The following is a 57671-nucleotide window of genomic DNA, read 5'->3' as shown; positions in this document are numbered from 1 at the left end:
CCAAGGAACCCCACGCCCCCGGCGATGCGCTCTAAGATGACGTCCCTGAGCCCGCTCGCGCGCAGGTGCGCGGCAGCATCCCGAAACGCGCCCACGCCGGGCAGCACGATGCCGTCGGCAGCGGCCACGATCGTCGCATCGCCCGTGATCACCGCATCGGCCACCCCCGCGTGCTCGAAACCCTTCTGCACGCTGCGCAGGTTGCCCATGCCGTAGTCGACGATCGCGATCGTCACAGCGACCCTTTGGTGGACGGCACGCCGCTCACGCGCGGGTCGAGCGAGACCGCCTCGGCCAGCGCCCGGGCGAGCGCCTTGAACGCCGCCTCGATGATGTGGTGCGCGTTGCTGCCCGCGAAGGCGACCACGTGAATGGTGATGCCTGCGTTGGCGGCAAACGCGATCATGAACTCCTTGACCAGCGTGGTATCGAACGTGCCGATGAACTCGATCGGAGTCTCTACGTCGTAGTGGAGCTGACCGCGGCCGGAGATGTCGACCGCAGCGAGCACGAGCGCCTCGTCCATCGGTATGAACACCGAGCCGAAGCGTCGTATCCCGGCCTTGTCGCCGAGCGCGGCGGCGAAGGCAGCACCCAGACAGATGCCCACGTCCTCCACGGTGTGGTGCGCGTCCACCGCCAGATCGCCCTCGGCCTCGACCTCAAGGTCGAACCGGCCGTGACGCCCGAATGCTTCGAGCATGTGGTCGAAGAACGGCACGCCGGTGGCGATGCTCGTGGTGCCCTCGCCGTCGAGCGCGAGCGTGAGCTCGATCTCGGTCTCCGACGTCGCGCGCTCGATAGTTGCCCGCCGCGTCATCTCACTTCCCCACCTTCCCGATACGCCCCGTGGGCGACGCACTCATGCCGAAGTGCGAGGCTGCACGCTTGCTCGCCATGATGTCCTCCATAGCCGCGAGGAACCGCTCCACCTCGGCTTCTGAGCCGACCGTCACGCGCAGGCAGTCCTCGAGGCCCGGCGTGCGCGAGAAGTCGCGCACGAGCACCGAGTGATCGTGCAACAGGTCGCGCCAGACCGCCGAGGCGTGCTGCACGCGGAAGAGCACGTAGTTGGCTTCGGACGGGAAGACCTCCACGTTGTTCATCGCGCCGAGCCCGTGGACGAGCCGGTCGCGGAAGCGCAGCGTCTCGCGGATGCCCGTCTCGAAGACCACGCGCTCGCGAAAGGTGAGGGCCGCGGCCACCTGCGTGAAGCGGTTGACCGAGTACGGCTGCCGCACCTTGGTGAGTTCACGGACCACGTCCTCGTGCGCGAGCAGGTACCCCGCGCGCAGGCCCGCAAGCGAGAACGCCTTGCTGAAGGTGCGCAGGATCACGAGGTTGGGGTGGCGCTCCATGTGCGGGCGCGCCGTCTGCCGGCTGAACTCGAAATACGCCTCGTCTACGAGCACGAGCGCGTCGGTGGCGTTGAGCAGGTCGATGACCACCGTCTCGGGCACCATCGTGCCGGTCGGGTTGTTCGGGTTCGAGATCACGACGATATCCGGGTCGCGCTCGGCGACCACCTTCATGAGCGCCTCGGCGTCCACCGAGAAGTCCGCGAGACGCGGGACCTCGATCACGGCGGTCCCGGTCATGCGAGCGTCGATGCCGTACATCGAGAACGTCGGCGGCAGGTCCACGAGCGTGCGTCCGGGGCCGCCCCAGGCGAGCACGAGGTCCAAGATGAGCTCGTCGCCACCGTTGCCCACGAGCACGTTAGTGGGCTCGAGCCCGTTCGCCTCGGCGATCAGCGAGCGCAGGTGACCGCAGAGCGGGTCCGGATACCGGTTGAACTCGATGTCGTTGCGCACGCGGTCCGCCAGCTTGTCGAGAAGCTCGTGCGGCAGGTTGTGCGGATTCTCGTTCGCCGAGAGGCGCACCTCGGCGCGCACGTCCTTCGCATCGTATGCCGAGATGTCCTCGAGTTCGGGCCGCGCAGGCCTCAGGCGCTTCACGACACATCACCGTCCATGCCGAACGCGGCTGCGAGCCTGAGCGCGACCGCGCGGGCGTGCGCGTCGAGCCCCTCGGCCTCGGCGATCGTGATCACCGTGGCGCCGTCGGCCTCGAGGGCCTCGAGCGAGTAGCACAGCACCGACGACTTCTTCACGAAGTCATCCACCGAAAGCGGCCCGGAGAAGCGCGCCGTGCCGCCCGTGGGAAGCACGTGGTTCGGGCCGGCCACGTAGTCGCCTACGCTTTCCGGCGTCCACGGGCCGAGGAAGATGGCGCCTGCGTTCTGGATGGCGCCGAGCAGCTCGAGCGGGTCGGCCATCATGACCTCGAGGTGCTCCGGGGCGATCATGTTCGCGGCGTCGAGCGCCACATCCACGTCCGGACAGATGACGACCACGCCGTTGTCGGTGAGCGAGCGCTCGATCACATCGGCGCGCGGCGACATCGTCAGCAGCTCGGCGAGCGCAGCCTCAACGTCGTCGGCGAGCGTCGCGTCGGTCGTCACCAGATAGGTGGCCGCGCGCGGGTCGTGCTCGGCCTGGGCCATAAGGTCGATCGCCACGAACGCCGGCTCGGCGGTCTCGTCGGCAAGGATCAGCACCTCCGAGGGGCCGGCGAGCATATCGATGCCCACGTCGCCCATCACGAGCTTCTTCGCGGCGGTCACGTACGCGTTGCCGGGGCCGGTGATCTTGTCCACCCGCGGGATCGTGGCCGTGCCGTACGCGAGTCCTGCGACCGCCTGCGCGCCGCCGACCTTGTAGATCTCCGTGAGTCCGACCTCGGCGGCGGCCGCGAGCGTGTACGGGTTCACGCGACCGTCGGCATCCGGCGGCACGACCATCGCGATCTCGCCCACACCCGCCACGATGGCGGGGATCGCATTCATGAGCACGGATGACGGGTAGCAGGCACGCCCGCCGGGCACGTAGATGCCCACGCGCGACAGCGCGGTCACTTTCTGGCCGAGAAAGACGCCACGCTCGTCGGCGGTGAACCACGACTGCGTTACCTGCCGCTGGTGGAACTCCTCGATCGAGAACGCGGCCTCAGCGATCGCCGCGAGGAACTCCTCGCCCACCTCGGCTACCGCGAGCTCGATCTCGGCCTCGGAGACGCGCAGGTCGGTGAGCGTGGCGCGGTCGAACTGCGCCGTGTAGTCGAGGAGCGCCTCGTCGCCGCGCGCCTTCACGTCGTCGATGATGCGCTGCGCTACGCCGAGCACCTCGGCATCGATGCCGCCCGTGCGGGGCACGTCGGCAGGGGCAAGCCGCCGGCCGCGGGTGAGCTCGATCCGTCGCATCATGCTGTTCCTCCTCCGTGCGCGGCTGCTGCCGCTGCAAGCGCCTCGGCGATGCCGGTCACGCGCTCGCTGTCCGTCTTCAGGCTCACCGGGTTGGCGATGAAGCGCGCGGTCGACGAGAGCACCTCATCGACGATGCGCAGCCGATTCTCGGCAAGCGTGCGGCCGGTGGCCGTGATGTCCACGACCTGGTCGGCCAATCCGATCAGCGGCGCCAGTTCGATGTTTCCCGAAAGCTTCACCAGTTCTACCTGCAGCCCCCGTGAAGCGTAGTGCGCCTCGGTGATGCGCGGATACTTCGTGGCCACGCGGATGACGCCGAGGTGCCGGTAGATCTCGGCCACGCTGCGCGACGCACCCTCCGGCTCGGCCACCACGAAACGGCACGCGCCGAAGCCGAGGTCCACCATCTCCACCACGTCGAGAGCGGACTCGAGCAGCACGTCTTTGCCCGAGATCGCCACGTCCACGCCGCCGTAGGCCACGTAGACGGGGATGTCGGTGGGCTTGCCGATGATGTACTCGATGTCGCCGGCCGAAAGCGTGAGCTGCCGGCCAGGATCCGCAAGGCCGGTCACGTCGAGCCCGGCCGCCTCGAGAAGAGCCACCGACTCGGCGTAAAGCGCGCCTTTGGGGAGCGCCATCCGCAACCGCCGATCCTCGCCACCGCGTCGCGCCATCACCCTACCTCACCTCCGCGGGCCGCCCACGAGCGCCGGGGCGGCTCGGGCAGCACGTCGCCGAGTATGGAGGCCGGCTCGCCTGCCCGGTCGGCACGGTAGAGCATGCCACCTTCGGCGAGGAGCGCTTCGGCTGCGACGCGGGCATCGGCCTCGCGCACGAGCGCGACGCCCGTCACGCCCGGGGCAACGCGCACGCGCCATCCGGCATCACGAAGCCGCGCGGCCTGCGTGAAGACCGCGACCGCTTCCGCTCCGCCAAGCACGGCATCCAGCGGCTCAAGGCGCGGGCTCGCGTCTTGCTCGGCAAGCGCGATCATGAGCCGCTCGAGGCCGAGCGCAAAGCCCGCCGCGGGAGCGGCGTGGCCGAACGTGGACAGCACACCGTCGTAGCGGCCGCCGCCCGCGAGCGGCAGGCCGAGACCCGGCGCGTATGCCTCCACCTGAAGTCCGGTGTAGTACCCGAACGAGCGCATGATGCCGAAGTCGAGCTGCACGCGCGCGGTCTGCCCGAGGGAGTCGAGGGTCTGCCACGTCTCGCTAAGGTCGGCGAGCGCGTCTCCGCACCCGCACGCGTCCGCGAGCGCCGATGCCTTCACGAGCGCCTCGGCCCCTCCGCGGATGCGCGGCACCTCACGGAGAGCGCGCGCCACCGCCGGATCGAGGTCATCGCGCGCGGCGAGCCGGTCGAGCTCCACCAGGTTGCGGTTCTGCGCGGCTGCGATGCCCGCAGCCTTCCACTCCTCGGTCCCGCCAGCGCGCTCCAGGAGCGCGCGAAGCACCTCGGCGGTACCGATGCCCACGGTGAACTCGGAGAGGCCGGCTGCTTCGAGCGCCGCGATGAGTAGCAGCACGACTTCGGTGTCGGCCGAAGGACCGTGCGCGCCCACGAGCTCGATCCCGATCTGCGTGAATTCGCGTGCCTGGCCGCGCAGCGACGCGTGCTCCCGGAACACGGGTGCGGCGTAGCGGATGCGGTGCGGTCCGGGGACCTCGGCCAGACGCGATGCCACCACGCGTGCGATCGGCACCGTCATCTCGGGGCGAAGGGCCAGAAGCGAGCCGTCGAGGTCGAAGAAGCGGAACGCGGTCTGGTCGAGTCCGCCGCCCGCTCCTGCCTCGAGGGTGCCGAACTCCTCGGCTACCGGCGTCTCCACCGGCTCGTAGCCCCACGACGAGAACGCCGCTGCGATCGCGGCGGTCACCACCTCACGCTCGCGCGCTTCTGCGAACAACACGTCGCGGAAGCCGCGCGGGGTCACGGGCTGCACAGTAGGTCACCTCCGGGTACTTTAGCACGGTAGAGTGATGCAGAACCGCAGTATGGCAGGCCGCCGGGAACGCGTCAACTAGGCGTCCCACACGGAGTCGGCGCCAAGCAGCTCCTTGAGCTCCGCGTGCAGCCCCGCCGCTGCCGCATTCACCCTGTACTCATCCCCCAACTTAAGCTGCTTCGTACCATTCGGCGTGCGCATCTCTACCTGCACCGAGTCGCGACCCGGGTACCGCCCGAGGATCTCCTTGAACTGCACGCCGCCGCCGTTGCCGAGGAAGTCGAGGTCTGCGCGCACCATCAGCGTGCCGGGCGGACGCTCGAACTGCCCGCTCTCCGACAGCGGCTCGATCTCGTGCACGATGAGCTTGAGTCCGCGGTCCGAACGTTCGACCTTCGCACGCATCCGCACCACCATGTCGAGCCCCACGATGTCGCGGTACTTCTCGTAGACCTGCGGGAACAGCACGCCGTCCAGCGAGCCCTCGAGGTCCTCGAGTGTGAACGTCGCCATGAGCTTGCCGGCCTTGGTTGCCACCCGGTCGAACGCCGAGATGATGCCGGCGAACCAACCGCTCATGCCGTCGCGGAACTCGTCGGTGGCGCCAAACGACATGGTGCGCGCCGCGGCGATGACCGCGGCGATCTCGCGCAGCGGATGGTCCGAGACGTAGATGCCGAGCATCTCCTTCTCGAACTTGAGCTTGATGCCCTTGTCCCATTCGTCCCCGTCCGGCGGCGGGACCTCATCGGCGAGCCCGTGTTCCTCGGCGGCGAAGAAGTCGAACATCGACGTCTGGCCGGAGTCCGCGTCTTTCTGCTTCTTTACGGCCGAGTCCACGGCCGAGTCCATCATCGAGATCAGATGCTTGCGGGTGTAGCCGGTGGAGTCGAATGCGCCTGCCTTGATGAGCGCCTCGAGCGTCTTCTTGTTCGCCTGCCGCATATCCACGCGATTGCAGAAGTCCTGGAGCGATGTGAAGTGGCCGCTCGCCTTGCGCTCGGCGACGATCGTCTCGACGACGCCCTCACCCACGTTGCGGATACCCGCAAGGCCGAAGCGGATCGCACCCTCCACGGCGGTGAAGTCTTTGCCCGAGGAGTTCACATCGGGCGGCAGGACCTTCATGCCGGCCTGATTGCAGGCCGCGATGTACTTGACGATGGTCTCGCTCTTGCCCGTGTAACTGGTGAGCACGGCGGCCATGTACTCGAGCAGGTAGTGCGCCTTGAGGTACGCCGTCTGGTACGAGACGAGCCCGTACGCTGCGGCGTGGCTCTTGTTGAACGCATACTCGCCGAACTTGCGCATGTCGGACCACACGCGCTCGGCCACCTTGAGGTCGTAGCCGCGCTCGCTCGCGCCGGCCATGAACTCAGGCTCGAGTGCGTCGACGATCTCCATCTTCTTCTTGCCCATGCCTTTGCGGAGCTTGTCCGCCTTGGCGGCCGTGAACCCGCCCATCTCCATCGCGATGCGCATGGCCTGCTCCTGGTACACGATCAGGCCGTACGTCTCCTCGAGGATGTGCTTGATGCGGTCGTCGTAGTAAGCGATGCGCGTCTTGCCGTGCTTGCGCGCGATGAAGTCGGGGATCGAGTCCATCGGACCGGGGCGGAAGAGCGCGACCACGGCCACCAGGTCGGCAAAGCACGTGGGCTTGAGGTCGCGCAGAACGCGCTTCATGCCGGCGGATTCCACCTGGAACACGCCGTCGGAGTCGGCGCGCTGCAACAGCGCCCACGTCTTCTTGTCGTCCATCGGGATGGCGTCCAGATCGATCACCACACCGTGGTGGTCCTCGATCGCCCGCACGGCCTTGGCGAGCACGGTGAGTGTGCGCAGGCCGAGGAAGTCCATCTTGAGCAGCCCGAGGTCGGCGATCACGGATCCCTCGTACTGCGTGATGACCGAGCCGCCTTTGGTGTCGAGCTTCACCGGGGTGTAGTAGTGCAGCGGGTCGCGGCAGATCACAACGGCCGCCGCATGGATGCCCTCACCACGCACCACGTTTTCGAGCGAGAGCGCCGCGTCGATGATGCGCTTCGTGTCTGCGTCACCCTGGTAGGCGTCGCGCAGCTCGGCGTTGTCGCGAAGCGCGATTGTAAGGTCCGAGATGTCCTTGCCGTCATCGGGCTTGCGGTCGATGCGCTCGGGCACGAGCTTGGCGACCTTGTCGGGGATCGAATACGGGTAGCCGAGCACCCGCCCGGCGTCGCGGATCGCGGCGCGCGACTTCATCGTGGAGTACGTGACCACCTGCGCCACTCGGTCGGCGCCGTACTTCTGCCGCACGTACTCGATGACCTCGAGCCGACGCTCGTCGTCGAAGTCGATGTCGATGTCCGGCATCTCCATGCGCTCCGGGTTCAAGAAGCGCTCGAACAGAAGCCCGTGCTCGAGCGGGTCGAGGTTCGTGATGCCGAGTGCGTAGCTGATGATCGAGCCTGCCGCCGAACCACGGCCCGGCCCCACGCCGATGCCGTTGTCCTTCGCCCACTTCACGAAGTCGGCGACGATCAGGAAGTACGCCGAAAGCCCCTTGCCGGTGATGACCTCAAGCTCGGTCTCCACCCGCTCGAGCGCCCCGGGTGGAATCGGAGCGCCGTAGCGACGCTCGAGCCCGCGCATGCACTCGGCGCGAAGGAAGTCGGGCTCCTCAGAACCGTCCTCCGGCTCGAACCTCGGCAGGATGATCCGGTCGAACTCGAGCTCGATATCGCAGTCACGGGCGATGGCCGCCGTGTTCGCGAGCGCCTCCGGATACTCGGACAGCGCGGAGGTCATCTCATCGGCGCTCTTGAGGTAGAACTGGTCGGAGCTGAAGCGCATCCGGCTCAGGTCGTCGATCGTCGAGCCGGTGCCCACGCACAGCAGCAGGTCCTGCGCCTTCGCGTCTTCGGCCATCACGTAGTGGATGTCGTTGGTGCCCACCAGCCCGATGCCCATCTCGGCGCCCATGCGCGCGATCTCGGCCGAGAGCTGCCTCTGGGTCACCCCGTTGTCGGCGACGATCCCCTGCTCCTGGATCTCGAGGTAGAAGTCCTCGCCGAAGATGCGCTCGTACGTCTCGGCCCAGCGGTGCGCGGCGGCAAGGTCGCCCTGCTCGATCGATTTGCTCACGATGCCGCTCATACACGCCGAGGTGCAGACGAGGCCCTCGTGGTACTGCTCCAAGAGCTCGAGGTCCACCCGGGGTTTGTAGTAGAAGCCGTGCGTGGAGGCCTCGCTCACGATCGCCATCAGATTGCGGTAGCCCGTCTCGTTCTTCGCGAGCAGCAGAAGGTGGTAGAGCGCCTGCTTGCCCTCGCGCTTGAGCCGCGACTCGGGCGTGAAGTACGCCTCGCAACCGATGATCGGCTTGATCCCCGCCTTCTTCGCCGACCGGTAGAACTCAACCGCACCGTACATGGCGCCGTGGTCGGTGAGCGCGAGCGTGTCCTGACCCACCTCGGCGGCACGCTTCACGAGCCGCGAGATGCGCGCGTGCCCGTCGAGCAGCGAGTACTCCGAATGCGTGTGCAGGTGGACGAAACCGGACATGATGTTACGCGTCGCCACCTTTGGCGGGCTCGAGCGGGCCGAGGTGGTCGAGCACGATGCGGTAGCCCTCGGCGCCGTAGTTGAGGCTGCGGTTCACGCGGCTGATGGTCGTGGACGACGCGCCGGTGACCTGCTGGATGTGCGTGTAGTGTTCGCCCGCGTCGAGCATCCGCGCCACCTCGAGACGCTGGGCGAGGTCCTTGATCTCCCGGATCGTCGCTACATCCTGCAAGAACGCGTAGCGCTCGTCGTCGGTCTCAAGCGCCCCGAATGCCGCGAGCAGCGCATCCACGTCGGGGGTTCGTAGACGGTCGGAAGACATCGGTCGAGGACTCCCCCTTCGCATGAGCCGGGACGCAAGATGGTGTACCCATACTAGCACCGGGGCCCGACATGATGGGGTGCGGATGGGCCGAGAGGTGGCCCTTTCCGATGGGCGGTCGGCGGTGCCTCAGCCGATGAGGCGAACACCCGCAACGCGAGCGTGCGCGCGCTTGTCGGCCGAGACGAGCGGGCACCCCAGCCGTGCCGCGAGCGCCGGTGCCGCGGCGTCGTAGAGTGTGCAGCCGAGGCTGCTTGCGACCTCAAGCGTATCGGCCAGGAGCGCTTCGTCGGAGCTGGCCACCAGCACTCCTGCTGCTGAAAGGCCCTCCCACAGCGCACGCGCCTCGGCGATGCCGAAGAGCCGGCGTGCGACGTCCAGCACCTCGAAGGGGAACACGGCGGGCACCACCAGGCGCGTCGAGCCCTCACCGAGCTGTGAGATGAGACCGCGCGCCGCGGCGGAGCCGGCCTCATCTTTGAACCACTTGACCCCCACCGACGCATCCAAGACGAGCGTCTCCTCGTTCACCGCACGGCCTCGTCGTCGAGGGGGCCACGCGCCTCACGGAGGATGTCCAGTACCGGGCGCCCATCGGCGGGCACGCGACCGCGCAGCTCGTCGAGCATGGCTAGCACCTCGCGTGCGGCGGACCGCTTGCGCACGACCTCGCGCGCAGCCTCCCGATCGCTCACGTACAGCGCCGCCGCCTCACGCACGACATGGCTGCGCGAGACGCCCTCTTCGGCAGACAGACGGTCGATCTCACTCACGAGGCTTGCCGGCAACGAGATTGTGATCTTCTCGACCGCCATGGTCATACCTCCCATTCATACCGAATGGTATGGTACGCCGATCGACGGTACGCCGCAACAACGCCTTCGGGAATCGCACGGCCACGCGCAGCGCTTTGTCTGCGCACCGGCTACACGATGTGGTTGATGAGGCTCCCGATGCCCTCGATGCGCACCTCGACGGTGTCGCCCGCGTAGACCGGCCCGATGCCACCGGGGGTTCCGGTGAGCACCACATCGCCGGGCAGCAGGGTCATCACGTGGCTCACGAAGCTCACGAGCTCGAACGGGTCGAAGATCATGTCCGAGGTGCGCGCGTGCTGCCGCTGCTCGCCGTTCACGTACGTCTCGAGCAGCAAGTCGAGCGGATCGGCGTCCGTCTCGACCCACGGTCCGAGCGGGCAGAACGTGTCGAAGCCCTTCGCGCGCGTCCACTGGCCATCGCGCTTCTGGAGCACGCGATTGGTGATGTCGTTCGCACAGGCGAAGCCGAGGACGTGCGTCGCGGCCTCCGCCGGCGAAACGCACCTCGTGCGCCTACCGAGTATCACCGCGAGCTCGCCCTCGTAGTCCACGCAGTCGAAGCCGGCCGGGATATGCACCTCGGCACCGTGGCCGATCACCGAGGTGGGCGGCTTGAGGAAGATGACCGGCTCGTCAGGAATCGCGTGCCCCATCTCGGCGGCATGGGTGCGGTAGTTGATGCCGGCGCAGACGACCTTGGTGGGCACCGCCGGGGCGAGCAGCTGCGCGTGCGGCAGCGCCACGATCCCCTCGGTCTCCCACGCAGCGAACGGCTCGTCGGAGATCAGCGTGACCATGCTTTCATCGGCAAGGCCGTAGCGCACGTCTTCATCGTGGAAGATGCGAACGACGCGCACGGTGTCTCCTCTCGCCGATAGTGGTGCCCTGCATCGGATTTCCACTGCGGCAGCGGGAATCCTGCACGCCGAATCGACGAGTCTCAGGCAGATTCAGGCGCAGGCTCCACCGGCACGACGCCGTTCGCCCGACGCGTGCGATCGAGCGCGGTTGCTGTACCCATGCTGCCGAGCGCAGCGATCGCCACGAGGATGCCACCTCCGATGAGCGTCTGCTGGATGCCGATGGTCGCCGCAAGCGCAGGGACGAACGCGAGCGGCAGCAGCTCGCCCGCGCTTCTGTGCCACTGCGCCGTGCCGATGATGCGGCCCACGTACTCGTGCGGCGAGTCGAGATGCATGAGCGTCCGCAGGAGCGGTTCCTCGGCGCCGATGATGAATCCCCAGATGAGAGCGCCCACGGCGATGAACATGAGGTCGGTCGAGCCCACGTAGAGTATCGAGCCCAGGCCGGCAAGCGCTGTCATGATCGCCAGACCCCGCGCGGTCACCAGCTTCCTCGGGAGGCGCGGCAGCATAGCGGCACCCGCCGCGAGGCCCACGCCGAAGACGGTGTTCATCCATCCCAGCCACTCGACACCCACGCCCACCACGTCGCGGTAGAACAGCGACTCGAGCGCCTGGAAGCCGCCGAAGCCGAACCACACGGCCGAGCCGAGCAGGATGTAGTAGCGCAGCGAGCGCGTCGTGTACGCCATCTTGAGACCGTCGGTGAAGTCGGCCCAGGCGTTACCCGAGACATGCTCGCGCGGAGTCTCGTCGATGCGCGTGAAGTACGCCACCACGGCAGCGACCGCCGAGGCCACGGCCATGACCCAGAAGACCGAGCGCATGCCGAACGCGTTCGAGATGAGCGCGCCCACGGCCGGACCCATGACGAAACCGATGGAGCTGCCGCCCTCGATGTACGCGTTCGCCCGCTCGAGCTCTTCCCTGCCCTCGGTGATGTACGGCGCGAAGGATGCGCCTGCCGTCCACGTGGGGATGCCGAAGAGCGAGAAGAGCGCCGAGCCCACGATGAACAGCGGGAACGTCGGCGCAACCATCATCCAGAGCACCGGAGCGATGCACAGGATCTCGGCCCAGATCATGACCTTGCGTGGCCCGAACCGGTCGATGAGCACGCCTGCGCCGAGCGAGCCGGCGATCGCAGCCGCCCCGTTGATCGCCGACATGATCGCGAGTTGCTTGGGAGTGCTCTCGAAGATGTAGGCGGCCGTGCCCATGGTCCCGATGAACCAGACAGCCGTGCCTCCGAGGCGGGAGATGAATCGCGCGGCCACGACCAGCGCGAGGTTTCGATTGGAGCGAATCACGAACGGAACACCTTCTTGCATCGAGTGTGCAGGCGCTCGAGCGCCGAAGCAGCAGTGTATACGAACTTGGAGCCGGAATATACGCTAGTGCGGCGTTTTCGGGTGCGAAAGGCCGAAGTCGATCGAGTCGACGAGCGCCTCCCACGACGCCTCGATGATGTTCTCCGAGACGCCCACCGTGCCCCAGCTCTTCTCGCCGTCGCCCGACTCGATGAGCACGCGCGTGACCGCGCCGGTGCCCTTCTTCTCGTCGAGCACGCGCACCTTGAAGTCCGTGAGCTCGATGTCGTCGAGCGCCGGATACCGCCGGCCGATCGCGAGACGCAGTGCGCCGTCGAGCGCGTTCACGGGACCGTTGCCTTCGGCGGTGGCGATCATGCGCTGGCCGCCCACATGGATCTTCACCGTGGCCTCGGTCATCACACGCCCGTCCTCGCGCTTCTCCATCAGGCAGCGGAAGCTCTCGAGCGTGAAGAACGGCTCGTACGTGCCGAGCTCCTTCTTGAGCATGACTTCGAGCGAGGCGTCGGCCGTCTCGAACGAGTAGCCCTTGTGCTCAAGGTCCTTGATGCCGTCCAGCACGCGCGCCACGGTGGCCTGGTCGCCGGCAAGGTCGATGCCGAGTTCGGCGGCCTTCATCGTGAGCGACGCCCTACCTGCGAGCTCGCTCACCACCACGCGCGCGAGGTTGCCCACGCGCGCCGGGTCGATGTGCTCGTACGCCTCGGGCAGCCGCGCGGCTGCGCTCGCGTGCACGCCGCCCTTGTGCGCGAACGCGCTCGCGCCCACGTACGGCTGATGCGGGTTCGGCGCCACGTTCGCGGTCTCGGAGATGAAGTGCGACACCTCGGTCAGCAGGCGCAGTTGGTCGGCCGAGATGCAGTCGTCGTCCATCTTGAGCACCAGACCCGCGATGATCGAGATGAGGTCGGCGTTCCCGGCGCGCTCACCGTAGCCGTTGGCGGTAGCCTGCACGTGCGTGCAGCCGGCTTCCACCGCCACGAGCGAGTTCGCGACCGCACACGCACCGTCGTTGTGAGCGTGGATGCCGAGCGAGACTCCCGGAAGCACCGCGGAGACCTCGGCTATGACCCGCGCGACCGCATGCGGCAACGTGCCGCCGTTGGTGTCGCACAGCACCACGGCATCGGCGCCCGCAGCGGCGGCCTCGCGGCATACCTCGAGCGCGTAGGCGGCATTCGCAGCATACCCGTCAAAGAAGTGCTCCGCGTCGAAGAACACGGTCCGCCCGGCAGCCTTGAGATGCGCCACGCTCTCGCGCACCATCCGCAGATTCTCGTCGAGCGTGGCGTTGAGCGCCTCGGTCACGTGCAGGTCCCACGACTTGCCGAAGATGCAGAGCGCCTCGCAGCCGGTCTCCAGCAGCGTGCGCAGCCCCTCGTCGTCGGCAGCGGGCACGCCCTTGCGGCAGGTGGTGCCGAAGGCGGTGATGGTGGCGGTGTTGAGCTTGAGCGACTTGGCGCGCTCGAAGAACTCGATGTCTTTGGGGTTCGAGCCCGGGAACCCGCCCTCGATGTAGTGCACGCCGAGGTCGTCGAGACGCGCTGCGATGCGCAGCTTATCGTCGACGGAGAGCGACATCCCTTCTCGCTGGGTGCCGTCGCGGAGCGTGGTGTCATAGAGGGTGACCATGAGAAACGGTCCTTCCGAAGTGCTGGGGCGCCTGGTAAGCGTTCATTCTAGCCGAGTGCAGCGCGGCGCGCGCACGCGCCTCAGTGCTCGACGTCGCAGTGCTCCGTGAGAGAGCCGGCCGGGAAGACGAGCTCCATCGTCTCGGGACACTCCGGCCGCGCGATCTTGTACGACTCGGAGCACACCGTGTACACCTGGTCACCCGCGCCCACCTGCGCGTCGGTGGAGGTGGCGGTGGCCGGCGTCGTGCTGACCGACGCCACCTGCATGAACGCCTTCCACACGGCCGCCGGGAAGCTGCCACCGGTCACACGTATGCCATGCACGTTCTCCATCGCCACCTGGGCCTGCGGGTACCCCACCCACACGGCGGTGCTCAGATCGCCCGAATACCCCACGATCCACGCGTCACGCCACGACTGCGCGGTGCCGGTCTTCACCGCACCCCACGCGCCGAAGTTCGCGGCCTGACCGGTCCCGTTCGTGTAGACGCGGTTGAGCACGTAGGCGAGCGTAGTGGCCACCTCGGCCGAGATCGCCTGCGTGCCCTCCCGGTTGGGCGCATAGACGAGCGTGCCCTCGTCGTCGGTCACGCGGTCGACGCCCGAGGGCGCGATGGCAACGCCGCCATTAGCGATGGTGCCGAACGCCGAGGCCATCTCGAGCGGCGACACGCCGCGCGAAAGCCCGCCGAGCGCGATTGCCGGGTCGGGATCGATCTCCGAGGTGATCCCCATGCGATGCGCCACGTCCACGACCTTGTCGGCACCCACCGCGGTGATGAGTCGTGCATACACGGTGTTGATCGACCACACCGTGGCGGTCTCCAGCGTGTACATGCCGCCCGTGATCGAGTTCTCGTAGTTCTCCACGTGCCAGATCTCGTCTTTGACCGGGGTCTCGAACGGGCTCGCGTCCCACATGCTGTCGAGCGTATAGCCCTGCTCGAGCGCGGCGGCGAGCACGAAGGGCTTGAACGCCGAGCCTGTCTGCCGCTTGCCCTGCGTAGCGAGGTCGAACTGCTCGGTGGCGAAGTTGCGCCCGCCCACGATCGCCACCACCGCGCCATCGCGATACCGCACCGCAGCAACGGCCACCTCCGGATCGCCCGGATTCGGGAGCACGCTTGCCGCGGCCGCCTCGGCGGAGCGCTGCGCGGCCGGATCGAGCGTCGTGTAGATGCGCAGACCGCCGCCGTAGAGGCGCTCGGAGCCAAGCTCCTCGAGCAGCTCGCGACGCACGTACTCCACGAAGTACGGCGCGAACTGCGCGGCGGCGACTGCAGTGTCTTCCTTGAGGCCGAGCGGCTCGGCGGTCGCCTCGGCAGCCTCCTCGGTGGTGAGGTAGCCCTGATCGCGCATCTCCCGGAGCACGAGATTGCGCCGGTCCAGCGCCTCGGCGGGGTTCACGAACGGATCGAAGCGCGTGGGACTCTGGATGCAACCGGCGAGCAGCGCCGACTGCGCGAGCGTGAGATCGGCGGTCGTCGAGCCAAAGAAGCGGTGTGCCGCGCTCTCCACGCCGTACGCGCCTCGGCCGAAGTAGACCGTGTTGAGGTAGACGCCGAGCACCTCGTCTTTGTCGGCCCGCGTCTCGAGCTGCAGCGCGAGGAGCGCCTCCTCGATCTTGCGTGTGAGCGTGCGCTCGCCGTCCGTGAACAGCAGCTTCACGGTCTGCTGCGTGATCGTCGAGCCGCCCTGGCGAACCTCGCCGGCCTCGGTGTTCACCGAAAGCGCACGGGCGATCGCCTGGAAGTCCACGCCGCTGTGCTCGTAGAAACGCTTGTCCTCGATAGCCACGACCGCGTCCTTGACCTGCTCGGGGATCACGTCGTTCTCGACCACCGTGCGGTCCTCGGTGTCGTACCACTCGGCGAGCACTTCGCCGTCGGCTGCGTACACGATCGACGTCTGCGCCACCTCGAACGCATCGGGATCGGCGCGCAGGTCGGGAAGCGTGGTGGAGAGATTCCAGAGGTAGCCTGCGAACGCAAGCAGCAGCACGAGGACGACGGCGAGCACGCCCGATGCCCAAGTGAGTATCTTCACGAGCCGCTGCCTGCTCAAGCCTGCCCCGCTCCCGCGTCGTTGCGCGCACGCCATTCAAACGCTGCAAGCACCGTGCCTGCAGGCCTTGAAGACGGGGCGCGCAGGACGCGGCGGTCCTACACCCGGTCGAGCCACTCCTCGTAGTCGGGCTCCTCGCCGCGCACGATGCGGCCGTACATCTCCTGAAGCTCCCGGGTCACCGGGCCGGGCTCGCCGAGCGAATACCCGTCCACGCTGCGCACGGGCACGACCTCGGCAGCCGAGCCGGTCATGAAGAACTCGTCGGCGGTGTACAGGTCGGTGCGTACGAGCGACTCCTCGATCACGGGGTAGCCGAGGTTGTCGGCGATGATCATGAGCGAATCGCGGGTGATGCCCTCGAGGATGCCGTCCGAGACCGGCGGCGTGGAGATCACGCTGTCACGCACGATGAAGAGGTTCTCGCCGGTGCCCTCGCAGACACGGCCCTCTTCGTTGAGCAAGATGGCCTCGTTGTAGCCGTGGCGGTTGGCCTCGATGCGCGCGAAGCTGCTGTTGAGGTACTGGCCACACGCTTTGATGGCGGGCGGCGTGGCGTTGATGCCGCGCTGCCGCCAGCTGGAGACGCCCACGTCCACGCCCTGCTTCAGGCCCTCTTCGCCGAGATAGGCCTCCCATGGCCACACGGCGATGATCATCTGCACGGGTGCCGGGATCGGATCGAGACCCATCACGCCGTAGCCGCGGAAGACGAGCGGCCGGATGTAGCAGCTCTTGAGCTTGTTGGCGCGGATGACCTCGCGCTTGATCTCCATGATCTCCTCGGCAGACACACCGGGATCCATGTACAGCATCTTCGCGCTGCGCAGCAGGCGTTCGGCGTGGTCGCGGCTGCGGAAGATGGCGGGGCCGTCGGCGGTCTCGTAGCACCGCTCGCCCTCGAATACGCCGGAGCCGTAGTGAAGCGCGTGCGTGAGAACGTGTACCTTGGCGTCCGCCCAGGGCACGAGCGACCCATCCATCCAGATGTACTCCATCTCAGGCAACGCCATGACGACTCCTCCCACGCGCGAACGGTATCTGCGTAGTGTACCGCAGTGCGAGTGGGGCGGGCGCTACTCCTCCTCGGGAGCGGCCCTCCCGAACAGCCGCCTCGACAGCGCCGGTCGGGTACCCAGGGCGAGCCATCCGCACGCGACCGACCACCAGAGTGTCGTCACCCGTATCACGAGCGTCGAGGCCGCCGCCGCCGAGGGGTGGAGTCCTGACGCCACGAGAACGCCTGCAAGCGACGCCTCTGTGAGCCCGATCCCTGCCGGCAGGAACGAGAACGCGCCCACCAGCGTCGCCACGGCGTAGACGGACACCGTCGCCCACGGACCCAGCGCCCCGGGAGCGGCCTCTCGTACGAGCAGCCAGAGGCCGACACCCTCAAGACCCCACGCGAAGACCGAGACGGGCACAGCCAGGAGCAGCGTTCGCCATGCGAGCGAGGTCCTGACGGTCTCGGACATGGAGGCAAGGGCCTCCTGATGGTGACGCGCCCATGCCTGGCGGGAGAGCACACGCAAGACGACGCGGTGGAACCACTCGGAGGAAGCCAGCGCGGTTCCAGCCATGACAGCAATCAGGGAGGCCACCAGCACCCAGATGTCGCCGCCCACCAAGGAGAGGGCGCCGAGCGCAAGGATGCACACTGCTATGAGATCCGCCACGCGCTCGCAGAAGACAAGCGCAATGCCGACGCTCATCGGCATTCCTGTCACCTCACGCGCAAGCCACGGCTTGAGCACCTCGCCGACACGCGCCGGGGAGACGCTCATGGTCTGCCCGGCGAAGTGGAGGTAGAGCGCGTCTCGAGTGCTCACCGGATAGCCGAGGCGTCGCATGAGCCACCCCCACCGCAGACCGCGTGCGACGTACGCAGCGGTGCTCATCCCCACAAGCAGCACGACAAGAGCCGCCGGGATCCTCGCGAACGCGTCCAGAACCGCCGGTCCGTCGCTCAGGGCCACCATCACGGCGTAGACGAGCGCACTCGCCAGCACGGCGAACACCAGTGCTCTGATCATCTTGCCGAAACGCATCCGCGGTACCCTCCTGACGTTGCCACGTCCACCGTACCGCTTCTCAGGCCGCCAGGTGCGCGACCACGCGAGTTCTGCCACCGAGGGGTGCTGTTGAGAACCGAGGAATGGTACGGATACTGCTAAAGCAAGCGTATCGCGGCCCGGCCGCTCGCGCGCGCGTGCGCGCGTCATCTCGCAAAGCAGTGGGAGTCAAAGGAAGGCGCACAAGACGATGACACACGCTTCCGATACCACCCGGTCCACCACCGCGCCTGGTGTCGTCGTGCCTATCGTGGTCTTCGCATCCGGAGCGATCGTCATGGTCCTCGAACTGGTGGGCTCCCGCCTGCTCGCTCCGTTCTTCGGCAATTCCCTCTTCGTCTGGACGAGCCTCATCGGGGTGATGCTCGCCTTCATGGCTCTCGGCGGCTACGTGGGCGGGCGCCTCGCAGATCGTCGCCTCTCAACCACCATCCTGTTCTGGATCCTCCTTGGCGCGTCAGCCTCGATCTCGGTCGTGGCACTCGCCGAGCGTGCGCTCCTATCCGCACTTGCCGAGGGCCCGAACCTCCGTGTGGCAGCGGTTCTGTCCGCCACGATCCTGTTCGCGGTTCCGTCCATGCTCCTCGGTGCTGTCTCGCCGTACTGCACCAGACTGCGCCTCCACGCGCTTGCCGACTCCGGCGCGACGGTCGGGTCTCTGTACGCGCTCTCGACGTTCGGCAGCATCGTCGGCACCTTCGCCGCCGGTTTCTGGCTGATCGCCACGGTGGGCAGCCACGAACTCATCAGCTGGCTCGCCGCCGGCGTGCTGGCGCTCTCGCTCCTCGTGGCCGCGCCACTTGCCTCCCGGCGCATCGCGGCACTCGCAGGCGGGGCCGCGCTGGTCCTTCTCGCGATGCTTGCCTCCCATGGTTACGACGGCTCCTTCGACACGCAGTACGACCGGTACTTCATCGGCATGACCCGTGAGGCCGACACCGACAGAGCGATCGTGACGCTTGCACGCGACGACTACTCGATCGAATCGGCGACCTACGTGGATACCGGGGAACCGTACCTGCTGGACTACTACGGCTACTACGACCTGGCTCTCGCCAGCGTACCGACCGTCCGGCGCACGCTTCTGATCGGCGGCGGGGCCTTCTCGTATCCGCGGCACCAGCTGCAGGTGCGCCCCGATTCCACTGCCGACGTGGTCGAGATCGACCCCGACCTCGTCGAGGTCGCGCGCTCCACGTTCTCGCTGACCGCCGATTCCCGGCTCGAAGTGATCGTGGAGGACGGCCGGACGTACCTGAACCGCTCAGACGACACGTACGACGCCATCCTCATCGACGCATTCAAGTCGGCGAGCTCCATCCCCTACCAGCTGACGACCATCGAGTCGATGCGCCACTGCTATCGACTTCTCGACGACCGCGGTGTACTGGCCATGAACATCGTGGCGTCTCCCACAGGTCCCGGAAGTCGGTTCCTCTGGGCCGAGGTAAGGACCCTTGAGGCGGTCTTCCCGCAGGTGGAGGTATTCGCGGTCTACGATTCGGCGCGGCCCGATGAGATCCAGAACATGGCGGTGATCGCCAGCAAGAGCACCTCGGTCGACCTGCTGGAGCGGTTGGCCGAGATCTCACCGGATCTGGCGGCGCGACGCGTCGAGGCCCCCGGGGAGGAGACCGGACTCCCCATCATCACGGACGACTTCGCACCCGTCGACCAGTACCTGATGGACCTGTGATGACCGGATCGCAGGAGGCAACGGCAGTCGCTCACACGCCCCGGACGATCGCCGTCGCGATGGTAGCGTACGGCCTGTCAGGAACCGCCGCGCTCACCTACGAGATAGCCTGGATGCGAGAGCTCAGCTCGATGTTCGGTGCAACCGCGTACGCGTCGGGCATTCTGCTGGCCGCGTTCATGACCGGACTCGGACTCGGGGCGCTGCTGGGCTCGCGCATCGCGCGCACCGCAGAGCATCCGCTGCGCTCGGCCGCCCATGCCGAGCTTGCCGTGGCGGTGTGCTCGCTGGTCACGCTCGTCGCACTGCGAGTTCTTCCCGGAACGTACTTCGACCTGGTGAAGATGACGAGCATGTCAGGGGCCGCTTTCCTCGCGCTGCAGTTCGCGGTCGCCTTCATCGTGATGCTGCCACCGACCATCGCCATGGGCGCCACCTACCCGCTCGCCATCGAGGCGCTCGCTCGTCGCCAGGCCCTCGGCAATTGGGCAGGTCGCCTCTACTCCACCAACACCGCGGGGGCCATCGCCGGTTCGCTCATGACCAGCTTTCTCATCATCCCACTGGTGGGACTGAAGGGCGCGCTTGTGACCGCCGCCGCCCTGAGCTCGGTCGCAGCCCTGATCTTCGGCGCGATGTCGGCGCATACCGGTGCACGGCCACTCTCGCGGTCCGCCGAGTTCGCGCTGGTACCCGCGGTGTTGCTCGCGGTACTCCTCGTCCCCTCACCGACAGGCGCGCCTCTGGGCATCGGCCAGGTGTACTTCTACGAGTCTTCGGAACAGTACAGGCGCCTTGCCGATGCGAGCACCGTCCTGTACGAGGAGGAGGGCGTCTACTCGCGGGTCACGGTCTACCAGAACCCGTGGGGCGTGCGCACGCTCGCAAACGGCGCGCTGGACGAGGGCAACAGCGACGATTACGACCGGACCACCACCACGCTGCTGGCTCTCGGTCCGACCGCGAGTCTCGAGAGCACGGGCTCGGCGCTTGTGGTCGGGCTCGGCACGGGCTACACCTCTCAGACGTACGACCGGCTCGGCTTCGACCACGTGACGACCGTCGAGATCAACCCGGAGGTTCTGCCGGCGGCAACGTACTTCATCGGCGAGATTCCGGAGGACGGAAGCTGGCGTGTCATCGTCGACGATGCACGCGCGCACCTGCTGACCAGCACCGACTCCTACGACGCCATCACCTCGGAGCCAAGCTGGCCCTGGAGTTCCGGCGTGGCGGCGCTGTTCACCGAAGAGTTCATGCTGGCGGCGCGCTCCCGTCTCAATCCGGGAGGCGTCTACGCGCAGTGGCTGCCGAACTACCTGCTCGAACCGGCCGATGTGGCGATGATGTACAAGACCATGCGCCGGGTCTACCCGCGCGTGGACGTCTGGGCCATCAACTTCCCCGAGGATTCCGAGTCTGAATTGCTGCTGATCGGCCACCTGGACGCGCGCGGTCCCTCGATGGAGGAGACAGCCACTCGCGTAGGTGGATTGATGCCCGCGTTCGCGGCCGACAACGCAACGCTCACTCCGGATAGTCTGACGCCGTACAGCCGAACGGACGAGCTCGAAGCCGCGCTCGACGACCCGTCGATTCCCGTGAACACCGACGACCACTCGAGACTCGAGTACCGCACGTTCCGCAACCTGGTGAACAACGTCATCGCCGGATCGAGGGCCCGCTAGCATGACGTCACACGCCGCCGACACGACCGCCACCCCGTCACGCAGCGCCTTCGCCTTGCTGCTCGCCGCCGTCTTCCTGGCAGGCGCTGCATCACTGGTGTACGAAGTCGTGTGGATCCGCCAGCTCGGCATGTCTCTCGGCTCGACGGCCATCGCCTCGTCGGTGATGCTGTCGTCGTTCCTCGCGGGCCTCGCGCTCGGCAGCTGGATCTCGGGGCGCCGCGCCGACGCGGCCGCATCCCCTTTGCGTTCGCTCGTGCGGATCGAGCTGTTCGCGGCACTTCTCGGCGCACTGTCGGTGCCCGTGCTGGAGTTCGCCGGTCGCGCGTACGTCTACCTTGCGATCACAACCGCGGCCGGCCCGACTGTTTCGCTCGGGCTCAGGGCGCTGTTCTCCATCATCGTGATCCTGGTGCCGGCGACCCTTTTCGGGATGACCTTCCCTCTCGCCACAGCTGCAGCCGCGCGACTCGCCGAGGTTGAGAAGGCCGGCGGATGGATCTCGGCGGCCAGCTCGTTCGGCTCCGCCGCCGGGGCACTGCTGGCCGGGCTGATGCTGGAACCGCTCCTCGGCCTCACGGGATCGGCACTGGCGGGTGCCGCGATCAACTGCTCGGCTGCCGCTCTCGCAGTGGCAGCGGCAATGGCAGCCGCTCGCGCCGCCCGCTGACCCGCTCGTGGGCGCGCTCCCTCACGCCCCCCGCCGAACGACCGCGCCTACTGCGCCTCCCCGTGACACAGCCCGCAGAAGTCGCGTCCGTTGCGATATGCCATGGCCGAATGGCAGCTGTCACAACCCGAGCTCGTACCCGACTGGTGCAGGGTGCGGAATGTCGAGCCATGCGATACGAACTTGCCGAGGTGGCACGAGGTGCAGGGACGACTCTCCTCGTTGTGGCACTTACCGCACGTTGCGCCGCCGTTGTACCAGAGGTCCTCGACGCCCTCGCGTGCGTGGCCGTACGACATGAACTCCGGGGTGTGCGGAAGCCGGACGCCGTGGCATGAGTCGCACGTCTCCTGGGTGTGGCATCCGCCGCAGTCGATCCGGGTCACCAGCACCTCGGCGGTCGCCGTCGTCGCCTGACTGCGGCCCGCGACCGCCAGCGCGATATCGCCTGTGTGGCAGTAAGCGCAGTCGGCGGGCGCATCCGTATCGTTGTGGCAGCGGAGACACGGCTGCATCCCGGTGGTGCTGACTCCCACTATGCCATCGTTCACGCGATGGCAGTCAAGACACTCGGCACCCTGTGCAAGCGGCTCGACGTGAGACATCTTGACCGCTTTGGCCTCGTCTTCCGTGGTCCGCTCGATGCCGGCCGCGTGGCACGAGACGCACGCCCGGTCAGAGCTCCCGTACCCGCCGGTGGGAACGTCCCGGAACATTCCGGTCACGACGTGCTCGACCCGTGACGGGACCGCCACGGTCAGACTCGCGAGCGCACCTCCATCGTCGTGGCACCGCACGCAACGTACCTGTTCATGCGGATCACGGTCAGCCTGTGTCAACGCGTGATCGCTGCCCTCGTGGCACGTCAGACACACGGGTGTCGAGGTGGTCGTTACCGCGGTAGCCAGCCACCAGCCCACGATGGCCAGGAGGACCACGACGCCTGCGGGGAGCCGTTTCCTGGGAGGGCGGCTGGCGTCGTGCGAATCCTCGACACCCGTCGGACTTCCCTCGATGGCCGTGGCGGTGTCATCCCCGGTCTCGGCCGTCTGCTGGGGACGGCGAGTGATCATCAAGAGAACGCTGATTAGGAGCATGATCATGCCCACGACCAGAATGCCGAAGATCAGGAGCGCCTCGAGCGGCTTGGATGCCGGGTCGACGACGATCTCCCAGATCAGTCGGAGGGTCTCTTGCGTGTTCGCGGTCAACAGATCACTCACCGGACGCGTCACCGCCGCTTCGTTTCGCGTTGCCGGGATGCACGTGCTTCACATGGCACGTCACGCAGTCGGCCGGCGCGTGGCAACGCTGACAGACCTCATCACCCTCGGCGTTCACGAGCGCGGAGTGGCCCGGCGTGAAGCCGTCGGGGTGCGGCATCGCCAGCCCGTGGCAGTCGTCACAGAACGCAGGGGTATGGCACGAGTCACACCTGGCATCCGGTTGTACCGCGGGCCCGCTGTGATTCGATACGAACGCCGGGGTGTGCGGCACGCCGGCACCATGGCACGACACGCACTTATCGGCGTCGTGACACGCGCCGCACGCGAGCGAGTCACCCATCCCATGAGTCTCTCGCCAGTTGGCGCTATGCGTGAGCGCGAAGGTGCCGGTGCGCACGCGCTCCGCCGGAGAGCGCTCGGTGTGGCAGTAGTCGCACTGAACCGACTGCGCCTGCGACATGTGGCAGGGCACGCAGTCGAACATGTCGTAGGAGCGGGGCCACGACACGGAGTCGCCATGGACAACGCGAGAGTGGCAGTCCGTGCACAGCCGATCGCTCGCGCACATCGCATGATCGATGCGGATCGCCCCACCCTCTGAGGGTCCGCCGGATACGTCATGGCACGACGTACACGCCGCATTGTCGACCCGCGCAGCGCTCCGTCCCTCGAGGTCATCCAGCTGCAGGTACATGCCGTATACCTGGCGTCCGGCGAAAAGCGCAGCGTCGACCGCCGATGTACCGCCGTGGCAGTCAAGACACGCGGAGCCAGCGTGGCTTTCGCGCACCTCGAGCGGTTCTGCGCCGCTCGCCGTATGGCATTCCAAACACCGCTCGGGTGTCACGGCGACGACCGTCACAGCCGCAGCATTGAGCAGCACGAAGACGCCGATGCACCCGAGGGTGACCGCAAGCAGCCGACGCCACGGGCTTCTTCCTATCTTCTCGCTGTCATTCACGCTCATCTTGTCCTCGCGCATGGCCTGCCAGATCACGCTGACGCGCATGGAGGGACCGGCCCGTTGACGGAGCCGGTCCCCCCTCGCGTTATACCCCTAATCCAATCCGAACCTAGTACGTAAGGCCAACACCCGTCGTGGCATCGGCGCGGTGGCACTTGAGGCACGCACCGTCCATACCAGAGGTGTAGGTCGCGTCGGTCGTGCCGCGGCCGTCGGTTGCGATGGCGGCGCCACCGACCGAGTCCTTCAGCATGAACCATGCGGAGCTGTTGGCACCGGTGTCGACGCCCAGGGTGCTGATGACGTCGTTACCGTGCGGGAACTGCTTCGTGGTCGGGCTGATGCGGTAGTCGATGCTGTCGTGGCATGCGCTGCAGGCGCCAACGTTGGCGTAGGCGACGTCACGCACGGTCAGATCGGCAACGGCGGCAAGCGTGTGGCCCTTGATGGCCGTCTTGCGCATGTGCAGGAGGTCCCACACGTTGTTGGTGTACGCACCAGAGGTCCAGGTGTCGGTCGAGGTGTAGGTGCCAGCCGGCAGCGTAGCGGTCGTGTTGGTGCTCTCGTCAACCGTCACGGTGTATCCGCCGGTCTCAACGATGACGTCGCCGCCCCAGGCGCCGAACGTGGCGTCCTCGGTGAGCGCGTTGAACTGGCCGTTCATGTGGCAACCACCGTTGGAGCAGACATAACCCGTACCCACGGCGCGACCAAGTGCGATCGAGGAGGGGGTGCTGGTGTCGTTCAGCAGCGCAGCGGTGACGCCCGGGTTCTTGACGGCGATCGTCGCGAGCGGCACGGTCGCCGGATCGAGAGCGTCGGACACCGTCGGCCAGATGTTGCCGGTCTCGGCAACGCCGCTGGCGCCAGAGGCGACAGCCGCGTCGAGCAGGCTGTCAGCGTGGTTGGTCAGCATCGCGGTCTTGAGGGTGGCGTACTTGGAGATGTCGCCAGCGCCATGCGGAGCGATCGCGTGGCAGTAGCCGTTGGTGCAGCCGGTGGCAGAACCGTGACGGTTGCCCGCGGAGACCTTCAGGCCCGAGGTAGCGGTCGCGCCGAGGTGGCACGGAACGCACGCCTGGGCTGCGGTGCTCTGAAGCAGCGTGTCGCCAGTGGCGGACGCCTTGTGAGCGGAGTGGCAAACCTGGCACTTGACTGTCGTCGTGCTGTAGTTGCCGTGAACGCTCGCAGTTGCCTCAGCGGAAACGCCGACGGCCGCCATCTTGGTCTGGGCGTCGGCCCACTCGATATAGCTCTCGCCCTTGGCGAGGTAGGAAGACGAACGGTTGCCCGGGTTCACGCCCTTTGCGAGCGCGGTCCCGCCGAGTGCGAGAACCAGCACGGCGGCCATGGCAACGATAAACATAGCCCTTTTCATTGATGCTCCATTCTTGCGAGTTGGCTGTGTTTTCATGTCTCTTGTTGCACACCTCCTTTCCGAGACGGATTTTCCGAAAGGCCGTGTGGCCTCCGAAAGCGTATCTGGCGACATCACGCGCGGGCACGGTCCTCGGCCCGCCGTGAGCGCATGTCGCGGAACGTGCGGTAGAGCCAGTAAGCCAATCCGATGATCAGCAGGATGAGCGGCAGGAACAGCGCCCGAAGCGAGCCGGTCAGGGCGCGGCGGGCGGATGGCAGCACGGTGGATGCCGAGGAGTCGGGCAGTCGGACGATCTGCACCCGGTTGTTGCCGAGATCAGCGACGGCGAACCAGTCGCGGTCGGGGTCGTACGCCAACCCCGACGGATACATGAAGGTGCCCTCTTCGGTTCCGTACGTGCCGTACTTGGCGATGACGTCGCCATTCTCGGGATCGAACACCGCCAGAGAGAAGTCGAGCATGTCGAGCACGACGAGGCGGCCTGCCCCGTCAATCACGGCGGCGCCGGGAGTCTGCATGGCGGCCGGAGCGTCGGTCTCGATCGTCAGGCTCTCCGCGCCCTCGTTGGCGGCACGGTTCGCCGGGTTGCCGGTCTTCACGATCCACAGCCTCTGGCCGTTCCGGTCGAACTTGCTGATGCGGTTGTTGTAGGTGTCGACCACGTAGATGTTGTCGTCCTCATCCACGGCGAGGCCGGAGACCGTGTCGAACTGGTCCTCCTCGAAGCCCTGGGTACCGATGATCTCTATCGGCGAGCCCTCCATATCGAGGATCGCAAACCCGGCTTTCGCGCCGACGAAGATGCGATCGTCCGTCACCGCGACGGCGGTCGGCGCGTCCACATCCACCTGAAGCAGCGTCTGCTGGCCGTCCGGCGTCAGCTTCAGCAGGTTTCCCTGCGTGCTCTGGACGATGTATATCGAGTCGTCCGGGCCCACGGTCACGCCGGTCGGAAACAGGACCCGACCCTCGGCCTCGTTGCCAAAGAATGAGTCGACGAACGCGCCATCCGCACCGAAGCGGTAGACCTGAGAGGTGTCCGCAACGCTCGGCACGAGGATGCGCCCGCTGCTGTCGATTGCCACCGAGGCCGGCTGCTGGAGCTGCTCGCCCGGCCCGTCGCCCCATCCGTAGATCGACCGCACCCACTCGATGCCCCTGGCCTCTTCGGTGGTGGCTATCTCGCCGGCCGGCTGCACGAAGCGTAGCAGCAGGTACGACCCCGAGCAGAGCAGCAGCGCGAGGAATACGAGCAGGACGATCATGATCTTACGGCCGCGGCTGGACCGAGCGCCCGTCGGCCGGGCCTCCGAACGCACCGCAGCTGCGGTCATGGTGTCCGAGGTAATCGGATCAGTCATCTGAGACTCCCAGCTTCGCTAGCTTCTCCGCGAGCGATTCGTCGCCCGGCATGAAGACCGAGGCTGCCTGGTAGTCCTCGATGGCGCCGGGGGTATCGCCGATCTCGGCCTTGAGGTCGCCGCGCCACAGCAGGATGTCAGCAGCCCGCTCGTTGTTTGCCAGGTAGCCGTCAAGCTCGGCGATTGCTTCATCGAGCCGCCCAAGCTCCTCGAGCGCCTCGGCCTTGTTCAGGCGCAGCATGTCATAGTTGCCGGTGAGACCCTCGGCCAGGAACGCGGAGCCCTGCTGGGTCTCCTCGAAGCGCTCCTGCGCCATCTCGTACTCCGCCTCAAGGGCCTCCATGGCGGTCCCGGCATGCTCCACGGCAGCTTCGTACTCGCCGCGGGCGAGATCGAGACGCACCTGCGCCAATGCGATGTACTGCTTCGTGGGGTCTTCGACGCCCTGATCCCGCGCTGTCTCGATGATGCGCTCGGCCTTCGTGTACTGGCCCGTGGAGACGAGCGCGGTCGCGTAGGCGTACCAATCCTGGGCAGTTGCAGTGGAGTCACTCGATTCGATCTTCGCCTGCGCGATTGCGAGGTCGCGCTCGACTGCTGTGCGCGGTGCGGGAGGATCGAGGATCCCAAAGAACAGGGCACCGACGACCGTGGCGAGAAACGCCACGACCATGAACGCGCTCACCCAGCCCATCATGCGGACGAGCGGATCGGCGAATATGGAATCACCACGAGCGGACACCGAAGTAGCTTCGGTCGTCTCGCCGTTGTGGGGGGTGGAGCGCTCGACGCCCGCCCGGGCGTCGAGCTGCTCCCCTTCGCGCGGAAGGGGCTTCGACATTCCAGCCTCCGTACACTTTGCAGGTCGATACTTGTCTGTGGCAGCGGATGCCGCACCCTACCGCTTGTCCGGCAGCCGAAGCGCCGAATGGTCGTTTGGAAAGCACGAAGCGCGCCAACTTGGCGCGCATCGCATGAGATTCCTGAAGAATTCTTGCGTCTTGCGACGAACGGTCGATCAGGGCACTACGCGCGCAGCCGCTCCGTAACCAGCTCGCCCATGCCGCTCGTGCCCACGGTGCGCTGGGGCAGCGTGCCGGCGTCGGCGATATCGCGCGTGCGCCAGCCGTCGGCCAGGACGCCCTCGATGGCAGCAGCCAGCGCGTCGGCGGCCTCGTGCATCGCAAAGCTGTAGCGGAGCATGAGCTCCACCGAGAGCAGCATCGCGAGCGGGTTGGCCACGCCGAGACCGGCGATGTCGGGCGCAGAGCCGTGGCTGGGCTCGTAGAGCGCGGTGCCCGCGCCGAGGCTCGCGCTCGCCAGCATCCCGAGCGACCCGGTGAGCATGGAGGCCTCATCGCTCAAGATGTCGCCGAACATGTTCTCGGTCACCATCACGTCGAACTGCGCGGGGTTGCGCACAAGCTGCATCGCCGAGTTGTCCACGAGCTGATCGATGAGCTCCACGTCGGCGTACTCGGCCTCGTGGAGGCGGTGGACGACCTCGCGCCAGAGGCGGCTCGATTCGAGCACGTTGGCCTTGTCCACCGAGTGGACCTTGCCGCGCCGCGTGCGCGCCGCCTCGAACGCCGTGCGCGCGATGCGCTCGATCTCGAACTCGCGGTAGTCCATCGTGTCGTACGCGCGCATGCCGGGCGCGCCGCCCGTGGCCGCGCCTTCCACGTCCATTTCGCGCGCCCGCGCGCCAAAGTACAGACCGCCGGTGAGCTCGCGCACGATGAGCATGTCCACGCCCTCGAGGTACTCGGGCTTGAGGCTCGAGGCGTCCTTGAGCGCGTCGAAGATGCGCACCGGCCGCAGATTGGCGTACAGGCCGAGCGCCTTGCGGATGCCGAGGAGCCCCTGCTCGGGACGCGGCTTGGCCGGGTCGGTGGTGTCCCACTTGGGTCCGCCGATGGCCGCCAGCAGCACCGCATCGGCCGCGTGTGCGACGGTGAGCGTGGCTTCAGGGAGCGCGGTTCCGGTTGCGTCGATAGCTGCCCCGCCGAGGAGCGCCTCGGAGAACTCGAAGCTCACGCCGTAACGCTCGCCGATGACGCCGAGAATCTTCACAGCCTCGGCGGTGATCTCAGGGCCGATGCCGTCGCCGGGCAGCAGGCAGATGCGGTAGGTGGTCACGAGTAGCCTCCCTAAAACGTGTAGGGAGAAGAATACACCAGCGCGGCAGAGACGTCGGCTAGTGCTCGGGGAGATCCCCATGACAGTATTCGCAGACATCGGGATCCCCATGACAGCCCGCGCACCGCTTGGCGGTCAAGCCGGGATGCTGATCCATGAGTTCTGCGTGCTGTTCATCGACCCTCGATAGCCCGTCGTCGCTCACGATGTCTGCTGAGAAGTTGTGGCATCCAACGTCGTTGCAGAACCTGTCCATGTCGTGACACGACAGACACATGTCGAGGTCATCGTACGCCCAGCGCGCGTGGTAACCGGCCACGAACTTCCGCGTGTGCGGGAGCTCGATGCCGTGACACTCGGTGCACGGCTGCATGCTGTGGCAGCCGCGGCAGTCCTCGCGCACGACATCGGTCTTAGGAAAGACACGCCTGGACCGCCGGATGGCCACACCTGTGTCCTCAGGATGGCAGGTCGAACACTCCGATTGCTCGTCGGAGCCGTCGTGGCAGACGATGCAGTACCGCATCTCCGGATACCTGGGACGAGACACCTCGCGCCCGTGTCCTTCGGTGTTGTGACACTCGATGCAGTGGTAACCGGCATCGATGATGTCCGAGTGACGGACCTTGATGCTCCTTGCGACGATCGTCTCCTCTGCAATTTCGGCATGGCATCGGAGACACGCGGCGTCGGCCACTGTCGTGGCGGTAGGCTCTTCCGAGTACGAACCGGTCAGCTGCGTGCTCAGGTTGACCAGCCCCCGAGCCTTCGCATCGAGGTAGGTCGTCACCCCACCCGCCTCATGGCATGAGCGGCACGACACTCCGGCGTGGGCGGCTTCAGCCCGCGATTCGAATGCGCGCTCCGTGTAGTGACACCGCGCGCAGAAAGAGTCTGTCGATGTGTACGCGATTCCCGCGATGAGGCCCGCGAAAACCACGCCGACGAGAACGAACGACCACAGCACATCCCGCTTGCGCGTCTTCTGCCGCTTCGCGGCTGCGGAGTCGGCAGTCACGTCGGTAGCAGCTGCGGCCTTACGCTCCGGGCCGAGGACTATCACGTATGCCGCGATCACGAGGATCAGGAAGATGAGCACGATGATGGCAAGCCCGAGGATGGCTGCCAGCGGATTGGACGCAGGATCGGCCAGACTCGTCTGCAGCGTCTCCCACGTCTGCTGGACTCTCTCAAGGAGCGCACTCACTGCGGTTTCGCCTCATACATGCCGGTAGGCGGTCGCATCCGATGCGACGACCCGGGGTGCAGGTGACGCTCGTGGCATTCGTTGCAGTTGGCCGAGACGTGGCAGACCATGCAGCGCCCATCGGTCATGCCCTCAGCGATCTGCGAGTGCTCGGGCAAGAAGCCGTCCGGATGCGGCATGTCGATACCGTGGCAACTCGCGCAGAAGGCATCTGTGTGACACGTCTTGCAGCTGGCGGCACCTACCGCGATCGCCTCCTGCCCGTGGGTCACCCCGAAGTCGGACGGGTGCGGAAGCCGCGTCCCGTGGCACTTCACGCATTTCCCAGGTTCGTGGCACACCCCGCACGTCGCAAGATCGCCGAGCCCGTGCGCCTGCTCCCACCCTGAACCATGAGTGATGGCCCACTCCGCGTCCCGCAGTCTGTCGCCGTCGTCCGGGGCGCGCTCGGGGTGGCAGGTGTCGCACTGCGCGGTCTCCGCGATGCCGTCATGGCATCGGGTGCACATCCCCATGGTCGGCACAGGCAGCTTGCCGGCGGCCACACCGTGGACCAGACCCTCGTGGCAGTCCACGCACTCGTAGCCGCCTTCCGTCAGTCCCGCGTGGGACATGCGGACCCCGCGACTGATCGTGACCTGGACCGTACTCTCGTGCGGATGGCACGTGGAGCACGATGCGCTGTCAACGGCACCTGCGGACGAGCGTGCCGCGCCCGAGGGACGCAGCACGGCGCCCACAGCGTGCGTCGCACCGACCAGCCCCCCGAATGCCGAGTACGCAGTGTGGCACTCGAGACAGGACACATCGGCGTGCGCGGAGGTCTCGTGGCCATCCAGCACCCGTGCGTCATGACATCCGACACACGCGCCCGGAGCATACGTCACGACCGACGAGCCCACGATGCCGACCAGCACCAGGAGCAGCGCGGTCCCGGCCGCGGTGCGGCCTATGAGGCGCAGGGCGCGACGCCTCCGCTCGATGCTGTCTGGATCCTGTGGGTCGATGGGCATGCGCATCTGCGCGTTCTCCGTCGTCTGTGGCTTGGGTCCTCAGAAGAGTCTTCACTATGGTAATGCACGCGTGGCGACAGGACTTCGCCGACTTGGGTGTGCTCCGCGCATAGAACAGGCGCCGGGGGATTCCCCCCGGCGCCTGATCCATGCGGCAGGAAGCCAGGCTTCATGCGCAGTCCCGAACATCAACTACTAGTACGAGACACCGACCGTCGCGCCGTGGCACAGACGGCACTCAGCATCAAGCGCATCCGCGGCCGATCCGGCCGTCAGAAGCTTGTACTCGCCAGAGTGCGGGAAGTCCGTCACGTCAACGTGACAGTTGATGCAGTTCTCGCTCGTCACGCCCGCGTCAGCGTCATCAGCCGTGATGTCGCCATTGCGAATGTACGAATCGCCCACGGCCACCATAACGTGCGTGTTGGTGTCCGCGATCACGCCCAGGGTCAGGCGACCGTCGTTCTCATCGTGGCAACGGAGGCAGAAGTCGTTGTCGTCATCCTCGGTCACGAGAGCGTACCCCGTGCCAGCGCCGGCACCGTGCGGTGCGGCGTTGTGACAGTCAAGGCAGCCAAGAACCGCGTCGGCGCCCAGCATGCCAGCGGTGTTGCTGCTGTCCGGCAGGGTGGCAAGTGCGCCGCCGATCACGTGCGCATCCGTAGCGCCGGTGTAGACGTTCGGCGCAGCGGTAAGGGTCACGTGACAGGTGCTGCAACCGGTGCTCACGTTGTTATCGATAAACAGTTTGTAGTTTGCGTTACCGTGAACGTCGTGGCACACCTTGCAGGCGTTGGTCGTGGCGGCGTAGCCGCTGTGAACGGTGTCAACGCCGTCCCACTGCGAGATACCAGCAACACCCTCGGTGTTACCGGCGAACGCCACGCCCGACATGGTGGCGAGCATGGCCAGAGCCAGAACTGCAACAAGAATCATTCTCTTCATATTCTTGCACCTCCTTTCGCGAGTGGATTTGTGGCAACCGGAACGAGTCCGGTGTATCACCCGGCTAATCACCCGATTAATCCCCTAGCCAATCACCTAGTTAATCGGCAGAAGTGTTCCCCTGCTAAAGAGTAGCCACCCTGAACATGAACGTCAATTATCATTCGCCGATCGTCGTGGTGCCTTCAACGGACTCCCCGGGCGTCATCACGGCATCTCCCACCGCATTCAAACGCACCCCCAGCAGACGGTTGTTGGCCTGATCCGCGATCACGAAGAGGTCCTCCTCCATGTGGTCGAGCGTGGAGGGGTTGTAGAACTGATTGTCGAGCGACCCCTTCTCGCCCAGAGGCTCCCCGATCATGTTGCCATTCACATCGAACACGCGGATGGAGCAGTTCAGCATGTCGATCACGAAGGCCGTCCCGTCGGAGTCGAGCGCGATGCCAACGGGTGAGGCCAGTATCCGGCGGTTTTGCGCTTCTTGCGTGGTGGCGGCGCGCCCGAAGATCCACACGGGCTCAAGATCGGGCGAGAGCGCAACGACCCGGTAGTTGTTCGTGTCTGCAATGAGGATCGTGCCGTCATCGGTCACCGTCACGCCTACCGGATAGGACAGCTGATCGAGACCGCGGCCGAACGTGCCCCACCGTCCCACTTCCGTGCCCTGCCTGTCGTAGATGTGGAGCGTCCCCTTGGACAGCACGTACACGAGCCCGTTCTTCACGCACAGGTACCGTGGCGCCATCGCGGGAATCTCGCGCAGCTTCGTGCCGTCCTCGTCGAACACGACCACAGCCGCCTTCGGCTCGCATGCAATGTACACGTCACCGTTGTCGTCCACGTCGATCCCCAGGGGGCGCACGACCTTGAACTCGGACAGGGTATCCCTCGGAACGCTCGAATCGTCCTGCACGAACACGCGCCCGTTCGAGCCATCGGCGTCAAAGACCACCACGGTGTCCTCGGTGGGCATGGTCGCGTAGATCCGGTTGTCGCCGTCGTAAGCCACTCCAACGGGCGTGACCATGTTGGTCTGCACGCCCTCGCTGTTCGTATACGCGTACGCGCCAAACTCGAACTCGACACCCGCCACATCCGCTTCAACGACGGCTCGCTCGGGAGAGGTGCTCAGCGACTGGTAGATCCAGAGCAGACCGCAGAGCAAGACCACGAGAAGCAGCAATACTGCAATCAGGAAGACCCGGGACTTGCGTGAACGCGCCTCTGACATCGTCGGTTCCTTCTGTTTGTGATTACTGCACTTCGGACTGGACGCGTTCCAGTGCTTCAACGGCCTCAGCATCATCAGGGATGTACTTGACCGCCTCTTGCAGCTGGGCCAACGCAAGATCGTACTCGCCCTGCGCCTCATAGATGGCCGCGATCTCCACGCGCAGGGTGGCCGCTGAAGGCTCCAGCGCGATGGCCTTCAGCCAGTAGTCCAGCGCCTCGGCATCGTCACCGGCAGCCGCCGCGATCGTCCCGAGTGCGTAGTTCGCGTCGAACGACTCCTCGAAGTCCAGCGCTGCAAGGTAGTGCTCTTCGGCCTTGGCGGCGTCTCCCATAGCGTCGTAGACGCGGGCATAGCCGATCTCCACATACGCGCCCAGGGTCGCGGTCGGCTCGAGGGAGCGCGCCCCGTCCAGGGTGGCCAGTGCATCGTCATAGAATCCGTACTGGAAGTACGCGTCGGCGAGCTGGATCTGCGCGTACACATCCGTGGGCTCCGCGTCGGCCGCTGTTCGGGCCTGCGAGATCGCGGCGTTGGCAGCGGTACTCGGCGCCTCGCCCTCGCGGGGAATCTCGCGGATGACGAACACCAGCGCGCCGGCTATCGCGAGCACAACAACGATGATCGCAACCACGAGCAGTCTGTCGGCGCCTGACCGGGCTCGGCCGGACCTCCTGCCCGCGCGTGATGGATCCGTCCCGGAATCCACGACTTCCGGCGTATCCGCGCCGTCTAGTGGTACACGTGGCTCTTCAGTCATGCTTTGGTCTCTCTCCCGCTCCGGTCCACACGCCCGTGTGAAAGCATTCAGTCAGTCTAGCGTAAGAGCGCAGGCCCGGAGGCCGCTGCCCTACCCGACCCTCTTCTTCGCGGCCTCCACGAGGCCGCCTGTCTCGATGATGTCCTTGATGAACGGCGGGAAAGGCTGTGCCGTGAACGTCACGCCGGTCGTCTCGTTGGTGATCACGCCGGCATCGGCGTCTACGGTGACCTTGTCACCCGCGCTGATGCCGTCCACCGCTTCCGGGCACTCCATGATCGGCAGCCCGGTGTTGATGGCGTTGCGATAGAAGATGCGCGCAAAGCTCTTGGCGATCACGACCGAGATGCCCGCGTGCTTGATGGCGATCGGCGCGTGCTCGCGGCTTGAACCGCACCCGAAGTTCTCCTCGGCCACGAGGATGTCGCCCGCCTGCACCTTACCGATGAACCCCGCGTCGAGGTCCTCCATGCAGTGGAGCGCCAGTTCGTCGGGGTCAGAGGTGTTGAGGTAGCGCGCCGGGATGATGACATCGGTATCGATGTCTCGCCCGTAGCGATGTGCGGTTCCGGTGAACTTCATCTCGGAGGGCCCTCCTCGTGATGGTCGCTGCAACTCAGGTGCCAGGGGTTCTACCCAAGATCCTCCGGCAGGCCGATGTGGCCGAGCACGGCGCTCGCCGCCGCCACGGCCGGCCCGGTGAGGTAGACCTCGCTCTTCGGGTCGCCCATGCGGCCAACGAAGTTGCGGTTGGTGGTGGCCACCGCGCGCTCCCCCGCCGCGAGGATGCCCATGTGCCCGCCGAGGCACGGCCCGCAGGTGGGCGTTGAGACTGCAGCGCCGGCGTCCATGAAGATGTCGGTGAGGCCGCTGTGCATCATGTCGCGGAACACCTGCTGCGTGGCCGGGATCACGATGAGCCGCACGTTCGGGTGCACCTTGTGGCCCTTGATCACCGCGGCAGCCTCGGCCATGTCCTCATACCGTCCGTTAGTGCACGAACCGATCACGACCTGGTCGATCGTCACGTCGCGGGCCTCGGACACCGGCCGCGTGTTGCTGGGCAGGTGCGGGAAGGCGACCGTGGGCACGATCGTGGCGGCGTCGATCTCGTAGACCTCCGCGTACTCGGCGTTCGCGTCTGAGAAGTACTCGGTCCACGGACGCTCGGTGCGGCCCTCCATGTAGGCGCGGGTGACATCGTCCACGGCGATGATGCCGCTCTTGCCGCCCGCTTCGATGGCCATGTTGCAGATCGTCATGCGGCCGGCCATGGGAAGCGCCGCGATCGTGTCGCCGGTGAACTCCATGGCCTGGTAGAGCGCGCCGTCCACGCCGATCATCCCGATGATGTGCAGGATGATGTCCTTGGCGCCCACGCCGGGCTTGAGCTCGCCGTTGATGCTGAACTTGAGGCTCTCGGGCACCTTGAACCAGGCCCGTCCGGTGGCCATTCCCACCGCGGCGTCGGTGGAGCCCACGCCGGTCGCGAACGCGCCGAGCGCACCGTAGGTGCAGGTGTGGCTGTCGGCGCCGATGATCACGTCGCCCGCGCCCACCACGCCCTGCTCGGGCAGCAGCGCGTGCTCCACGCCCATGCAGCCCACCTCGTAGTAGTGGGTGATCTCCTGGGCGCGCGCGAACACGCGCATCATCTTGGCCTGCTCGGCGCTCTTGATGTCTTTGTTGGGGGTGTAGTGGTCGGGCACCAGCGCGATCTTGGCCGGGTCCCACACGCGCTCCACGCCGATCTTGGCGTACTCCTTGATGGCGATGGGCGCGGTCACGTCATTGGCGAGCACGAGATCGAGATCGCACTCGATGAGCTGCCCGGGGGCGACCTCTTCGAGGCCCGCGTGGGCGGCGAGTATCTTCTCGGTGATGGTCATCGGTCGGGGCATGGGTTCTCCATCCAACGAGCGTGAAGCCGGTTAGGGCATTCTACGCGAACGGGGCAGTACGTGCCACGTTGCAGGCGCAGCCGTCACGCACTCTCCACAGGTCGGTCCGCCGTTCATGTGCGTGTTGTACCTCTTGATGGAATGATGGCATGACGCTATCCTGAATGCATGGCAAAGACCAAGACAACCGTGTACCTCGACGAAGACGTCCTCCGCGGCGCCCGGGTCATGGCCGCTCGCAGCGGCAAACGCGACTACGAGGTGGTGGAGGAGGCGCTCCGGGCCTATCTCGGCATGGACGTGCTCGACCGCGCCTGGACTTCCGCTGACATGACCGAGGACGATGCGCTGAGACTCGCCGTCGAGGAGGTTCACCGCTTCCGCTCCGGCACCTCGTGATCCGCGCCGTTCTCGACACCAATGTGCTCGTCGCCGCACTCCTCTCTCGCACCGGCGCGCCCGCCCGACTCATGCGTGACCTCGAAGACGGACTGTTCGATGCAATCGTCTGTGCACGCCTGCTCGCCGAACTCCGTGGAGTCCTCCAGCGGCCCAAGATCGCACGGCACATCGATGACGCCACCGCGCAGGAGTTCGTCGCATGGCTCGAGCGCATCGCGGTGGTCGTTCCCGACCCGGAGGCAGTCGCCCGAATCTCGCCCGATCCAGACGACGACTACCTCATCGCACTCACCCGCATAGGGCGTGCGCAGGCGATCGTGTCGGGTGATGCCCATCTACTCGGCATCGCCGGTCTGGAGCCACGGGCGCTCTCGCCTGCGCAGTTCGCCGCTCTGGTGGAAGGGCTGGGCTAGACCTCGTCCGGTACGCTCGGCGCTTCGGCGGCCACGAGCAGCCGGTTCAGCGCGTTCACGTACGCCTTCGCGCTCGACACGATGATGTCCGGGTGCGCGCCGCGGCCGGTGAACGTGCGACCGTCCTCGCTCTTCACGCGGATGGTCACCTCGCCCACCGCGTCGATGCCGCGCGTGACGCTCTGCACGCTGAACTCGGTGAGATCGTTGGGCTCCTGCACGATGCGGTTGATGGCCTTGTAGACCGCGTCCACCGGGCCGTTGCCGTGACTGGAGTCGATGAAACTGGTGCCGTCCCGGTCGATGAGCTCCACGGTGGCCGTGGGGATGCCCGGATCGCCGCAGCTTACGTGCACCTGCTCGAGGTGGTAGACCTCGCCCACCATGCGCTCGGCCTCGCCCACGAGCGCCTCGAGATCCTCGTCGTAGACTTCCTTCTTCTTGTCGGCGAGTTCGAGGAACGCCTGGTGCATGGTCTCGAACTCGTCGTCCTCCATCACGTAGCCGAGTTCGGCCAGGCGGTGCCGAAGCGCCGCACGACCGCTGCGCGCGCTGAGCACGATCGACGAGCCGCCCGCACCTACGTCGGCCGGGTCGATGATCTCGTAGGTGGAGCGCTCCTTGAGCACGCCGTCCTGGTGGATGCCGCTTGAGTGCGCGAACGCGTTGGCGCCCACGATCGCCTTGTTGGGCTGAACGAGGATGCCGGTGATGCTCGAGACCAGCCGCGACGCACGCACGAACTCCTTCGTGTTGATCCGCGAATCCACGCCGAAGACGTCGGGGCGCATCTTGAGCGCCATCACGACCTCTTCCATCGCGGTGTTGCCCGCACGCTCGCCCAGACCATTGATGGTGCACTCGATCTGCCGCGCACCCGCCCGCACACCTGCAAGCGCATTGGCCGTGGCCATGCCGAGGTCGTTGTGGCAGTGGATGGAGATCGTGACGTTCTCGATGCCCTTCACGCGCTCGCCGAGCGCAGCGATGAGCTCGCCGAAGACCTCGGGATAGCTGTAGCCGGTGGTGTCCGGGATGTTCACGACGGTGGCTCCAGCCGCCACGACCGCCTCGATCATCCGGCACAGGAAGTCGCGGTCGGCGCGCGCCGCGTCCTCGGCGTAGAACTCCACGTCCTCCACGAAGCTCCGCGCGAGCTTGACTGCCGCCACGCCGCGCTCGATGGCCACGTCGCGGCTGATGTGGAGCTTGTCGTTGAGGTGACTGTCCGAAGCGCCGATGCCGGTGTGGATGCGCGGCCGGGCCGCGCCCCTGAGCGCCTCGGCGGCGCGCTCGATATCGGCGGGGATGGCGCGAGAGAGAGCGCAGACGGTCGCGGCGTCGCCCACCTCGGCGGCCACGCGACGCACGCTCTCGAAGTCACCGGGACTCGAGATCGGGAAGCCGGCCTCGATCACGTCCACGCCGAGGCGGACAAGCTGGCGGGCGATCTCGAGCTTCTCGGCGGTGTTCATGCTCGCGCCCGGGCTCTGCTCGCCGTCGCGCAGCGTGGTGTCGAAGATGAAGACCCTATCGGGGGTCGGAGATGAACTGCTCACGGGATGCTCCTTGCGAATCGAACGCGGGTACGGGCGGGTTCGCCGGCGCGAGAACCGTCGCTAGACGGCGGCCGGCTGCATAAGTCGTCCGATGGTACCCAGAAGCATGTGAGCTGGTGCGTTCATGCGGGGAGTATAGCGCAGGGCGCATCGAGCGCCTACCCGCGATGGGCTGCGGAACCAGCCGGGGGGTATATACGGGGGACCAGCCGAACACAACCGCGCAGCCGGCGGCGCGCAAGGAGCAGAGATAATGGGCGGCCTTCTCGACGGTGTCACCTTCCTTATCGCCGAGGACAATCCCCCGTCACTCCGGCTCGTCATGACGCTCGTCACCCTGGCGGGTGGAACCCCCACTGGCGTGGTCAACGGCAACGAAGCTGTCGAGGCCGCAGCGGCCGGGCAGTTCGACATCGTGCTCATGGATGTGAAGATGCCGCTTGTGGACGGGCTCGAAGCCACCCGCGCCATCCGGGACCGCGAGAAAGACACGGGCGATCACCTGTTCATCGTCGGCGTCACTGCACACGCAATGGCCGAGCACGTGAGCGATTGTCACGAGGCAGGGATGGACGCGGTGATAACCAAGCCGCTCGATCCGGTGGGCTTCGCGCAGGCGATTCGAGACCTGCTTGATGCCGGCTGTCCCGCGCAGCAGTAGGAGCAGTGCGCCCCTACCCGGCCGCCGGTAGCACGAGCGTGAAGACCGAGCCCTCACCCAGGGCGCTCTCCGCCCGGATTGAGCCTCCGAGCAGCCGCGCGTATTCGAGTGAGAGCGCCAAACCGAGCCCGGTTCCCTCCGCCTTCTCTGCGCCTGTTTGTTCGAGCCGGAAGAACGGCTCGAAGAGCCGAGGAAGGTCCTCCTCGGCGATCCCCGGCCCGGTGTCACGAACCGCGATCTCAGCGCCGCCTTCCGAGGTTGATGACACGCTGACCGTGATCTCTCCGTCGTCCGTGAACTTGATGGCGTTTCCGATGAGGTTCATCAGAATCTGCTTCATCTTTCGCTCGTCGGTCGTGAGGCTGATCGGCTCGTCGGGGCGCTCGAACACGATAGCGAGCTTCTTCTCGTCCGCGAGTGCCTTCAGTGTCTCGACCACCTTCGAGGCGGTGTCCGTCGGGTCACACAGCGCAAGGACCACGTCCATGCGCCCCGCCTCCACCTTGGAGATATCAAGCACCGCATTGATGAGCGTGAGAAGGTGTCGCCCCGCACTGTAGATGAGATCGGTTTGCAGGTGCTGCGCGGGTGTGAGCTCGCCGCTCATGCCCTGGCTGAGCAGCCCCGAGAAGCCGATGATCGAGTTCATCGGCGTCCTCAGCTCATGGCTCATGTTGGCGAGGAACCGGCTCTTGGCCTTGGTGGCCTCCTCCAGACGCTCGTTGGTCTCCTCGAGCTCGTGCGTCCTCTCAGCCACGAGCTCCTCGAGGTGATCGCGGTGTTGCTTCAGTTCGGCCTCGGCGAGCTTCTGGTCCGTGATGTCCTGGAAGCCCCCATGGACCGCTACTATCTGACCCGCTTCGTCGCGGACGGCGACTCCGTTGGTCCTCACCCATACGCGCTTGCCGTTCGCAGTGAGGATCTGCATCTCCTCGTCGTAGGGCACGCCCTCGGTGACGCACGCGGTGAACACCTCGGTTATCCGATCACGGTACTCGGGAGCGTAGAAGGCGATCCCTTCATCGACCGAGGGCGCAAAGCCCTCGGGCACCTCATGGATGCGCGCTACCACCGGTGACCAGTACATCTCCCCCGAGCCAAGGTCGACTCGCCACGCGCCAAAGTTGGCGAGGCTCCCGGCTGTGCGGAGTAGTTCATCGCTCGCCTTCAGCGCCTGCTCGGTGCGTTTGTGTTGAGCGATTTCCCACGCAACGTCTGCCAGGTAGGAAACCACGCGAACGTCGTCTTCTGTGTACTCCTCCGCCCTGTTGCCCACGCCGACGACTGCCACTACCCGGTCGCCGCGCATCACGGGAACGAGGATCTCCCGCACCAGAGGAGCGTGACCCTCCGGAAGGCCGTGCCTGTCGGTGAGAGACTCATAGTCGTTGTGCACAACGACTCTTCGTTGGCGGATGCAGTCTGCCCAGACGCCGGCTTCGTCGAGACTGTAGTGCAGTCCGCCGCCTTCGGCCGTGCAGTACTGCTCAAGCGTGCTCGTGGACCACGCCTGCAAGGAAAGCGTCGTCTGGTCGGACTCCACGAAGTGGAAGAAGCCAATCGGGCTAGCCACCAGCTCGGTCACACGATCCAGCGCCTCGCGCAGCAGCTCGTCGAGCGTGTGATCGCGCTCGAACTCGAGTAGTCCCGTTCTGATTCGCTCGACCGCGTCGTTCCGAACGCGCTCGGTGGCATCGCGCACGAACACCAGCGCGCCGCCCTCTCCTTCGTACGTGATCGGTACCGCCGAGACCTCGACATGGACCGGACTGCCGTCCAGCCGAATGTGGACCTGGTCGGTGGCCTTCTGCGGTTCACGACGCACACTGAGGGCTTCGATTCGCCCCATGACCATTTCGTGGAAGTCCGGGTGGAACCTCTCGAAAACGGGAGCTCCAAGGAGCTCGTCGGGTGACTGAGCGCCATACAAGCGCCACGCGGCCTCGTTGAGGTAGGCGAAGCGCATGTTGGTTTGCACGAAGATCGCGTCCGGCGCGCCCTCCACGAGCAGGCGAAAGCGCTTTTCGCTATCTTCGAGCGCCCGGCGCGCCTCCCGCTCCTGTGTCTGGTCCCTGAACACCAACACGGCACCGGTTATCTCGCCGTTCTCGTTCCTGACCGGCGCGCCGCTGTCCGCGATCGCCGTCTTCGTGCCATGGCGTGATTGCAGGACCGTATGATTCGCCAAGCCCACTACGATGCCCTCGCGCAGCACGCGCATAACGGGATCCTCGACCTTGGCGCGGGTGTACTCGTTGAAGAGTGCAAAGACGTTGAGCAGGGGCTCGCCTCTTGCCTCTGCGAGGGACCAGCCCGTGAGTTCCTCGGCGATCGGGTTCATGAACTCGATCCTGGAGTTGGTGTCGCACAAGATGACCCCGTCGCCGATGCTTGCTAGCGTGACTGCGAGGCGCTCGTCCGCCTCCCGTCTCGCGCGCTCGGTGTCGAGCAGCCGTGCGAGACGCCCGGCGTTCAGGCGTTGCCAAACGTAGGTGAGCGTTCCCAGTAGGCTGAGCACCATCAAGACCACAACGACGATGATGTACCGGGAGCGGACGGTCCACGCGTCAAAGGCCTCCTCCGAGTCGATCTTCGCCACCATGAACCACCCTGAGGCCGGGACGCGCGCGAGGTAAGCGAGCACGGGCTCGCCCCGGTAGTCCACGCCCTCGAACGTCCCGGTGCGGCCGAGGACGGCCTGCACTGCGGGAACGTCAGTTGCGGACAACGGCTCGCGCAGGGAGAGCGCGCTGTCATCGCGGTGACGTATGTCGTTGATGTAGAGCGCATCCTCGCCGTCACGGCGAACGAGCAGCGTCTCCGCGGTGCGGCTTTCACGTGTCCATCGACTGAGCACAGGGAAGAGGAAGTCCTCCGCATCGGTACTGAGCACGATGGCGGCAAGATACTCGCCTGTCTCGGAATCGAAGAGCGGCGCGACCACATCGAGATCCGGGGTCGTGTCCGTCTCGGTCCGGTATACGTCGGTCAGCACGGCCGTGCGACTTGAACCCGCGATTCTCACGGTCTCGCGCACTTCGTCGGCGATGCTCTCGCGCTCTTCGCCCACCTGCGCGAGAATCTCGCCCTCTGGCGAGACGAGCAGCGCCGAGCGATAGCGGTCTCCGAAGAGTTGCGACTCGAGCGCCCGCTTGAGTGCCAGTAGGCCCTCGGGCGAGGGGCTAGCGAGCCATTCATGTGCGATGCCGCGCATCCCGGGACCCTGGGTCGCCCTGGCGCCATCCGCAAGCCGGTCCTCGCGCCACTGCACGATCTGATCAACTTTGAGAATGGCTATGGACTCGAGATCCCGCTGCGCCTGGTCCCGCAACTCGCTCGACTGCCGGGTGTAGAACGCGGCGCCTGCACTCAGGATCACGAGGGTTCCCGCGATCGCGATGGTGGCAAGCCAGGTTGCAGGAACGCTCACCCGGCCCGGATCTGAGGCTCTTCGCATGACCGCTTCATACCCTGATGAGTGCTTCGTGTAGCGCGGACACGCAAGGGCCGGGGAACCGCCCCCGGCCCTTGCGTGTCCTGAGAGCCGTTGCCTACAGCTCGATGTTCCAGGCCTCGGACACCTCGGCCTTGGCGTTGATGCGCTCCATGAGCGCGTCGGGGATCGCCGTGTCCACGTTGATGCCCATGAGCGCCGTGCCACCCTCGCCCGTGCGGCCCACTTGCATCGACGCGATGTTGATCTCGTTTTCGCCGAGTGCGGTACCCACCTTGCCCACGACGCCGGGCACGTCCGAGTACTCCATGAACAGCATGTGCGCCGACGGCGCCATGTCGATCGCGAACTCGTTGAACACCACGAGGCGCGGCTCGTTCTTCTTGCCGATGAGCGTGGCGCCCAGCTTGAACTCGCGGTCGCCGGCCTTGGCCACAACGACCATCAGGCTCACGTAGTCCATGCTCTCAACGCGCTTGTTCTCGGTGACCGAGATCCCGCGCTGCTCGGCATAGTGGTTCGCGTTCACGAAGTTCACCGCGTCCTGGCCCACCACGGTGAGCAGACCCTTGAGCATCGCGGTCTTGAGGATGCGGGTGTCCTGGTCGGCGAGATGACCGATGAAGTGAACCTCGATCTGCGAGACCGGGCCCCGTGCGATCTGGCCGATACCGGTGCCGAGCGCCTCGGCCACCGGCACGTACGGCCCCACGGCCTCCATCACTTCCGGCGGCACCGGCGCGATATTCACGGCCGTCTCCACCATGTCGCCACGCAGCCCGGCGGCGATGAGCTCGGCGATCTGGTCGCCGGCACGGTCCTGAGCCTCCTCGGTGGACGCGCCAAGGTGCGGCGTGAGCACGACGTTCTCCAGCTCGTGGAGCGGCGACTCGGTGCACGGCTCGACCTCGAACACGTCGATGCCAGCCGAGGACACCTTGCCGCTCTTGAGCGCGTCCACGAGGGCGTCCATCTGGTAGATGCCGCCGCGGGCGGTGTTCACGAGCCGCACGCCGTCCTTCATCTTGCCGAACTGCTCGGCGCCGAACATGCCGATGGTCTCTTTCGTTTTCGGCAGGTGCACCGTGAGGAAGTCGGCCAGCGGCAGGAGCTCGTCGATCGTCGGGTAGAGCGTCACGCCAAGCGACGCGGCGCGCTCCTCGCTCGTATAGGGGTCGTAGCCGATGAGCTTCATCCCCAGCCCGCGGGCGCGCTCTGCCACGAGCGTGCCGATGCGGCCGAGGCCCACGATGGCGAGCGTCTTCTCGTACACCTCGGTACCGGTGAACTTGGAGCGCTCCCACTTGCCCTGCTTCATGCTGGCGTTCGCCTGCGCGGTGTTGCGCGCGGTGGCGAGCATCAGCGTGATGGTCTGCTCGGCGGCCGACACGATGTTGGAGGTCGGTGCGTTGCACACGATCACGCCGCGCTCGGTGGCCGCGGCCACGTCCACATTGTCGATGCCCACGCCGGCGCGACCGATGATCTTGAGCTTGCCGCCGGCCTCGATGATCGGGCGGGTGGCCTTGGTGGCCGAGCGCACGATCATGGCGTCGTACTCCGCGATGATCGCCACCAGCTCGTCCTCGGAGAGCCCCGTCTTGACGTCTACCTCGTAGCCGTCGGCACGGAGCTTCTCGATGCCGCTGTCGCTGATCTTGTCTGCTACCAGTACCTTCATCGTGTCTACTCCCCCATGAAGACGGCTTCGGCGGCAACGATTCCCGCGCCGCGCTCGAACTCGTAGCCCAGCTCGGCGAGCGTCATCTCGAGGCCCGCAAGCGTGGTGATGATGTCGAACTCGCCGAAGTAGCCGAGGTGCCCCACGCGGAAGATCTTGCCCGCGTAGTCGTCCTGGCCGCCGGCGATGGTGATGCCGTACTTGTTCTTGAGGATGCTCACGATCTTCTTGCCGTCCACGCCCTCCGGAACCCACACGGGCGTGACCGCGCTGCCGCGACCTTCGGCCGGCGCGAAGAGCGTGAGGCCGAGCGCCTCGCAGCCCTTGCGGGTGGCCTCGGCGAGCTTGGCGTGACGGGCGATGGTGTTCTCGAGGCCCTCGTCCATGATCATCTGAAGCGAGACCACGAGACCGAGCACGAGCGAGACGGCCGGGGTGAACGGCGTGGTGTCGTTGGCGATGTTCTTCTTGTACTTCATGAAGTCGAAGTAGAACTTCGGCAGCGTGGAGCGCTCGTAGGCCTTCCAAGCCTTCTCGCTCACGGTGCAGGCGGCAAGGCCCGGCGGGAGCATGAGACCCTTCTGCGAGCCGGTCATCACGATATCGAGACCCCACTCGTCGGTCTTGCAGTCCACTGCGCCGATGCCCGTGATGCTGTCCACGATGAGCAGGCAGTCGGGGTACTCGGCCACGATCGCGCCGATGGCCTTCACGTCGTTCAGTACGCCCGAGGAGGTCTCGGACTGCGTGACGATCACGCCGCGCACGCCCGGGTTCTCCTCGAGGGCCGTGGCCACGTCGGCCGGGTCCACTACGCTCGTCCACTCGTACTTGAGGTCGATGATGTTGAGGCCGTAGACCTCGGCGATGTTCTTCTGGCGATCGCCGAACTTGCCGTTGCGGCACACGACCACGGTGTCACCCGCGCAGAAGCTGTTGGCGATCGCAGCCTCCATCACGCCGGTGCCCGAACTTGCGAACAGCAGCACGTCGCCCTCGGTCTGGAAGACGTACTTCAAGCCCTCGATAGCCTGCTTGAAGGCCGCCGAGAAGTCGGGCGTGCGGTGGTGGATGATCGGTGCGGCCTGCGTGAGCAGCACCTCGGCGGGTACCGGCGTGGGGCCCGGCGTCATCAGGTACTTCTTCTGCATCGTTCAACTTCCTCTCAGGGGTACTATCCTCGCCGGCCCCGGCATGAGACGGCGTTTCGTACCGTGCGGCCGTGCATGAGCGGCAGTAGTCCGCTCGATGCACGGCGTGACGCAGACGTGCGAGCCTACGGCTCGCATCGCTGCGTCACTACTTCTTGATCCAGGCGAACATCGAACGCATCTCGGCGCCCACCTCTTCGATCAGGTGCTCGGATTGGATGCGACGCATCGCCTTGAAGCCTGGCTGCCCCGCGCGGTTCTCGAGGATCCAGTTGCGTGCGAACGTGCCGTTCTGGATCTCCCAGAGCACCTCGGCCATCGTCTCGCGCGTCTCGTCGGTGACGATGCGCGGGCCGGTCACGTAATCGCCGTACTCGGCGGTGTTGCTGATCGAGTCCCGCATCTTGGCCATGCCGCCCTCGTACATCAGGTCGACGATGAGCTTCACTTCGTGCATGCACTCGAAGTACGCGATCTCGGGCTGGTAGCCGGCCTCCACAAGCGTCTCGAAGCCCGCCTGCACGAGATGCGTGAGGCCGCCGCACAGCACGGCCTGCTCGCCGAAGAGGTCGGTCTCGGTCTCCTCGGCAAAGGTGGTCTCGATCACGGCCGCACGCGCGCCGCCGATGCCCATCGCCCACGAAAGCGCGATGTCCTTCGCCTTGCCACTCGCGTCCTGGTGGACGGCGATGAGGCACGGCACGCCCGAGCCCTCGGTGAACACACGGCGCACCATGTGGCCGGGGCCCTTGGGGGCGATCATGATGACGTCCACGCCTTCGGGTGCCTCGATCTGCGCAAAGTGGATGTTGAAGCCATGCGCGAACGCGAGCACCTTGCCTGCGATCATCGACTCGTGGATCTCCGCGTAGTAGATGTGCGCGGTGGTCTCGTCCGGCGTGAGCATCATCACGATGTCGGCTTCCTGCGCCGCCTCGCGCGGCGTCATGACCTTGAGTCCGGCCTCCTTGGCCTTCTCCCAGCTGCTGGAGCCGGCGCGCAAACCCACGCGCACGTCGCAGCCGCTGTCGTGCAGGTTGAGCGCGTGCGCATGACCCTGCGAGCCGTAGCCGATGACCGCGATCTTGCGGTCACGGACGAGCGACAGGTCGCAGTCCTTCTCGTAGTAGACGGTTGCCATTCTGTCTTCCTCCTCCTCGCGCCCGAGCGGGCGCCCTTGCTGACCTATACGAGCCCCTATGCGTCGCGGCTCCCGCGCGCCAGGGCGATCTTGCCGGTCCGAGCGAGTTCCTTGATGCCGTACGCGCGCAGCAGGTCTTCCATGGCTGCAAGCTTGTCGCTCGTGCCGGTGGCCTCGATCGTGAGCGAGTTCTTGCCCACGTCCACGATCTTGGCGCGGAAGACGTTCGCGATCTCGATGATCTCGTGCCGCCGCTCGGGAGCGGCGTTCACCTTGTAGAGCACGAGCTCGCGGTCGATCATGTCCTTCGGATCCAGGTCCTGGATCTTGATCACGTTGATGAGCTTATGAAGCTGCTTGGTGACCTGTTCGATGGCCACCTCATCGGCTGCCACCACGATGGTCATGCGCGAGAGCGTGGGGTCCTCGGTCTCGCCCACCGCGAGCGAGTCGATGTTGAAGCCGCGCCTCGCAAACAGCGACGCCACGCGCGTGAGCACGCCGGGCTTGTTCTCCACGAGCACCGAGAGTGTGTGCTTCATTACTCCCACACCTCCTCGAGGAACTCCTCGGCATCCAACATGTCGGAGACGGGGCCTCCCGGGATTCCACCGAGCATCTCATCGATCGAACCGCCGGGCGCCACCATCGGGAACACGTTCTCTTCGCGCTCCACGCGGACGTCAACGATCGCCGGGCCGTCGTAGGCGAACGCCGCGATCAGAGCCTCATCGAGCTCGGCCGGCGTGGTGGCCCGCACGCCGAATGCGCCGTACGCCTCGGCGAGCTTCACAAAGTCGGGGCAGTCCTGCGGCAACGTGGAGCTCGAGTAGCGCTTGTCGTAGAAGAGCTCCTGCCACTGACGCACCATGCCGAGGTAGCCGTTGTTCAGGATGACGACCTTGACCGGCAGCTTGTTGATGGCCGCCGTAGCGAGTTCCTGGCTGTTCATCTGAATGGAGCCGTCGCCGGCGATGTCGATCACGAGGTAGTCTGGCCGGCCGAGCTGCGCGCCGATGGCGGCCGGAAGGCCAAAGCCCATCGTGCCGAGGCCGCCGGAGGACGCCCACGTCCGCGGTTCGCGGATCTTCAAGTACTGGCAGGACCACATCTGGTTCTGGCCCACCTCGGTGCAGTACACGGTGGGGCGGTCCTTCGTGAGCTCGCGGACGCGCTCGACCGCATACTCGGGCATGATCGACGTCTCGGAGGCGTGGTAGTGGAACGGGTACCGCGTCCGCCAGTCATCGATGACGCGCATCCACGCCTCCGTGCGCGGCTCGGCGTTCATCTTGCGCAGCTCGGAGATGATGCCAACTAGAACGGACTTCGCGTCTCCCACGATCGGCAGGTCCACGCTGCGGTTCTTGCCGATCTCCGCCGGGTCGATGTCGGCATGGATGACCTTGGCCTTGTTCGCGAAGGTGGCAAGCTTGCCGGTCACGCGGTCGTCGAAGCGCACGCCGATGCCGAAGAGCAGGTCGGTCTCGGTGATCGCGTAGTTGGTGAACTTGCCGCCGTGCATGCCCGGCATGCCCACGAAGAGGTGGTGGTCCTCCGGGAACGCGCCTTTGCCCATGAGCGTGGTCACCACAGGAAGCTGCATCAGCTCGGCAAGCTCCTTGAGCTCCCTGGCCGCGTTGCTCGAGAGCACGCCACCGCCCACGTACAGAAGCGGCTTGCGCGCCTTGGAGATCAGCGTAGCAGCGTCTTTGATCTGCTTGGCGTGGCCCTTGATGGTGGGCTTGTAGCCGGGCAGGTTCACGCGCTCGGGATACTTGAACATGATCTCGCCGCGCGAGATGTCCACCGGCAGGTCGATCAGCACCGGTCCGGGACGACCGGTCGAGGCGATGTGGAACGCCTCGGCCATCACCTCGGGCACGTCGGCCGGGTCGTCGAGCAGGTAGTTGTGCTTTGTGATCGGGATGGTGATGCCCGTGATGTCGGTCTCCTGGAACGCGTCGGTGCCGAGGACATGCGTGGCCACCTGGCCGGTGATCACCACCAGCGGCACCGAGTCCATGTAGGCGTTCGCGATGCCGGTGACCGTGTTGGCCGCCCCCGGCCCGCTCGTGACGATCACGACGCCGGGCTTGCCGGTCACGCGCGCGTACGCATCCGCCGCGTGCGTGGCACCCTGCTCGTGCCGGGTGAGGATCACGCGGATCGACGGCGCCTCGTACAGCGCGTCAAAGAGCGGCAGAACCACACCGCCGGGGTAGCCGAATACGACCTCGACACCCTCGGCTTCGAGCGACTTGACGATGGCCTGTGCTGCGGTCACTTTCATGCGTTCACCTCCTGGTCGTCTCGCGTGCTCACGATTCCAGCACCGCGCCCTTGTCCGCGCTCGTGACGAAGTGCGCGTAGCGGGCGAGATAGCCGGTCTTCACCTTGGGTTCCGGGGCCGTCCACGCGCGGGCGCGCATGGCGAGGTACTCGTCGGTCACCTCGAGGGTGAGCGTGCCCGCGTCGATGTCGATCGTGATGGTGTCGCCCTCCTCGATGAGCGCGATCGGTCCGCCCTCGGCGGCCTCGGGGCTTACGTGCCCGATCGAGGCGCCCGAAGTGGCGCCACTGAAGCGGCCGTCGGTGATGAGCGCCACGCTCTTGGCGAGGCCCATGCCCTTCACAGCCGAAGTCGGCGAGAGCATCTCGCGCATCCCCGGACCACCCTTTGGGCCCTCGTAGCGGATGACGATCACGTCGCCCTCGCGGATCTTCCCGCCGAGGATGGCGGCGCTCGCCTCCTCCTCGCTTTCGAAGATGCGCGCGGGGCCCGCGTGCTGGCGCATCTCGGGCGCGACCGCCGACTGCTTCACAACCGCGCCGCGCGGGGCGAGGTTGCCCTTGAGGACCCGCAGGCCGCCGACGGTGGCGTACGGGTCGTCGATGGTGCGGATGACCGCGCCGTCGGCTCCGGCGACGTGCTTGATCGTGTCGCCGATGGTGTGGCCTGTCACCGTGAGCGCATGCGTATCGATGAGGTCGCCCTTGGCGAGCTCGGCCATGATGGCCGGGATGCCACCCGCGAAGTAGAGGTCCTCGATGTGATAGTCGCTCGCCGGCGAAACGCGCACGAGGTTGGGCGTGCGCGCGGAGACTGCCTGCCAGTCGTCGAGCGTGATGGGTTCGCCGGCCTCGGCAGCGATCGCGGTGAGGTGCAGCACCGTGTTCGAGGACCCGCCAAACGCCATGTCCACGGTCATCGCGTTGGTGATGGCCGCCTTCGTCATGATCTTCCGCGCGGTGATGCCTTGCTCGAGGAGCGCCATCACCTGCATGCCGGCGTACTTGGCCAGACGGATGCGTTCCGAGTAGACCGCGGGGACCGTTCCGTTGCCCGGAAGTCCCATGCCGATCGCCTCGGTGAGGCAGTTCATCGAGTTGGCTGTGAACATGCCGGCGCAGCTGCCGCACGTGGGGCACGCGTTGTTCTCCAAGTCGAGCAGCCGCTCGTCGCTCACTTCGCCCACTGCGTGCCCGCCCACGGCAGTGAACACCGTGTCGAGGTCGACGTGCTTACCCTCCCAGCGCCCCGCAAGCATCGGGCCGCCGGAGACCACGACAGTCGGCAGGTCGAGGCGAGCGGCGGCCATAAGCATGCCGGGGATGATCTTGTCGCAGTTGGGGATGAGCACCACCGCGTCGAAGGCGTGCGCCGACACGGCGATCTCCACCGAGTCCGCGATGACCTCACGGCTCGCGAGCGAGAACTTCATGCCCTCGTGGCCCATGGCGATACCGTCACATACACCGATGGTTGAGATCTCGAGGGGTGTGCCGCCGGCGATGCGGACGCCGGTCTTCACGGCTTCGGCCACACGGTCCATGCCCACGTGACCGGGGATGATGTCGTTGGCCGAGTTGATGACGGCCACGAGCGGGCGCGCGATCTCCTCATCGATGAGGCCGTCGGCCTTGAGGAGGCTGCGGTGGGGCGCCCGGACGGCGCCCTTCTTCATGCGGTCGCTGCGAAGCTCCATGCGCGTACCCCTGCCTCTTGGGGGCGGGGCGCCCGCTTGATGCCGCATGCAGCGCAGGAACGCACGGGGCGTGTGTGCCCGTGCGCTTGCGAGTGAGTTTCATGCGGCAGGTAACGGATGCCACCGACCCGTCTTACTGGTCCCGGCTCTCAGCGGAGGTCATCCGCGCGAGAGCACCGGGCACGTTCTTCCGGGTGGCTCAGGGGTGAGTTTCGAAGCGTCCCGCGTCGGGTTTCCACCGTCCCCGACTCTCTGCTGCTGGGATTGGCCCCTACTGATCCCCGTCAACGCCGATCGTGCTGTGTCATTGACAGGTTTCGCAGTATACGGGACGCGCTGCGGAGCCGCAAATCACCGGCGTTCGCCACCGGAGATGCAGCTGAAACGTTCACGCCACGCCCCAAGCGGGCATCTACTGCCCGAAGGGAGATGCGCCGTGGAAGTGGCCTTCGCCTACACGCACGAGCTCGACGCGTACGACCTCGGCCCCGAGCATCCGTTCCGGCCCGAGCGGGTATCGCTCGCCGTAGCGATGATGGAGGCGCACGGTCTCATCGCCGAAGGCGCGTTGCGGCCGATCCCCTTCGAGGCCGCGACCGCCGAGGACCTGTTGCGCGTCCACACCGAGGCGTACCTCGAGACCGTGGAACGCGCGTCCGGACCCGGCGGGCTCTGGCGCCCGCAGGCCGGCATCGGCCCGGGCGACACGCCGGCCTTCCCGGGGATGCACGATGCCGCTGCGCTCGTGTGCGGGGCCACCGCCGCCGCACTCGAAACCGTCACGAGCGGAGCATACATTCGGGCGTTCTCCCCCGCCGGAGGCCTCCACCACGCACACCGCGATTATGCCTCCGGGTTCTGCGTGTACAACGACGTCGCGGTGGCAATCGCAGCCGCGCTCGAGCGAGACCCCGCACTACGCGTGCTCTACGTGGACATCGACGCCCATCATGGCGACGGCGTTCAGGACATCTTCTACGAGGAACCCCGCGTACTCACGATCTCGCTCCACGAGACCGGCCGGTACCTCTTCCCCGGCACGGGTGGCATCGACGAACGCGGGTACGGACCCGGCCTCGGCAGCGCGCTCAACGTGCCGCTGCCACCGCTCGCCACCGACGAGTGCTACCTGCTCGCCTTCGATGAGGTGGTGACACCGGCCGCGCGCGCGTTCGGGCCGGACTTCATCGTGGCGCAGTGCGGCGTGGACGCGCACTGGAGCGACCCGCTCACCACACTCGGCGTGACGCTCGACGGATTCCGGAGCCTCTACGGGCGGATCGTGGCGCTCGCCGACGAACTGTGCGAAGGCCGGCTGCTCGCCACGGGCGGTGGCGGCTACTCCTGGCAGCGCATCGTGCCCAAGGCCTGGACGCTGCTCGCCGGTACGCTCACGGGTGTGGAGTTGCCCCCGGCGCTCGCCGAGGACCCGGGCGCCCCCGGGCGGCGGCCCGATGCCGCGCTGGAGACCACGCGCGAGGTTATCGAGGCGCTTCGCAACACGGGTGCGGTGTAAAGAGAAGCGCCCCCGCCGTAGTGGCGAGGGCGTCTCGAACGTCACCCGGAGGATGCGCCTCCCGGACTTTGCCGACTAGTTGCCCCAGACCTCGAACTCGTTGACCCGGTAGTTGGTGGAGTTCGCACTCGTGCAGTAGACGCGCACGTACCGCGCAGAGACCGACGGTATGGCGATCGTGTCGATGCCGCCGTTGCCCGACGTCGTCGTGAACTGCTGCGTCCAGTTCGAGCCGTCGTTCGATGTCTCGATGCGATACGACTTCGCGTAGTAGCTGGTCCAGTTCACCACCACGCTCGAGATGGTCTTCGCGGACCCGAGGTCGACGCGCAGCCATTGCGTACCGCCCGAGGATGACCGCCAGTATGTGCTCGTGCTTCCATCGATCGCCTTAGCAGCGCTATAGGAGCCGCTTGCCTGACTCGATGCCGAGGCCGTCCCGGTCCGGGCGAGGTTCGTGGCCGTCGGCACCGCCGCCAGCGTCACGTTCTTAGTGGCCGTGCCACCTGCCGTGATCGAAACCTGACCCGTCCACGAGGTGTAGCCGGTGGCGCTCACGGTCATCGTGTAGGTGCCGGCCGTGATGCCGGTGACCGAGTACACCCCGGTGCTCGACGTGGTCGCGGTCTTGCCCGCAACGCTTACTGTCGCACCGGAGATGGCAGCTCCAGCGGGGTTCTTGACCGTCCCACCGATGGCGCCGGTCGTCACCGGGACGGCCGAGAGCGTCACGTTCTGCGCGAGGGTGCCGCCCACGGTGATCGTCACGGAGCCCGACCACGAGGTGTAGCCGGCGGCGCTCACGGTCATCGTGTAGGTGCCCGCCGTGACATCGCTGACGGTGTAGACACCGGTGCTCGACGTGGTCGCCGTCTTGCCTGCGATGCTCACTGTCGCACCCGAGATGGCAGCACCAGAGGAGTTCTTGACCGTCCCGCTGATAGCGCCGGTCGTGACAACGATGTCAGCCGTAGGCCATGCCGGCGACACGGTGTTTTCGTGACTGTGGCAGCCCGCGTAGCAGTCGCTGTCGTCCCAACCACTCGTGGCGGAGTGGCTCGTGAGGCTGATGCCCGCAAGCCTCCGCGCCGCGTAGGGGGACGGGTCGCTCGTGTACGCCAGCAACCGCGGCAGACGCCAACCGTGCGGCATCTGCGTGTGGCAGTCGGTGCAGTACGCACCCTCGTGAGCGCCCTTGCCGTGGACCTCGTTCATATTGCTGTAGTTGGTGTTGTGGCACTTGTCGCAAATGACCGCGCCGGTCGAGGTGCCCACATAACCCCCCGTGTACGCAGGCGCAACCGGGCTGCTGTTGTAGTCGCTGAAGCTCGAGCTCCCGGCCAGCCGCTTGGTCTGCCAGTCGGCTGGATACCCCGGATCCATCTTCACCTGCATGGTCGCTCCATGCGGTCCCGCTGCGCCCGTGTACGCGTGACAGCTGTCGCACGACATCATGCTGCTCGCGGTCCAGCCCGACTTGAGGAAGCTGGTGGTCGACGGCAAGCTCCAGGTGTACGACCGGCCGCCCACTACGAACGACGAACGCATCCCCGGCAACTCGACACTCACGCGGTGAACGCTCGACATGCTCGGGTTGAACTCGTAGTTCTGCTTTCCGTGCAACCCCGGGTGGCATGTCTTGCACCGCAGATCGCCGGCGGCGATCGCCGCAACGACTGCGCTGTTCGTCGAATCGTGGCATGCCGCGCAGGCGTATCCGAGTGCGGAATGCTCGTCATCGAGATACATGGAATGGCAACCCTTGCAGCCGCTGGGGTTCACCGACGCCGCGTTGTGCGCCTCGTGATGATTCGTTCCGATGCTCGCGTGACAGCCCGCGGCCGTGCAAGTCGTTGTCGTAGCGCGAACGGACGGCGAGACGTGGCACGCCTTGCATCCGCTGCTCGTGGCCGAGTGGATCGCGTCCACGTTGGCGATGTCGTGGCAACCGGTGCCGCCGCAGCTTGCGGATGTCGAGAGGTGCTTGGTGTTCTTGTCACGGTGGTTGGTCGGGTGACACGAGCCGCACGTCTTGTCCCACGGCGCCGCGAATGCATCCACCTTGAGCTCATGGCACGACACGCACGTGACCGCCGGCGACACGGTGGCCAGGAAGTGCTCAGCCTTCATGTCCTTGTAGTGGCACTGGTTGCAGCCCGTCTGGGCCGACGCGTCGTGCGCCGCCACCGGATAGTGGGCCGGGTCGATCTGCGCGTACGTGCCGTGGCAGTACGTGCACTCCATCGACACGGTAGCCGGGTCCCAGTTGATGCGGCCGGCCGCCGCGTTGTGACACAGAGCGCAGTTGGTGTCGCCGCTGCCGTCCTTCTTGACATGGATGTCGAGCGCGTTCTGTGTCTCATGACAGGCTCTGCATGACTGGCTGGCTGTTGCCGTGTGAACCACCGCGATGTCGCCATGGATCTCGTGGCACGTCGAACAGTCTGCTGAAGCAGTCGCCCAGTCGATGCGACCCGCATTCGCGTTCAAGTGGCACAGGGCGCAGGTATCGGCGTACGACGGATACCGCGACAGGTACCTCGCGTGCTCCTCGGGTAGCGTCTTCAGGTGACAGCCGGATTGCTGGCAGCCGCTGCTCATGGTCGTGAAGTCGTGGGTGCTGTCCATTGCCGCGTGGTACGGCGCTACGGTGGTGTTGTGGCACGTGGTGCACTCGGCTGTCTTGGTCGAGGCATCGATCGTGCTGTTGTGGCAGGTTGCGCACGCTGCGTCGTGGATCGGCTCGAGCTGCGAGCCGTCCGCCAGCCGCTCGGTGTGGCAACGCGTGCAGGCCGCGCTCGCGGTGGCGGTATGCAGCCCCGGTAGTGTGGTGTGGTATCCATCGTCGTGACAGCCGCTGTCGGTGCAGTTCTTGGTGAGATCAGAGGCAAGCTGTGCCGGGCCCGTGTGGCAGCTCTTGCAGCCCATCCAGGGCAGACCACTGTGGATCGCGGAGACATCCGACTCGTGGCAGCCCGACGTGCTGCAGTCGGCGCGCGTGGATGCATGCCGCGTGGCTTCGTCATCATGGTTGTCCATGTGGCACTGATCGCAGTTCATGTTCCAGCCGGCCGCAATGATCGCTGAGTCCGACGGGTCGGTGTGGCACTCGATACACGCCACATCGACCTTCACGTGCTCGGACTTCAGGTCCATGTAGTGGCAGTCAACGCAGACGTCCGCGTGGACTGCGAGGTGCTTGTCCGCCGGGTAGTGGTTCGTGGCGGCCGGGTACTTGTCGTGGCACCCCTCGCAGTCCGAGGTGGACTTGTCCCACGTCATGTTGCCAGCAAGCGGATTGCGATGGCAGGTATTGCAGTTGTCCAGGGACCCGCCCGTGGGTTCGTATGCGTTGTGGGTCTCCACGACCCAGTCATCATGACAGCCGGCACAGTCCAGACTCTGGACCGAACTCGCCACGTGGCTCATCCGATCGTGCGGCGCACCGTGGCAATTCCAGCACGTCCCGTTGGTGGCCACGTCCCAGTCGATGCGGTCGGGGTCATCGTTCAGGTGGCAGAGCGAGCACGTGTCCTGGTACTGCGGATACTGCGTGCCCGGACCGATGAACTCCTCGTGCAGCGTGGCGACGTCCCGAACGTGGCACGCCGAACCTTCGCACGTACCCGAGGTACCCAGGCCGATGTGGAGCACGTTCATCGACGTGTGGAATGGCACGCCCCCGGCGTTATGGCACGTCTCGCACTCAGCTGTCATGTCAGCCGAGAGCTCGAATGTGGCGTTGTGGCAGACATCGCACGAAGTGTCTGGATCGCCAGCAGTCGCTGCGTGGACGAGCCGCACATCCGCCGAGTCGTGACAGCGCACGCAACCCTGGCTTGCCGTTGACGTGTGCAGCACTTCAACGTCGCCGTGAATCTCGTGACACGTCGAGCAGTCGGCCGAGGCCGTGTCCCAGTTGATGCTATCCGGGTCGGCATTCTTGTGGCAGAGCGCGCAGGTGGAGCTGTACGCCGGGTAGCGATCGAGATAGTCCGCATGCGCCTCGGGGAGCGTCTGGTCGTGACAGGACTTGCAGCTCTCACCCATGGCGGTGAATGTGTGCAGCCCGTCCATCTCGGCGTGATAGTCGGTACCCGCCGTTGCGTGGCAGCTCGAGCACTCGGCGGTGTGATCCGAGATCGCGCCGAGGCGCTCCGCCTGGTGGCAGGTGGCGCAGGTGGAGTGGACCGACGTCACGTCGATCGTGGTCTGGCCCTCGGCATGACAGACACCGCACTCGAGACTCGCAGCGCTCGAGGCATCATGCGCCGTCGAGTCGGTGTGGTAAGCGGCGTGGCAGGCCGAACAGCGCGTGTCGTTGGTCTCGGAGATCGCAGCCTGGACCACGTCTCCCCGCTCACCGTACGTGTAGCTGTGGCAGACGGCGCAACCGGTGACGTTCTTCAGACCGTCGGCGGTCTGCACCGGATAGGTCCCGTCGTGCTCTGAAACCAGGTCGTCCTCGTGGCAGTCGGCGCATTCGACCTCCGGACTGTCGACGAACGTCGAGGCATGGGCGCCGGAGAAGACCGGCCCATGGATCGCGTGACAGGAGTCGCAGGCCGTGGCGCCGTCCGCGATCGAACCCGTGACCGTTGAGTCGGATGAGCCGTGGCAGGTGTTGCATGTGAGCGCATTGCCCTCGCTGTCGTAACGCGGCCGGCGGCTCCAGAAGCCGATGGTCGCGTCCCAGCGGCCGTTATGCTCTTCGACGAGGTTCGAGGTGTGGCACATGGCGCAGTCACCCGTGGGCGCGCTGCCCGAGGTGCCATCGTAGTAGGAGTAGTAGTTCGTGTGCACGTTCGTGACTGGGTCGACCGTGAACAGCGGCGGCTGAGCCCAGTGGACCGAGTAGTGCGGGCTTGTGGGAGACACATCGGCGTGACAGTCGAAGCACGACGTGTCTCCTTCGGCGATCGCATCCTGCACCGCGACCCGCGTGCTGTCGTGGCAGCCAACACACCCGAACTCGGCGTTGCGCTGCGTGTGAACCGCGAAGAGGTCCGGGGTCTCGTGGCAGCCGGTGCCACTGCAACCGATGAGCGTGTCGGACTGGTGCGCCACCTCGTCGTAGTGCTCGTCGAAGGTGAAGTGGCAGACCGTGCAGTCGTTGGTAGCCGGTTCGCCGGTCTCGCCAGTGTGGCAGACGAGACAGGACGCGTCTCCCGTGTCGGGGTTCTCGGCGCCTGTGTGTATCAAGCCGAGCTCACTGCCAGCGTGGCAGCCGAGGCAGACCCCATTGCTTTCCGAAACCGCGTGCGCCACGGCCATCTCGAGATGCATCGGCGCACCGGAGGTGGCCGTGTGGCAGTCGGCTGTGGCGCAACTGCCGTTCCAGGGCTTGGCGGCGGCAGCGGGAGTCGGATGACACGCCGTGCAACCCTGGCCCGAGCTTGTCGACTCGGGCTTCTCGTGCTCGATCGTCATGCTCAACTCGTGGCAATCGGAGCACGCCACTCCACACACAGCGTCGTCTGTCGCCACATGCGGGGCCCCGTGGGTCTCATCGGCACTCGACGCGTGACAGCTGCCGCACTCGGGGATGAAGCCTCCTGTGCTGACCGCAGCGTAGTCGTGGCATGCGGGGTTGATGCAGGTGGAAGGCTCATAGGTTACGCCGGTAGGACCCGTGGCCTGCTTGGCCCCGACTGCC

45 protein-coding genes (1 of these 45 running past the window's edge) are annotated in these 57671 nt (G+C 66.3%); 7 read left to right on the top strand and 38 right to left on the bottom strand.

Translation table 11 applies throughout. The features are described from left to right. The 16 genes from hisH to Q7W51_04215 all read right to left on the bottom strand — a co-directional run. Window positions 1–236, bottom strand: the 5' portion of a protein-coding gene (gene hisH, locus Q7W51_04290; GenBank protein ID MDO8847588.1) for an imidazole glycerol phosphate synthase subunit HisH. The gene continues 388 nt to the left of window position 1, outside the view; only the first 236 of its 624 coding nucleotides appear in the window; the start codon lies at window positions 234–236; its stop codon lies beyond the left edge, outside the window. Continuing rightward, entirely contained in the window at window positions 233–820 is a 588-nt protein-coding gene (gene hisB, locus Q7W51_04285) for an imidazoleglycerol-phosphate dehydratase HisB (GenBank protein ID MDO8847587.1), read from the bottom strand. The genes hisH and hisB overlap by 4 nt, the downstream gene beginning before the upstream one ends. 1 nt (window position 821) lies before the next feature. Continuing rightward, the gene (gene hisC, locus Q7W51_04280) at window positions 822–1958 is read right to left on the bottom strand and encodes a histidinol-phosphate transaminase (GenBank protein ID MDO8847586.1); all 1137 of its coding nucleotides are present in this window, start codon (window positions 1956–1958) and stop codon (window positions 822–824) included. Continuing rightward, window positions 1955–3265: a histidinol dehydrogenase gene (gene hisD, locus Q7W51_04275; protein MDO8847585.1), complete on the bottom strand. Its 1311-nt coding sequence runs from the start codon at window positions 3263–3265 to the stop codon at window positions 1955–1957. The genes hisC and hisD overlap by 4 nt, the downstream gene beginning before the upstream one ends. Next, window positions 3262–3942 (bottom strand): ATP phosphoribosyltransferase, encoded by a 681-nt coding sequence (gene hisG / locus Q7W51_04270; protein ID MDO8847584.1) that lies wholly within the window; start codon window positions 3940–3942, stop codon window positions 3262–3264. The genes hisD and hisG overlap by 4 nt, the downstream gene beginning before the upstream one ends. After that, window positions 3942–5213, bottom strand: coding sequence for an ATP phosphoribosyltransferase regulatory subunit (gene hisZ, locus Q7W51_04265; GenBank protein ID MDO8847583.1), 1272 nt, complete (start codon window positions 5211–5213; stop codon window positions 3942–3944). The genes hisG and hisZ overlap by 1 nt, the downstream gene beginning before the upstream one ends. Before the next feature lie 78 nt (window positions 5214–5291). Beyond that, window positions 5292–8759 carry a DNA polymerase III subunit alpha gene (gene dnaE, locus Q7W51_04260; protein ID MDO8847582.1) on the bottom strand — a complete coding sequence of 1156 codons (3468 nt, stop codon included), beginning with the start codon at window positions 8757–8759 and terminating at the stop codon, window positions 5292–5294. Window positions 8760–8763: 4 nt separating this feature from the next. After that, the gene (locus Q7W51_04255) at window positions 8764–9081 is read right to left on the bottom strand and encodes a YerC/YecD family TrpR-related protein (GenBank protein MDO8847581.1); all 318 of its coding nucleotides are present in this window, start codon (window positions 9079–9081) and stop codon (window positions 8764–8766) included. Between the two features lie 129 nt (window positions 9082–9210). Then, entirely contained in the window at window positions 9211–9612 is a 402-nt protein-coding gene (locus Q7W51_04250) for a type II toxin-antitoxin system VapC family toxin (protein MDO8847580.1), read from the bottom strand. Then, a complete protein-coding gene (locus Q7W51_04245) occupies window positions 9609–9896 on the bottom strand; it encodes a ribbon-helix-helix protein, CopG family (protein ID MDO8847579.1) in 288 nt (95 codons plus the stop codon). Before Q7W51_04245 ends, Q7W51_04250 begins: the two co-directional genes overlap by 4 nt. A 110-nt stretch (window positions 9897–10006) precedes the next feature. After that, window positions 10007–10756: a fumarylacetoacetate hydrolase family protein gene (locus Q7W51_04240; protein MDO8847578.1), complete on the bottom strand. Its 750-nt coding sequence runs from the start codon at window positions 10754–10756 to the stop codon at window positions 10007–10009. A gap of 83 nt (window positions 10757–10839) precedes the next feature. Further along, window positions 10840–12072, bottom strand: a complete 1233-nt coding sequence (locus Q7W51_04235) for an MFS transporter (protein MDO8847577.1) — start codon at window positions 12070–12072, stop codon at window positions 10840–10842. Between the two features lie 84 nt (window positions 12073–12156). Next, a complete protein-coding gene (gene cimA, locus Q7W51_04230; protein ID MDO8847576.1) occupies window positions 12157–13725 on the bottom strand; it encodes a citramalate synthase in 1569 nt (522 codons plus the stop codon). A gap of 80 nt (window positions 13726–13805) precedes the next feature. After that, on the bottom strand, window positions 13806–15791 hold the full coding sequence (locus Q7W51_04225) for a PBP1A family penicillin-binding protein (GenBank protein MDO8847575.1): 1986 nt from the start codon (window positions 15789–15791) through the stop codon (window positions 13806–13808). 98 nt (window positions 15792–15889) lie between these two features. Next, window positions 15890–16804 (bottom strand): branched-chain amino acid transaminase, encoded by a 915-nt coding sequence (locus tag Q7W51_04220; GenBank protein MDO8847574.1) that lies wholly within the window; start codon window positions 16802–16804, stop codon window positions 15890–15892. 63 nt (window positions 16805–16867) lie between these two features. After that, a complete protein-coding gene (locus Q7W51_04215; GenBank protein ID MDO8847573.1) occupies window positions 16868–17839 on the bottom strand; it encodes a lysylphosphatidylglycerol synthase transmembrane domain-containing protein in 972 nt (323 codons plus the stop codon). A gap of 214 nt (window positions 17840–18053) precedes the next feature. Here Q7W51_04215 and Q7W51_04210 point away from each other — a divergent pair, with 214 nt between their 5' ends. The 3 genes from Q7W51_04210 to Q7W51_04200 are packed head-to-tail and all read left to right on the top strand — an operon-like array spanning window position 18054 to window position 21917. Beyond that, window positions 18054–19559, top strand: a complete 1506-nt coding sequence (locus Q7W51_04210; GenBank protein MDO8847572.1) for a fused MFS/spermidine synthase — start codon at window positions 18054–18056, stop codon at window positions 19557–19559. Beyond that, entirely contained in the window at window positions 19559–21247 is a 1689-nt protein-coding gene (locus Q7W51_04205; protein ID MDO8847571.1) for a fused MFS/spermidine synthase, read from the top strand. The genes Q7W51_04210 and Q7W51_04205 overlap by 1 nt, the downstream gene beginning before the upstream one ends. Before the next feature lies 1 nt (window position 21248). Then, window positions 21249–21917, top strand: coding sequence for a hypothetical protein (locus Q7W51_04200; protein MDO8847570.1), 669 nt, complete (start codon window positions 21249–21251; stop codon window positions 21915–21917). Between the two features lie 47 nt (window positions 21918–21964). Here Q7W51_04200 and Q7W51_04195 read toward each other — a convergent pair whose 3' ends face one another. The 13 genes from Q7W51_04195 to leuC form a co-directional block, all read right to left on the bottom strand. Further along, window positions 21965–23140 (bottom strand): hypothetical protein, encoded by a 1176-nt coding sequence (locus Q7W51_04195; GenBank protein MDO8847569.1) that lies wholly within the window; start codon window positions 23138–23140, stop codon window positions 21965–21967. Next, the gene (locus Q7W51_04190) at window positions 23133–24152 is read right to left on the bottom strand and encodes a cytochrome c3 family protein (GenBank protein MDO8847568.1); all 1020 of its coding nucleotides are present in this window, start codon (window positions 24150–24152) and stop codon (window positions 23133–23135) included. Before Q7W51_04190 ends, Q7W51_04195 begins: the two co-directional genes overlap by 8 nt. A gap of 64 nt (window positions 24153–24216) precedes the next feature. After that, window positions 24217–25485, bottom strand: a complete 1269-nt coding sequence (locus tag Q7W51_04185; protein MDO8847567.1) for a hypothetical protein — start codon at window positions 25483–25485, stop codon at window positions 24217–24219. A 113-nt stretch (window positions 25486–25598) separates the two neighbouring features. Further along, entirely contained in the window at window positions 25599–26849 is a 1251-nt protein-coding gene (locus Q7W51_04180; protein MDO8847566.1) for an NHL repeat-containing protein, read from the bottom strand. Next, window positions 26842–27690: a tetratricopeptide repeat protein gene (locus Q7W51_04175; protein MDO8847565.1), complete on the bottom strand. Its 849-nt coding sequence runs from the start codon at window positions 27688–27690 to the stop codon at window positions 26842–26844. Before Q7W51_04175 ends, Q7W51_04180 begins: the two co-directional genes overlap by 8 nt. Before the next feature lie 185 nt (window positions 27691–27875). Beyond that, a complete protein-coding gene (leuB, locus tag Q7W51_04170) occupies window positions 27876–28988 on the bottom strand; it encodes a 3-isopropylmalate dehydrogenase (protein ID MDO8847564.1) in 1113 nt (370 codons plus the stop codon). A gap of 58 nt (window positions 28989–29046) precedes the next feature. Next, window positions 29047–30195, bottom strand: coding sequence for a NapC/NirT family cytochrome c (locus tag Q7W51_04165; protein MDO8847563.1), 1149 nt, complete (start codon window positions 30193–30195; stop codon window positions 29047–29049). Next, the gene (locus Q7W51_04160; GenBank protein ID MDO8847562.1) at window positions 30192–31214 is read right to left on the bottom strand and encodes a cytochrome c3 family protein; all 1023 of its coding nucleotides are present in this window, start codon (window positions 31212–31214) and stop codon (window positions 30192–30194) included. Before Q7W51_04160 ends, Q7W51_04165 begins: the two co-directional genes overlap by 4 nt. A 189-nt stretch (window positions 31215–31403) precedes the next feature. After that, window positions 31404–32153: a cytochrome c3 family protein gene (locus tag Q7W51_04155; GenBank protein ID MDO8847561.1), complete on the bottom strand. Its 750-nt coding sequence runs from the start codon at window positions 32151–32153 to the stop codon at window positions 31404–31406. A 160-nt stretch (window positions 32154–32313) separates the two neighbouring features. Beyond that, on the bottom strand, window positions 32314–33387 hold the full coding sequence (locus Q7W51_04150) for an NHL repeat-containing protein (GenBank protein ID MDO8847560.1): 1074 nt from the start codon (window positions 33385–33387) through the stop codon (window positions 32314–32316). 22 nt (window positions 33388–33409) lie between these two features. Continuing rightward, on the bottom strand, window positions 33410–34147 hold the full coding sequence (locus Q7W51_04145; protein ID MDO8847559.1) for a tetratricopeptide repeat protein: 738 nt from the start codon (window positions 34145–34147) through the stop codon (window positions 33410–33412). Between the two features lie 90 nt (window positions 34148–34237). Beyond that, entirely contained in the window at window positions 34238–34729 is a 492-nt protein-coding gene (gene leuD / locus Q7W51_04140; protein ID MDO8847558.1) for a 3-isopropylmalate dehydratase small subunit, read from the bottom strand. Between the two features lie 50 nt (window positions 34730–34779). After that, window positions 34780–36048 (bottom strand): 3-isopropylmalate dehydratase large subunit, encoded by a 1269-nt coding sequence (gene leuC, locus Q7W51_04135; protein ID MDO8847557.1) that lies wholly within the window; start codon window positions 36046–36048, stop codon window positions 34780–34782. A 168-nt stretch (window positions 36049–36216) separates the two neighbouring features. On the opposite strand from leuC, the gene Q7W51_04130 reads away from it, so the two are divergent. Further along, a complete protein-coding gene (locus tag Q7W51_04130) occupies window positions 36217–36447 on the top strand; it encodes a hypothetical protein (protein MDO8847556.1) in 231 nt (76 codons plus the stop codon). Beyond that, window positions 36444–36863 carry a putative toxin-antitoxin system toxin component, PIN family gene (locus tag Q7W51_04125; protein ID MDO8847555.1) on the top strand — a complete coding sequence of 140 codons (420 nt, stop codon included), beginning with the start codon at window positions 36444–36446 and terminating at the stop codon, window positions 36861–36863. Before Q7W51_04130 ends, Q7W51_04125 begins: the two co-directional genes overlap by 4 nt. Here Q7W51_04125 and Q7W51_04120 read toward each other — a convergent pair. Next, a complete protein-coding gene (locus Q7W51_04120; GenBank protein ID MDO8847554.1) occupies window positions 36860–38422 on the bottom strand; it encodes a 2-isopropylmalate synthase in 1563 nt (520 codons plus the stop codon). The genes Q7W51_04125 and Q7W51_04120 overlap by 4 nt on opposite strands. A gap of 253 nt (window positions 38423–38675) precedes the next feature. Between Q7W51_04120 and Q7W51_04115 the strand changes: the two genes are divergently transcribed. Continuing rightward, on the top strand, window positions 38676–39083 hold the full coding sequence (locus Q7W51_04115) for a response regulator (protein ID MDO8847553.1): 408 nt from the start codon (window positions 38676–38678) through the stop codon (window positions 39081–39083). Window positions 39084–39096: 13 nt separating this feature from the next. On the opposite strand, the gene Q7W51_04110 is transcribed toward Q7W51_04115, so the two are convergent. The 7 genes from Q7W51_04110 to ilvD all read right to left on the bottom strand — a co-directional run bounded on the left by Q7W51_04110 (window position 39097) and on the right by ilvD (window position 50499). Continuing rightward, complete coding sequence (locus tag Q7W51_04110; protein MDO8847552.1) at window positions 39097–42540, bottom strand: PAS domain S-box protein; 3444 nt, start codon at window positions 42538–42540, stop codon at window positions 39097–39099. Window positions 42541–42634: 94 nt separating this feature from the next. Next, window positions 42635–44218: a phosphoglycerate dehydrogenase gene (gene serA / locus Q7W51_04105; protein ID MDO8847551.1), complete on the bottom strand. Its 1584-nt coding sequence runs from the start codon at window positions 44216–44218 to the stop codon at window positions 42635–42637. A 5-nt stretch (window positions 44219–44223) separates the two neighbouring features. Further along, complete coding sequence (locus Q7W51_04100) at window positions 44224–45369, bottom strand: alanine--glyoxylate aminotransferase family protein (GenBank protein MDO8847550.1); 1146 nt, start codon at window positions 45367–45369, stop codon at window positions 44224–44226. Between the two features lie 148 nt (window positions 45370–45517). After that, window positions 45518–46510 carry a ketol-acid reductoisomerase gene (gene ilvC, locus Q7W51_04095; protein MDO8847549.1) on the bottom strand — a complete coding sequence of 331 codons (993 nt, stop codon included), beginning with the start codon at window positions 46508–46510 and terminating at the stop codon, window positions 45518–45520. A 56-nt stretch (window positions 46511–46566) separates the two neighbouring features. Further along, a complete protein-coding gene (gene ilvN, locus Q7W51_04090; GenBank protein ID MDO8847548.1) occupies window positions 46567–47052 on the bottom strand; it encodes an acetolactate synthase small subunit in 486 nt (161 codons plus the stop codon). After that, complete coding sequence (gene ilvB, locus Q7W51_04085) at window positions 47052–48803, bottom strand: biosynthetic-type acetolactate synthase large subunit (GenBank protein ID MDO8847547.1); 1752 nt, start codon at window positions 48801–48803, stop codon at window positions 47052–47054. The genes ilvN and ilvB overlap by 1 nt, the downstream gene beginning before the upstream one ends. 28 nt (window positions 48804–48831) lie before the next feature. Beyond that, a complete protein-coding gene (gene ilvD / locus Q7W51_04080) occupies window positions 48832–50499 on the bottom strand; it encodes a dihydroxy-acid dehydratase (protein MDO8847546.1) in 1668 nt (555 codons plus the stop codon). Window positions 50500–50935: 436 nt separating this feature from the next. Here ilvD and Q7W51_04075 point away from each other — a divergent pair, with 436 nt between their 5' ends. Further along, window positions 50936–52015 (top strand): acetoin utilization protein AcuC, encoded by a 1080-nt coding sequence (locus tag Q7W51_04075; protein MDO8847545.1) that lies wholly within the window; start codon window positions 50936–50938, stop codon window positions 52013–52015. Window positions 52016–52090: 75 nt separating this feature from the next. On the opposite strand, the gene Q7W51_04070 is transcribed toward Q7W51_04075, so the two are convergent. Beyond that, window positions 52091–57445 carry a carboxypeptidase regulatory-like domain-containing protein gene (locus Q7W51_04070; GenBank protein ID MDO8847544.1) on the bottom strand — a complete coding sequence of 1785 codons (5355 nt, stop codon included), beginning with the start codon at window positions 57443–57445 and terminating at the stop codon, window positions 52091–52093. Between the last annotated feature and the right edge of the window lie 226 nt (window positions 57446–57671).

It is taken from the genome of Coriobacteriia bacterium, from assembly GCA_030652115.1.
Taxonomy (GTDB): Bacteria; Actinomycetota; Coriobacteriia; order Anaerosomatales; family Anaerosomataceae; genus UBA6100.
Note: the sequence above shows the minus strand (reverse complement) of the source record. Positions and strands in the feature narration are given on the sequence as shown.

What these genes read in the sequence shown, in the direction of transcription:
- Q7W51_04150 (MDO8847560.1), bottom strand. Translation starts at nt 33,387, where the DNA reads ATGTCAGAGGCGCGTTCACGCAAGTCCCGGGTCTTCCTGATTGCAGTA.
- Q7W51_04180 (MDO8847566.1), bottom strand. Translation starts at nt 26,849, where the DNA reads ATGACTGATCCGATTACCTCGGACACCATGACCGCAGCTGCGGTGCGT.
- Q7W51_04155 (MDO8847561.1), bottom strand. Translation starts at nt 32,153, where the DNA reads ATGAAGAGAATGATTCTTGTTGCAGTTCTGGCTCTGGCCATGCTCGCC.
- Q7W51_04190 (MDO8847568.1), bottom strand. Translation starts at nt 24,152, where the DNA reads ATGCGCGTCAGCGTGATCTGGCAGGCCATGCGCGAGGACAAGATGAGC.
- Q7W51_04070 (MDO8847544.1), bottom strand. Translation starts at nt 57,445, where the DNA reads ATGACGATCGAGCACGAGAAGCCCGAGTCGACAAGCTCGGGCCAGGGT.
- Q7W51_04245 (MDO8847579.1), bottom strand. Translation starts at nt 9,896, where the DNA reads ATGGCGGTCGAGAAGATCACAATCTCGTTGCCGGCAAGCCTCGTGAGT.
- cimA (MDO8847576.1), bottom strand. Translation starts at nt 13,725, where the DNA reads ATGGTCACCCTCTATGACACCACGCTCCGCGACGGCACCCAGCGAGAA.
- Q7W51_04215 (MDO8847573.1), bottom strand. Translation starts at nt 17,839, where the DNA reads ATGCGTTTCGGCAAGATGATCAGAGCACTGGTGTTCGCCGTGCTGGCG.
- ilvC (MDO8847549.1), bottom strand. Translation starts at nt 46,510, where the DNA reads ATGGCAACCGTCTACTACGAGAAGGACTGCGACCTGTCGCTCGTCCGT.
- Q7W51_04200 (MDO8847570.1), top strand. Translation starts at nt 21,249, where the DNA reads ATGACGTCACACGCCGCCGACACGACCGCCACCCCGTCACGCAGCGCC.
- Q7W51_04115 (MDO8847553.1), top strand. Translation starts at nt 38,676, where the DNA reads ATGGGCGGCCTTCTCGACGGTGTCACCTTCCTTATCGCCGAGGACAAT.
- serA (MDO8847551.1), bottom strand. Translation starts at nt 44,218, where the DNA reads ATGAAGGTACTGGTAGCAGACAAGATCAGCGACAGCGGCATCGAGAAG.
- Q7W51_04145 (MDO8847559.1), bottom strand. Translation starts at nt 34,147, where the DNA reads ATGACTGAAGAGCCACGTGTACCACTAGACGGCGCGGATACGCCGGAA.
- hisB (MDO8847587.1), bottom strand. Translation starts at nt 820, where the DNA reads ATGACGCGGCGGGCAACTATCGAGCGCGCGACGTCGGAGACCGAGATC.
- Q7W51_04110 (MDO8847552.1), bottom strand. Translation starts at nt 42,540, where the DNA reads ATGCGAAGAGCCTCAGATCCGGGCCGGGTGAGCGTTCCTGCAACCTGG.
- Q7W51_04160 (MDO8847562.1), bottom strand. Translation starts at nt 31,214, where the DNA reads ATGCGCATGCCCATCGACCCACAGGATCCAGACAGCATCGAGCGGAGG.
- Q7W51_04220 (MDO8847574.1), bottom strand. Translation starts at nt 16,804, where the DNA reads ATGGCGTTGCCTGAGATGGAGTACATCTGGATGGATGGGTCGCTCGTG.
- leuD (MDO8847558.1), bottom strand. Translation starts at nt 34,729, where the DNA reads ATGAAGTTCACCGGAACCGCACATCGCTACGGGCGAGACATCGATACC.
- leuC (MDO8847557.1), bottom strand. Translation starts at nt 36,048, where the DNA reads ATGCCCCGACCGATGACCATCACCGAGAAGATACTCGCCGCCCACGCG.
- Q7W51_04175 (MDO8847565.1), bottom strand. Translation starts at nt 27,690, where the DNA reads ATGTCGAAGCCCCTTCCGCGCGAAGGGGAGCAGCTCGACGCCCGGGCG.
- ilvB (MDO8847547.1), bottom strand. Translation starts at nt 48,803, where the DNA reads ATGAAAGTGACCGCAGCACAGGCCATCGTCAAGTCGCTCGAAGCCGAG.
- hisG (MDO8847584.1), bottom strand. Translation starts at nt 3,942, where the DNA reads ATGGCGCGACGCGGTGGCGAGGATCGGCGGTTGCGGATGGCGCTCCCC.
- dnaE (MDO8847582.1), bottom strand. Translation starts at nt 8,759, where the DNA reads ATGTCCGGTTTCGTCCACCTGCACACGCATTCGGAGTACTCGCTGCTC.
- Q7W51_04210 (MDO8847572.1), top strand. Translation starts at nt 18,054, where the DNA reads ATGACACACGCTTCCGATACCACCCGGTCCACCACCGCGCCTGGTGTC.
- Q7W51_04205 (MDO8847571.1), top strand. Translation starts at nt 19,559, where the DNA reads ATGACCGGATCGCAGGAGGCAACGGCAGTCGCTCACACGCCCCGGACG.
- Q7W51_04185 (MDO8847567.1), bottom strand. Translation starts at nt 25,485, where the DNA reads ATGAAAAGGGCTATGTTTATCGTTGCCATGGCCGCCGTGCTGGTTCTC.
- hisD (MDO8847585.1), bottom strand. Translation starts at nt 3,265, where the DNA reads ATGATGCGACGGATCGAGCTCACCCGCGGCCGGCGGCTTGCCCCTGCC.
- Q7W51_04130 (MDO8847556.1), top strand. Translation starts at nt 36,217, where the DNA reads ATGGCAAAGACCAAGACAACCGTGTACCTCGACGAAGACGTCCTCCGC.
- Q7W51_04100 (MDO8847550.1), bottom strand. Translation starts at nt 45,369, where the DNA reads ATGCAGAAGAAGTACCTGATGACGCCGGGCCCCACGCCGGTACCCGCC.
- Q7W51_04255 (MDO8847581.1), bottom strand. Translation starts at nt 9,081, where the DNA reads ATGTCTTCCGACCGTCTACGAACCCCCGACGTGGATGCGCTGCTCGCG.
- ilvN (MDO8847548.1), bottom strand. Translation starts at nt 47,052, where the DNA reads ATGAAGCACACACTCTCGGTGCTCGTGGAGAACAAGCCCGGCGTGCTC.
- ilvD (MDO8847546.1), bottom strand. Translation starts at nt 50,499, where the DNA reads ATGGAGCTTCGCAGCGACCGCATGAAGAAGGGCGCCGTCCGGGCGCCC.